Genomic DNA, 56,228 nt, shown 5'->3' on the forward strand with positions numbered 1-56,228 from the left:
CGTTCATCACATCGACGGTGCGCTGGATGGTGCGGCTCACGCCGGACTCGCCCACGAACATGTGGTGCGCTTCTTCGGTCAGCATGAACTTGGTGGTGCGGGCCAGCGGGTCGAACGCCGACTCGGCCAAAGCGCACAGCTGGAACTTGCCGTCGCGGTCGGTGAAGTAAGTGAACATGAAGAAGCTCAACCAGTCAGGCGTCTTCTCGTTGAAGGCTTGCAGGATGCGGGGGTTGTCTTCGTTGCCGCTGTTGCGTTGCAGCAGCGCATCGGCTTCTTCGCGGCCGTCTTTGCCGAAGTATTTGTGCAACAGGTACACCATGGCCCACAGGTGGCGGCCTTCTTCGACGTTGATCTGGAACAGGTTGCGCAGGTCGTACATGCTGGGCGCGGTCAGGCCCAGGTGGCGCTGCTGCTCGACCGATGCGGGCTCGGTGTCGCCTTGCGTCACGATGATGCGGCGCAGGTTGGCGCGGTGTTCGCCAGGCACGTCTTGCCAGGCTTTTTCGCCGATGTGGTCACCGAAGTGGATCTTGCGGTCTTGCTCGCCGGGATTGATGAACACGCCCCAACGGTAGTCGCGCATCTTGACGTGGCCAAACTGGGCCCAGCCTTGCGGGTCAACGCTCACGGCCGTGCGCAGGTACACGTCCATGTCGGTGGAGCCTTCGGGGCCCATGTCGTCCCACCAGTTGATGAAGTTGGGCTGCCACTGCTCCAAGGCGCGCTGCAGCGTGCGGTCTTCCGACAGGTTGACGTTGTTGGGGATTTTTTCGCTGTAGTTGATACCGGACATGAGAGTCTCCAGAAATTAAAGCAACGGTGGGGTCAAATTTCGGTTGCAGCGCGGACCACCGGGAACCACGCTGCACAACGTCAAAACCTCAAACGCGGTTCAAGTCGAACTGGACTTTTTCGCCCTTGCCGTAGACCTTCAGAGCACCCTTTTCGCCAACGGCGTTGGGGCGCTGGAAGATCCAGTTCTGCCAGGCGGTCAGGCGACCGAAGATGCGGGTCAGCATGTTTTCCTGGCTGGCAAAGCGCAGGTTGGCTTCCAGACCGGTCAACGCGTCAGGCGACATGGAAGAACGCTCTTCCAGGGCCAGGCGAATTTCGTCAGCCCAATCGATGTCATCAGGTGCAGCCGTGACCAAGCCCAAGGCCAGGGCCGCGTCAGCGTCCAGCGCTTTGCCGATGGCGCCGCGTGCGGCTTCCATGGCGGGCACTTCTTCGTAGAAGCGGCGCTGCAGGCGGGTCTGGTCGTTGACCATGGGGAAGAAACCGAAGTTCATCTCGCTCAATTGGATCTTGGGGGCCTTGGCGGCATCGTCGGGCAAAGCCAGCATGTAAGCGCGGTCGGCGCAAAAAGCCAGCTCGGCGAGTGTGCCGACAAAACAAGTCCCCCCTTCGATCAGGGCGAACAGGCTGCGCGAAGACACGTCCATGCGGGCCAGCGTGCGGCGCAGGTGGCCAATGGTTTCACGCACCAGCCAGTGGTCTTTGTGGGCCAGCAAGGTCGCGTCAGATGCCAACACGGCAGCCGCGTCGCCCGCTGTCTTCAGCACCCAGGTGCCGATGTCCAGTTCGTTGGTGCGCATGTGCAAGATGGCGTCGTCGAGTTCGCGCACCATCTGCAGGGGCCACCAGTTCACGCCTGCGGCTTCGATGCCGGCGATGTCGGTGGGCTGTGTCGTCGCTGGGGCTTTGACGGTGAAAGTGGCGATGCGCTTGGCACGGTCAATTTCCACAGTGACGTTGGTGTAAGTCAGGGCATCGGCTGCGATGGTGCGGTTCAGTGGGGTCAATTCCACGCCTTTGGCGCCTGCGGTGCGGATGCTGCCGGCAGCCAGTTTTTTGGCACGGGTTTGGACGGCTTCCTTGAACACGGCAGGCTTGGCGATCGCGTCCACCAGACGCCAGTCCACGGCTTTTTGACCGCGCACGCCTTCGACGCTGGTGCAGAAGATGTCGGCCAGGTCGTGGCGCACATGGCGCTTGTCGGTCACGCGGGTCAGGCCACCGGTGCCGGGCAACACGCCCAGCAAAGGCACTTCAGGCAGAGACACCGAAGAAGAACGGTCGTCGACCAGCACGATTTCGTCGCAAGCCAGGGCCAGCTCGTAGCCACCGCCCGCGCAAGCGCCGTTCAGGGCGGCGACGAATTTCAGGCCGTCGTGCTTGCTGGAGTCTTCGATGCCGTTGCGGGTTTCGTTGGTGAACTTGCAGAAGTTCACTTTCCAGCCGTGGGTCGACACACCCAGCATGAAGATGTTGGCGCCGGAGCAGAACACGCGGTCCTTCAGGCTGGTCACCACCACCGAGCGCACTTCGGGGTGCTCGAAACGGATGCGCTGCAGCGCGTCGTGCAATTCGATGTCCACACCCAGGTCATAGCTGTTGAGCTTGAGCTTGTAGCCAGGGCGGATGCCGGCGTCTTCGTTGATGTTGATCGACAAGGTCGCGATCTCGTCATCAAAGGCCAGGTTGATGTGTTTGTATTGCGAAGGGTTGGTTTGGTAATCAACCTGGAAAGCTTGCGTCATGTGAGTGTCTCCGTTGAGGAAGGTGGATCTTGATTACAGTCAAAAAATGCATTTCAGTGCATGTTGCATTGAATTTTAGTGCAGGTTAACCCAGCATACAACATGCACTTTAATGCATTTACTAAGTATTTACCCTAGGAAATGCATTTTTCTTCCACCCATCAAACCGGCAGCGTCAAATGCTGGCGCACCGAAGTACGCAAGGCTTCAAAAGCCTGGTCTTCGCTGCGGCCACTGGTGTTGATGGCCAAGTCGGCCTTGGAATAAAAAGCCGAGCGTCCTTCCAGGATGCGCTTGAGGTCTTCCATCGCCTCGCGGCTGGCGGCCATGGGGCGCATGTCGCCTTGCGCGGCCACGCGGCCCATGTGGTCAGCGGCATCGGCCTGCAGCCAAACGGTGGTGCAGTGCGAGAGCAGCAGATTGAAGTTGGCCGAGTCCGACACCAAACCGCCCGGCGTGGCGATCACCACCTCGGGGTAAATCTGGATCGCCTCTTCGAGCGCCCGGCGCTCGTAACGGCGGTACGCATTGGCGCCATACAGATTGTGGATCTCGCTGATCTGACAACCGGCAAACTGCTCGATCTCACGGCTCAACTCAATGAACGGAAAGCCCATGTCATCGGCCAGGCGCTGCCCCAGCGATGTCTTGCCTGCACCGCGCAAACCGATCAGGGCGATGCGGTTCTTGCGCTCTTGTGCATTGCCGCCTTCGCCAAACATTTCGCTCAACTGCACACGGGCGCGGCGCAAATCGGCCTCGCTGCGCTTGGAGAGCAACTCTCGGATCAGCAGCCACTCGGGCGAGGTGGTGGTCACGTCGCCCAACAACTCGGCCAAAGAACACTGCAAGGCACTGGCCACTTGCAGCAGCACCAGCACCGAGACATTGCCGGTGCCGTATTCCAGGTTGGCCAGGTGGCGCTCGGACACCTCGGCGGCCAAGGCCACCGCACGGCGCGTCATGCCCTGGCGCGAACGCAGCGTGCGCACACGCTCGCCCAGCGCCTCCAGAAATGGACTGCGCTTGGTCTCCGGCTCTGGTGGCGCCATCAATGCGGACTCTTGACTGCTCATGTTCAACTTTTGATCAAAGACAAGGGAAAACCCTTAAATTTCAACAAACCCAAAACATGCACTTTATTGCATACTCATGGGCACGCACAATAGTGCATCAACTGCTGTTTATACCGCCAACTGGACAGCAAGAACAGTTTTTTGTTGCATGCGAGTGCATGCAAGCCCTGACAACCTCTTGGAAAGCACCCCATGACCACCGCATTGCTCCCCAACTTTTTCGCAGGCCGCTGGCAAACCGGCACCGGCGCAGGCACGCCGATGTTGGACCCGGTGCTGGGCACCGAGCTGGCCCGCGTGTCGAGCGCAGGCATCGACCTGGCCGAAGGCTTTGCCTTTGCCCGTGAGCAAGGCGGCGCGGCCCTGCGCGCCCTGAGCTACGGCCAGCGCGCAGGCCTGCTCACCAAAATCACCGAAGTACTGCAGGCCAACCGCGATGCCTATTACGAGATCGCCACCGCCAACAGCGGCACCGTGGCCAAGGACTCGGGCGTGGACATCGACGGCGCCATCTTCACGCTGGGCTACTACGCCAAGCAGGGCGCGGCGCTGGGCGATGCCACGCTGCTGCTCGACGGCGAGCGCATCCGCATGGCCAAGGACCCGGCTTTCCAGACGCAGCACATCCAGGTACCCACACGCGGCGTGGCGCTGTTCATCAACGCCTTCAACTTCCCCAGCTGGGGCTTGTGGGAAAAAGCCGCCCCGGCCCTGCTTGCAGGCGTGCCCGTCATCATCAAACCCGCCACCGCGACCGCCTGGCTGACCCAGCGCATGGTGAAAGACGTGGTCGATGCGGGCGTTCTCCCCGTGGGCGCTTTGTCGGTCATTTGCGGCTCGTCCGCAGGCCTGATGGACCAGCTGCAAGCCTTTGACGTGGTGAGCTTCACCGGCTCGGCCGAGACCGGCAAGATCATCCGCAGCCACCGCGCCGTGACCGAGCTGTCGGTGCGCTGCAACATCGAGGCCGACAGCCTGAACTCCGCCCTGCTCTCGCCCGCAGCCACGGCCGACAGCGAAGCCTTCAAGCTGCTGGTGGCCGAAGTCGCCCGCGAAATGACTGTCAAATCGGGCCAGAAGTGCACCGCGATCCGCCGCGTCTTTGTGCCCCGCGCACTCTACCAAGCCGCCGCCGAAGCCATTGGGGCGCGCCTGGCCAAAACCACCGTGGGCAACCCGCGCAACGAAACCGTGCGCATGGGCGCCCTGGTCAGCCAGGAACAAAAAGCCAGCGTGCTGGCGGGCCTGGCCCAGCTCAAGACCGAAGCCACCGTGCTGTATGACGGCAACACCGCTGCCCTGGTCGATGCCGATGCCAACAGCGCCTGCGTGGCCCCGGTGCTGCTGGGCACCGAACAGCCCATGGCCGCCAAAGTGCTGCACGCGGTCGAGGTGTTCGGCCCCGTGTCCACCCTGATGCCTTACGACAGCATCGACGAGGCCTACGCCATGATCCGCCGCGGCGAAGGCTCACTGGTGTGCTCGGTCTACAGCGAAGACCCGGCCTTCACCGCGCAAGCCTCGATCGAACTGGCCAGCAGCCATGGCCGAGTGCACGCGATTTCGCCCGACGTGGCGGCCCTGCACAGCGGCCACGGCAACGTGATGCCCATGAGCCTGCACGGCGGCCCCGGCCGCGCCGGTGGCGGCGAAGAGCTGGGGGGCCTTCGTGCGCTCAACTTCTATCACCGCCGCAGCGCGGTGCAAGGCAGCGCGCTGGCCCTGGACGCATTGGCCGCCCAAGGCGGCAAACTGGCCCTGTGAACCCTTTGTAGGAGCCGCGCCCTCGCGGCGAAAACACCTCAGAAGACACATCGCTGCGAGGGCGCAGCTCCTACACCATTTGCAAAAGCAGCCCCTTTGAAGAACACTGAGAGAACGAGGAGACAAGCATGACCCGAGCCGTGACCCCACCGCCCACCGACTTCAACTTTGCACAGCACCTGATCGCCACCAACGCAGGGCGCAGCGCCAAAACCGCGCTGATCGACGACGTGGGCGCTTTGACCTACGGCGAGTTGACCGAACAGATCCGCCGCTTCGCCGGTGGCCTGAAAGCTCTGGGCCTCAAGCGCGAGGAACGCGTGCTGCTGCTCATGCAAGACAGCAGCGACTGGGTCGTGGCTTTTCTGGGTTCGCTCTATGCGGGCGTGGTGCCGGTCGCCGTCAACACGCTGCTGACTGCCGAAGACTACGCCTTCATGCTGAGCAACAGCCGCGCCCAGGCCGCCTTGGTGTCGGGCGCCTTGCTGCCCACCTTGCAAGCAGCACTGGATCTGAACAAAACCGAAGTGCAGCACGTGGTGGTCTCGCGCCCCAGCGCAGCGCTGGCGGCTGGGCAATGGCACATGGCCGATCTCGTGGTACAAAGCACCCCGGTGCTGCCCGCCCAGACCCTGGCCGATGAACCGGCCTTTTGGCTGTATTCCTCGGGCTCCACCGGCAAGCCCAAGGGTACGGTGCACAGCCAGGGCAATCTGTACTGGACCGCCGAGCTGTACGGCAAAGATGTGCTCGAACTGCGCGAGAGCGACACCGTCTTCTCGGCCGCCAAGCTCTTCTTTGCCTACGGCTTGGGCAATGCGCTCACCTTCCCCTTGAGCGTGGGCGCCAGCGTGGTGCTGATGGCCGAGCGCCCCACCCCGCAAGCCACTTTCAAACGCATGGTCGACCACCAGCCCACCGTGTTCTACGGCGCGCCCACCGGCTACGGCGGCATGCTGGCCAGCCCCGACCTGCCCGCCAAGAGCCAGGTCGCGCTGCGCCTGTGCTCGTCGGCTGGTGAAGCCCTGCCGCGCGACATTGGCGAGCGCTGGACAGCCCACTTCGGCTGCGAAATCATCGACGGCATTGGCTCCACTGAAATGCTGCACGTCTTCTTGTCCAACCGCCCGGGCGACGTGCGCTACGGCACCACCGGCAAGGCCGTGCCCGGCTATGAAGTGCAGCTGCGCAACGAAGACGGCAGCGTGGTCACCGGCCACAACGAGATCGGCGACCTCTACATCCAGGGCCCCAGCAGCGCCTTGATGTACTGGAACAACCGCGAAAAAACCCGTGACACCTTCCAGGGCGTGTGGACCAAAAGCGGCGACAAGTACACCCGCGACCCCGACGGCTACTACACCTACGCAGGTCGCAACGACGACATGCTGAAAGTCAGCGGCATCTATGTCTCGCCTTTCGAGGTCGAAGCCACGCTGGTGCAGCACCCGGCCATTCTGGAAGCGGCCGTGATCGGCAAGGAAGACACCGACGGCCTGACCAAGACCAAGGCCTTCATCGTGCTCAAACAAGGCCAAAGCCTGACGCAAGAAGAGGTCAAGGCCTTCGTGAAAGAGCGCCTGGCACCCTACAAGTACCCCCGCTTCATCGAGTTCGTGGCCGAGCTGCCCAAGACCGCCACGGGCAAGATCCAGCGCTTCCGTTTGCGCGACTTGGAAAACGCCGCACGCTGAAACAAAAAAACCGGCCGAGGCCGGTTTTTTGTTGGGCAAGCGTCCGATCAGGTGTCCTTGCTGACCTTGATGGTCGGGAACTTGCTGGAAAAATCTTTGGCCTTGGCCGCGATCTTGATCGCCACCTGGCGGGCCACGGCCTTGTAGATCTGGGCCACTTCGCCGTCCGGGTCCGACACCACCGTGGGTTTGCCGTTGTCGGCTTGCAGGCGAATCTGCATGTTCAAAGGCAAAGCGCCCAGGTAATCGATGCCTTTGTCGGCGGCGTAGCGCTTGCCACCGTCTTCGCCAAAAATGTGCTCCACATGGCCGCAGTTTGTGCACACGTGCACGGCCATGTTTTCCACCAGCCCCAAAATCGGCACGCCGACTTTGTCGAACATCTTGATGCCTTTTTTGGCGTCCAGCAAAGCGATGTCCTGCGGCGTGGTCACGATCACAGCACCCGTCATGGGCACGCGCTGGCTCAGGGTCAGCTGGATGTCGCCGGTGCCGGGCGGCATGTCCACGATCAAATAATCCAGTTCTTTCCAGTTGGTCTGGCGCAGCAGTTGCTCCAGCGCCTGGGTGGCCATGGGCCCGCGCCAAATCATGGCCTCGTCCTGGTCGACCAGAAAGCCAATGGACATGACTTGCACGCCGTAGTTTTCCATCGGCTCCATGGTCTGGCCGTCTTCGCTCTCGGGACGGCCTTCAATGCCCATCATCATGGGCTGGCTGGGGCCGTAGATGTCAGCGTCCAGCAGGCCCACCTTGGCCCCCTCAGCGGCCAGCGCCAGCGCCAGGTTGACGGCGGTGGTGCTCTTGCCCACGCCGCCCTTGCCCGAGGCCACGGCCACGATGTTTTTGACTTGCGGCAGCAAGGCCACGCCGCGCTGGGCGGCATGGGCCACGATCTTGCTTGTCACATTGGCCGACACATTGCTCACGCCCGCCACGCCTTTGGCGGCGGCAATCAGGGCTTGACGCAGGGCCGGGATCTGGCTCTTGGCGGGGTAACCCAGCTCGACGTCAAACGACACATCTCCGCCTTCGACGACCAGGTTTTTCAGGGTTTTGGTGGAGACGAAATCTTTGCCCGTGTTCGGGTCGATGACGGTTTGCAGGGCTTGCAGGAGTTGTTCGGGGGTCGCCATGGGGGTCGGACGCTTTCTGAGCTATCAAAGAGATGGGGCGCAGTTTACCGACAACTGCCCCCTGCACCCTCTAAAATCGCGGATTCCCCTACAAGTTGTCCACCATGTCTGCCCCTACCCGCCAGCTGTTTGTCACCACCGCCTTGCCTTACGCCAACGGCAACTTCCACATCGGCCACATCATGGAGTACATCCAGGCCGACATCTGGGTGCGGTTCCAACGCATGCAGGGCAGCCAGGTCAACTTTGTGGGTGCCGACGACACGCACGGCGCACCGATCATGATCGCGGCCGAGAAAGCGGGCAAAACACCCCAGCAGTTCGTGGCCGACATCGCGGCGGGCCGCAAGCCCTATCTGGACGGCTTTCACATCGCTTTTGACAACTGGCACAGCACCGACGCGCCGGAGAACCACGAGCTGGCCCGCCAGATTTACCGCGACCTGCGCGACATCAGCGCAGCCGACGGCGGCTCGCTGATCGAGGTGCGTGCCGTGGAGCAGTTCTTTGACCCCGAAAAGAACATGTTCCTGCCCGACCGCTTCATCAAAGGCGAGTGCCCCAAGTGCCACGCCAAAGACCAGTACGGCGACAACTGCGAGGTGTGCGGCGCGGTCTACGCGCCCACCGACCTGATCAACCCCTTCTCGGCCCTGTCGGGTGCCAAGCCCGAGCTGAAAACCTCGGAGCACTTTTTCTTCAAGCTGTCCGACCCGCGCTGCGTCGAGTTTTTGACCCAATGGACGCAAGACGGCAAGCTGCAACCCGAAGTGGCCAACAAGGTCAAGGAATGGTTCAGCGTGCGCACCAACCCCGACGGCACCACCAGCGAAGGCCTCGGCGACTGGGACATCTCACGTGATGCGCCCTACTTTGGCATCGAAATTCCCGACGCACCGGGCAAGTACTTTTATGTCTGGCTGGACGCGCCTGTGGGCTACCTCGCGTCGCTCAAAAACCTGCTGGACAAGCGCGGCGAAGACTACGAGGCCTACATGGCCAACCCGAATCTGGAGCAGATCCACTTCATCGGCAAGGACATCGTCACCTTCCACACGCTGTTCTGGCCCGCCATGCTGCACTTCAGCGGCCGCAAGACGCCCAACAAGGTGAACGTGCACGGCTTCCTGACGGTGAACAACGGCGAGAAGATGAGCAAGAGCCGGGGCACGGGCCTGGACCCGCTCAAGTATCTGAGCCTGGGCATGAACCCAGAGTGGCTGCGTTACTACCTGGCCGCCAAGCTCTCAGCCCGCAACGAAGACATCGACTTCAATGCCGAAGACTTCATGGCCCGCGTGAACTCGGACCTGATTGGCAAGTTCGTCAACATCGCTTCGCGCTCGGCCGGTTTCATCGCCAAGCGTTTTGCAGGCCAGTTGGGCAGCGTGAGCACTGACGGCCAAGCGCTGTTGAGCGCGCTGCAAGCGGCCACCCCCGGCATCACCGCCCTGTATGAAGAACGCGAATACGGCAAAGCGCTGCGCGACATCATGCTGCTGACCGACAAGGTCAACGCCTATGTCGACCAAAACAAGCCTTGGGAGTTGGCCAAGCAAGAAGGCATGGATGCCCGACTGCACGACGTGTGCACCGCCTGCATCGAAGCCTTCCGTCTGCTGAGCCTGCAACTCAAGCCCGTGCTGCCGGCGCTGGCTGCTCAGGTCGAAGCCTTTCTGAACGTGACGCCCTTCAACTTTGCCCAGGCGCAAAACCTGCTGGGTGCGGGCCATGCCATCAATGCCTACCAGCACCTGATGCAGCGCGTCACCCCAGAACAACTCGAAGCCCTGTTCGAGCCGCCTGCAGTGGTCGAAGAAAAAATCATACCCGGCGGCGAAGAGATTGCCCCCACCATCAGCATCGACGACTTCGCCAAGGTGGATTTGCGCATTGCGGAGATCGTCAACTGCGAACCGGTCGAAGGCTCGGTCAAGCTGCTGCGCCTGACGCTGGACGTGGGCGAAGGCCGCACGCGCAATGTGTTCAGTGGCATCGCCAGCATGTACAAGCCCGAAGACCTGATTGGCAAACTCACCGTGATGGTGGCCAACCTGGCCCCGCGCAAGATGAAGTTCGGCATCAGTGAAGGCATGGTGCTGGCCGCCAGCCATGCCGACGAAAAAGCCGAACCCGGCATCCATGTGCTGCACCCCTGGCCCGGCGCCAAGCCCGGCATGCGCATCCACTGACAGCGGACACGCCCCATGAACTGGCTGCAAGCAACTCAGATTTTTCGTCCTCGTTTGCTCGACAGCCTGCACGGCTACAACCGCCAGAAACTGGGGCAAGACATCGGCGCAGGCATCACTGTCGGCATCGTGGCCCTGCCACTGGCCATGGCCTTTGCCATCGCCTCGGGCCTCAAGCCTGAAGCGGGTCTGTTCACCGCCATCATCGCGGGTTTTCTGATCTCGGCTCTGGGCGGCAGCAAAGTTCAGATTGGCGGACCAGCGGGCGCTTTCATCGTCATCGTCTATGGCATTCTGGAACGCTACGGCTTGGCCAACCTGATTTTGGCCACAGCCATGTCGGGTGTGGTCCTTTTCCTCATGGGGCTGTTCCGGCTGGGCAGCCTGATCCGCTTCATCCCGGTGGCGGTGGTCATTGGCTTTACCAACGGCATCGCGGTGCTGATCATGCTTTCACAGGTCAAGGACTTTTTGGGCCTGAAAGTCACGGCCATGCCTGCGGACTTTTTTGGCATGCTCAACGCACTCGCCAGCAACCTGGGCAGCACCAACTTGGCCGCCTTGCTGGTGGCCTTGGGCTCCCTGTCCTTGCTGGTGGGCTGGATGCGTTTGGGTCGACGCCTGCTGGAAACGCGCTACCAATGGGTCAGCACCATCCCCGGCTCCATCATCGCCTTGTTGTTTGCCACCCTCGCCAGCATGGCACTGTCCTTGCCCGTCGAGACCATCGGCAGCAAATTCGGCGGCATACCCGCCACCTTGCCCTCGTTTCACTGGCCCGCCTTCAGCTGGGACAGTGCCCGCTTTCTGATCATGCCCACGCTCACGTTGGCCTTGCTGGGCGCCATCGAGTCGCTGCTGTGCGCCCGCATCGCCGACAGCATGGTGGACGACCGCCACAACCCCAACCAGGAGTTGATGGCCCAGGGCGTGGCCAACTTCGTGACGCCCTTTTTTGGCGGCATGCCGGCCACAGGCACCATCGCACGCACCGTCACCAACATCAAAAGCGGGGGCACCAGCCCCGTCTCGGGCATGGTGCATGCGTTGACATTGCTGGCTGTGGTGCTGGTCGCCGCACCCTTAGCGGGAAACATCCCGCTGGCCGCCTTGGCCGCCATCTTGATGTTCGTCGCCTGGAACATGGGGGAATGGCGCGAATTCATGCTGTTGCGCCAGTACCGCACGCCTTACCGCATCACACTGCTGGCGGTATTTTTCCTCACGGTGGTGTTTGACCTGACGGTCGCGGTCGAAGTCGGTTTGGTGGCCGCGTGCTTGACCTTCATCTACCGCATCTCCAGCCTGAGCCGCAGCGAAGCGGTGAGCCCTGTCGAGCACCCGAGTCTGGCAGCGCATGGCGCCAACATCCAAGCTTGGCGCCTGTACGGCGCACTGTTTTTCGGGGCTGTGAAATTGATCGAAGAGATCGAAGACCAACTCAGCACACCCTTGCTGGTGGTGGACCTGAAAAACGTGATCTATGTGGACTCTTCAGGTGCCGACGCCTTGATGAACCTGATCCACACCTGCCGCAAGAAACAAGTTCAACTGATTGTTTGCGGCTTGATGCACCAGCCATTGGACATTGCGCGCCGCAGTGGCCTGCTCAAGCACCTGGAAGGCCAGCTCGAGTCTGACCTGCCTGCAGGCCTGGCCCGTGCCGTCAGTCAGGCGAACGCCATGGACCGGTAAAATGCCCTGTGATACGGTTTGGCAGATTCCAGGCCTGCCCGAACCCTTTGCTTTTTGAGTGAAAACACCATGTCCATCTTCCGCCGCCCCGACTACCAGTCCGACACCACCCAGTTCATCAACCAGCTCAAGACCCAGCGTCCTGAACTGGATGCGCAGCAACAAGAAGGCCGTGCCCTGCTGTGGGACAAGCAGCTGAGCCGCGACGAGCAGCAAGCCTTCAAGGCAGGCCGCGTGGCCCAAAAACCCTACGTCTACCAGACACTGGCCTGATCTGAGGCCTTGCGCCTTGGCATCGAGACACCCATGAGCACCCAAGCCACCGAGCTGCCCCAGCCACTGGACAGCACGCCTGCGACCATGCCGCAGGTGGTGGACCAGGTCGCCCTGGCCCGCCTGTATGGTGAGCCCCTGTTCTCGATGCCCACCGACCTGTACATCCCCCCGGATGCGCTGGAGGTGTTTCTGGAGGCCTTCGAAGGGCCGCTGGACTTGCTGCTGTATTTGATCCGCAAGCAAAACTTCAACATCCTCGACATCCCCATGGCGGGCGTGACCCGCCAGTACCTGAGCTATGTCGACGAAATCCGCCAGCACAACCTGGAGCTGGCCGCCGAATACCTGCTCATGGCGGCCATGCTGATCGAGATCAAGTCGCGCATGCTGCTGCCCCCCAAGAAAGTGGCCGAAGGCGAAGAAGCCGAAGACCCGCGCGCCGAGCTGGTGCGCCGCCTGCTCGAATACGAGCAGATGAAACTCGCCTCGATGCAGCTCAACACGATCCCGCAATACGGGCGCGACTTCATCAAGGCCGAGGTCTACATCGAACAAAGCCTGCAGCCGCGCTTTCCGGATGTGAACCTGGACGAATTGCAATCGGCCTGGCGCGACATCATCAAACGCGCCAAGCTGGTTCAACACCACAAGATCAGCCGCGAAGAACTCAGCGTGCGCGAACACATGAGCATCGTGCTCAAGCACCTGCAAGGCCGCAAATTCGTGGAGTTTGAAAACCTGTTCGACCCCACCCTGGGCGTGCCGGTGCTGGTGGTGACCTTCATCGCCTTGCTGGAGCTGGCCAAGGAAACCCTGATCGAGATCACCCAAGCCGAGGCCTTTGCACCGATCTACGTGCGGCTGGCCTACACGCCCAACTGAGGCGCGATCAAACCGATTCGCCGCGTGGGCCGCGGCCCATCAGCACCTGCACGGCTTCGCGCGCTTGAAGACGACCATCCAGCAAAGCCACCACCGCCTCGGTGATCGGCATGTCCACACCCAGACTTTGCGCCCGCTGCCAGACAGTGCGGGCGCTGTACACGCCTTCGGCCACATGGCCCAGCGAGGCCACGGCCTGCGCCAGGCTCAGGCCCTGGGCCAGCAAAAGGCCCACTTTGCGGTTGCGACTCAAATCGCCGGTGGCGGTCAGCACCAAATCGCCCAACCCCGACAAGCCCATGAAGGTCTCGGCCTTGGCCCCCAGGGCCAGGCCCAGACGGGTCATTTCGGCCAGGCCGCGTGTGATGAGGGCTGCACGGGCGTTGAGCCCCAGGTCCAGGCCATCGCACAGGCCGGTGGCAATGGCCAGCACGTTTTTGACGGCCCCGCCCACTTCCACCCCCACGATGTCTTCGTTGGCGTACACCCGCAGTGCCGAGCCATGGAAAGCTTGCACCAGTGCGTCGCGCACCGTGGCATGAGGGCTGGCCGCCACCAGCGCAGTCGGTTGGCTGCGGGCCACTTCGAGGGCGAAGCTCGGGCCACTCAGAGCGCCGGCTTGCAAATGGGGGGCCACCTGGGCTTGCACTTCGTGCGGCATGAGGCCGCTGCCGGACTCGAAGCCTTTGCACAGCCAGGCCACAGGACCGGGCACAGCATGCAAGGCCTGTAAAGTGGCGCGCAGGCCCGACATGGGCGTGGCGACGATGAAGAGGTCTTGTGCCTGGGCCTGCGCCACCAGCGGCGCCAAAGGGCCACTGAGGATGTTCAAACCAGAGGGCAAGTCCACGCCCGGCAGGTACCGGCCGTTTTGGCCCTGATCACGCAGGGCTACGGCTTGCGCCTCATCGCGGGCATGCAACCGCACCGCGTGGCCAGGGATGCGGCAAGCCGCCATCGCGATGGCGGTGCCCCAGGCGCCAGCGCCAATGACCGTGATGCGCATGCGCCAATGTCCTGCAAATTACTGCTGGGTCGCAGCGGCTTGCGCTTGCTGCTGCTCGTACATGGCCTGGAAGTTGATCTCGGCCAGGTGCACAGGAGGGAAGCCAGCGCGGGTGATCAGGTCCGCCACGTTGCCGCGCAGGTAGGGGTACACGATCTGAGGGCAGGCGATGCCCATGATGGCGCCCATCTGGTCTTCGGGCACGTTGCGGATTTCAAAGATGCCGCCTTGCTTGCACTCGACCAGGAACACGGTCTTGTCGCCGATCTTGGTGTGCACGGTGGCGGTGACACAAACTTCAAACACGCCTTCGGCCACTGGGGTGGCTTCCACGCCCAGCTGGATGTCCACGCTGGGTTGCTGCTGCTCCAGCAAGATGGCGGGCGAATTGGGCTGCTCCAGCGAAGCCTCTTTCAGGTAAACGCGCTGGATCTGGAAAACAGGGGATTGGGCTTCGGTGTTGACAGCGGTATCGGTCATGAAGTTCTCTTGAAGAAAAAATACGGGCAGTCCACAGGGGACCGCCCAAGGATGAAACAGGTCAATTATCAGCGATCAGAAACAGGCCAAGGGCGCTGCCCAGCCTGTGAAAACCCCAAGGGTTTTCAGGCCGCTTGCAGCAAGGGCAGCAAGCCGCCCTTGGCGTCGAGTGCCATCAGGTCGTCACAGCCGCCCACATGGGTGTCACCCACATAAATTTGCGGCACAGTGCGGCGGCCTGTGATCTGCATCATGTGGTCGCGCTGAGCGGGGTCCAGGTCGATGCGGATTTCTTCGATCTGCTCCACGCCTTTGGCTTTGAGCAACTGCTTGGCACGCACGCAGTAAGGGCAGACGGCGGTGGTGTACATCTTGACGTTTTGCATGGGGAGTTCCTTAGGTATCAGGCTTTTTCGACGGGCATGCTGGCCGCTTGCCAGGCTTTGAGGCCACCGGCCAGAGACTGCACGTTCTCAAAACCGAGTTTGCGGGCCGTGGCAGCCGCGCGGGCCGAACGGGCCCCCACCTGGCAAACCATGACCACCTGGGCCGATTTGCTCTTGACGAGCTGGGCCAATTTTTCTTCCAGCTGCCCCAAAGGCAGGTTTTTGGCACCGATCACATGGCCACGCGCGAATTCGTCGGGCTCGCACACATCGATGACGATGGCTTTTTCGCGGTTCATCAGCTGCACCATGTCCTGGGGGCTGAGGCCTTGGCCTTTGCTCAAAGCAGGGAAAAGCAATGCCAGACCCGAGGCCAGGGCCACGGTGATGAGCATCCAGTTGTCGAGGAGAAATTTCACGAATCAGACCTTTGTAAACCACAAAATACCGGCCCGTCAGCGAGCCGCCAAGTCCAGATTCTAAAATGCGAGGCTTTCCCCCTGTTTTTCGCAGCCTGTGCTGCTTTGCCAATATGTACAAAATCGTCCTGATCCGCCACGGCGAATCCACCTGGAACCTTGAAAACCGCTTCACCGGCTGGACCGATGTGGACCTGACCCCCACCGGCGTGAGCCAGGCCATGTCGGCCGGCAAACTGCTCAAGGCCGAAGGCTGGGACTTTGACCTGTGCTACACCTCGGTGCTCAAGCGCGCCATCCACACCCTCTGGTAGACCCTGGACGAGATGGACCGCACCTGGCTGCCCGTGGTCAAGGACTACCGCCTGAACGAGCGCCACTACGGCGGTCTGCAAGGTCTGAACAAAGCCGACATGGCCAAGCAGTACGGCGAAGAGCAAGTGCTGATCTGGCGCCGCAGCTACGACACCCCACCGCCCGCCCTGGAAGCCACCGACCCCCGCTGCGAGCGCAACGACCGCCGCTACCCCAATCCCGAGGCCGTGCCCTTGACCGAGTGCCTCAAAGACACCGTGGCCCGCGTGCTGCCTGCCTGGAACGACTCGATCGCCCCCAGCATCAAGTCCGGCAAGCGCGTGCTGATCGCGGCGCATGGCAACTCGATCCGCGCCCTGATCAAGTACCTGGACGGCATCTCCGACAGCGACATCGTGGGCCTGAACATCCCCAACGGCATCCCGCTGGTGTACGAGCTGGACGAGAACCTCAAACCGATCCGCCACTACTACCTGGGCGATGCCGCAGCAGCCGCCGCAGCAGCCGCCGCCGTGGGCAACCAAGGCAAGGCCTGAGGCGCACAGGGCGGCGCTGGATCGCTGCACTGGCTCTTTACCTGAAATTACAGGCCCACCCCGGCAGGGGCTGGGCCTGCGGTGTATATTGACCTGCATCTCCTACAGGGAACAGACAAGCAATATGGGACAGAAACTCAAGATCGTCGGTTGGCTCAGCGTGGGCGCTCTGGCGGGCGCACTGACCACCGTGTCGCTGCAAACCGTCGCACGCGGCAACATGGCGCCATTGCCACTCGAAGAGCTGCAACAACTGGCCGCCGTGTTTGGCATGGTCAAGAGCGACTATGTCGAGCCGGTGGACGAGAAAAAGCTCATCACCGAAGCCATCTCCGGCATGGTCTCGAGTCTGGACCCCCACTCGCAGTATTTTGACAAAAAGAGCTTCAAGGAATTTTCCGAAGGCACCTCCGGCAAATTCGTCGGTGTGGGCATCGAGATCAGCCAGGAGGACGGCCTGATCAAGATCGTCTCGCCCATCGAGGGCTCCCCGGCGGACCGCGCAGGCCTCAAAACCAATGACCTGATCACCAAGATCGACAGCACCGCGGTCAAAGGCCTGTCGCTGAGTGAAGCCGTCAAGCGCATGCGTGGCGAGCCCAACACCAAAGTGGTGTTGACCATCTTCCGCAAGGACGACAGCCGCACCTTCCCGGTGACCATCATCCGTGAGGAAATCAAGACCCAATCGGTCAAGGTCAAACTCATTGAGCCGGGCTATGGCTGGGTGCGTGTGTCGCAATTCCAGGAACGCACCGTGGAAGACTTTGCCCGCAAGGTCGAAGACATGGTCAAGCAGTCGCCCCAGCTCAAAGGCCTGGTGCTCGACCTGCGCAACGATCCGGGCGGCCTGCTCGACGCCGCCGTGGCCTTGTCGGCCGCCTTCCTGCCAGAAAACGTCACCGTGGTCTCCACCAACGGCCAGCTCGAAGAAAGCAAATTCACCTACAAGGCCTCGCCCAAGTTCTGGCGTCGCAACGAGAGCAACGACCCGATCCAGCGCCTGACGCAAGCCACCGGTGGCGTGCTCAAGAAAGTGCCCTTGGTCGTGCTGGTTAACGAAGGCTCGGCCTCGGCCAGCGAGATCGTGGCTGGTGCCCTGCAAGACTACAAACGCGGCACCTTGATGGGCAGCCAGACCTTTGGCAAAGGCTCGGTGCAGACCGTGCGTCAATTGGGCCCAGACACCGCGCTCAAGATCACCACCGCCCGCTACTACACGCCCAATGGCCGCGCCATCCAGGCCAAGGGCATCGTGCCCGATGTGATGCTCGACGAGACCGAGAACGGCAACCTGTTTGCCGCATTGCGCACCCGCGAAGCCGATCTGCAAAAACACCTGTCCAACGGCAAAGGCAAGGAAGACGAGAAGCTGGACCCCGAGCGTGAAAAAGCGCGCGAAGAGGCCCTGAAGAAACTCGAAGAAGACGCCAAGAAACCCCTTTCAGAGCGCCGCCTGCCCGAGTTTGGCTCCGACAAGGACTTCCAGCTGCAGCAAGCCCTGAACCAGCTCAAGGGACTGCCCGTCAAAGCCAGCACCACACTGGCAGAACGCAAGGCCGAGAAAAAAGACGAGTGAGCGCCATGGATGACGCCCAGCTGCTGCGTTATTCGCGGCACATCCTGCTCAATGAACTGGGCATCGACGGCCAGGAAAAACTGCTGGCCTCGCATGCCCTGATCATTGGCGCAGGCGGCTTGGGCTCTCCGGTCAGCCTGTACCTGGGCAGTGCAGGCGTTGGCCACATCACCGTGGTCGACCATGACCAGGTGGACGCCACCAACTTGCAACGCCAGATCGCCCACACCCTCGACCGCGTGGGCCAATACAAGGCCGAGTCGGTGCGCACCGCGATTGCCCAGATCAACCCCGATGTGCAAGTCAACGCCATCACACAACGCGCCGATGCCGCCTTGCTGGACACGTTGGTGGCACAAGCCGATGTGGTGATCGACTGCTGCGACAACTTTGAAACCCGCCACGCCGTCAACCACGCCTGCGTGCTGCACGGCAAACCGCTGGTGTCGGGCGCGGCCATCCGCATGGACGGTCAGGTCTCGGTCTTTGACAGCACCCAGGCCGATGCCCCTTGCTACGCCTGCATCTTTCCGCCCGACCAAGCGCCCGAAGAAACCCGCTGCGCCACGATGGGCGTGTTCGCGCCGCTGGTGGGCATCATCGGCAGTGTGCAAGCGGCCGAGGCCCTCAAGATTTTGAGCGGCATGGGCAGCCACATGGCCGGACGCCTCTTGATGCTGGACGGGCGCGACCTGTCCTGGACCGACATCCGCATGGGGCGCAACGCCCAATGCCCTGTTTGCGCAGCACACCGGAGCCGATCCGCTGCTTGAACCTTACGTCGGAGCTGAAGCGCCGACCAGCAAAAGTCCAGCCCACACCCCATCCTCAATTCAATGGCGCATGGCAAGTGCCATGAAATTTTCGGAACACCGGCGGAGCCATCGCAGCGTCGGATGCTGCAAACAAGCCACGTTTGTCTTTTTGAGCCCGCTTTTGCAGCTTCGCATAAGGCCCAGCCCCCACCCGGTAGCGGTAAGCCCAAGCCATGCCGCTGCGGACCATCTCGGCCCCCAGATCCACCCCATCCAGACGCACTTGCACCACCTGCCGACCGTAATGGTCTTGCGCCAATTCCTGCACTTGTACGGTTTTTCGCAGCGCCAGACGGATCATCGCGTCGCGTGATGCTTCACCACCGGGCTGACAGGTTTCGGGCGCGTCGATGCCATCGATACGCACTTTGACAGGCTCCTGTTGCCCTTGCGGGACCAGCAGCAAAGTGTCGCCATCCATGACCCAACTCACCCAGGCGGTCGTCGCCACGGCCTCATCCGCCCAAGCCACAGGACAAGCCAGCAAGCTGCAAAGCAAGCCCAGCGCCATGCGGGAAAAGTTGGATGCGCTCACAGGCTTCACGTGGTGCTGCCTTGCACCGGGGCCCGCGCAGATGCAGACGCAGAGCGCCCTCTGCGGCGGTCCGCCTTGGGCAAATCCGGGCCCAGCGTTTCTTGCAATGCCAACGCCTGCTGGCGCAAGCGCTCCAGCGCGTCATCCAGCGCTGCGGCCTCAGCGGACGACAGCACCGACAGGATGCGGCTGTTGATGTCCTGGATTTGCGGCATCAATTGCGCATACAGCGCCTGCCCGGCCGGCGACACACTGACGCGCGCACTGCGCCGGTCGTGCGGCAAAGTCGTGCGCACGATCAATTTTTTCCGCAACAAGGCCGTGATGGCGCGCGACGTACGCGCCCGATCGCGGTGCATGCGCTCTGCCAGCGCCGAGGACAGCAGGCCTTCGGGATGCGCATGCAACTGGGCCAGCATGCCCCACTCGCGGCGCGTGATGCCATAGCCGCCTTCGCACAGGCGCACCACCATCGCGCCAGCGGCGGCCGACAGTTGGCCGATGCGGTAGAGCAACAGGTCATCGACCGAAGCCAAGCGTTGAGATGGAGACAGTGTCATCGGTGGCATCAGGGTTTTCAGGGAGGATGGTTGATTAGATCAATCACCTCAAAACAGCATACATTGTGGCTCAGAAGCTTGCGCGGCTTGGGTCATCGCAAGTCCTCATCGATCCACCCTGGAAAATCGCTTTCATGATGAAATCCATTCGTCACCGCCTGGGTTATGGCCTGCTGCTCATGGCAGCCTTTTGCGCCCATGCCCAGGAAAAACCGCCCCTCAAAATTCTGGTGGGCTTCCCGCCCGGTGGCTCGGCCGACGTGATGGCGCGGCTGGTGGCCGACGCCTTGCGCGAAGATTTCAGTCCGATCGTGGTCGACAACAAACCAGGCGCGGGTGGCCGCATTGCGCTGAACATGGTGAAGACCGCCAAGCCCGATGGCCAGACCGTGATCGTGCTGCCCAGTGGTCCGATGGTGCTATTCCCTCACGTTTACAAAAAACTCGACTACGACGCGGTCAAGGACTTCACACCGGTCTCGCAAATTGCCCGCTTTCAGTTCGGCGTGGTGGCAGGTCCGGCTTCGGGCGTGAAGAACGTGGGCGAGATGATCGCCAAAGCCAAAGCCCAACCAGGTGCCAACAGTTACGGCACACCAGGCGCAGGCACTTTGCCCCACTTCATGGGCGTGCTGATGGAGCAATCTGCCGGCGTGCAGTTGAACCATGTGCCCTTTCAGGGCGGTGCCCCAGCCAACAATGCCTTGCTGGGTGGCCATATCGATTACAAGTTTGACGTGGTCAGCGAAACCGCTGAGCTGCACCGCAGCGGCAAGGCCCGCATCATTGCCGTCACAGGCAGCAAGCGCGACACACAAGTGCCCGAAGTCCCCACACTCAAGGAGTCAGGCATCAACATGGATGCGACGGCCTGGTTCGCCATGTATGGCCCTGCTGGCCTCAAGGGTGAAGCCTTGGACCGCCTGGAAAAAGCCATGATCAAAATCGTACGCCTGCCCGTATTCAAAGACAAAGTACTCCAACTCGGCTATGAGCCGATCGGCTCCAGCTCGGCCGATCTGGCGGCAGCCCAAAAAAGCGACCTGACTCGCTGGGAAAAACCGATCAAATCCACCGGCGTACAGCTGGATTGACAACCAAGGGAGAACAACATGCACAACCTATTTTTTCGCCACAGCCTGCTGGGCATCTTGGGGCTGCTGATCGGGACGGCCAGCATCGCCCAGACGGCCCCGTGGCCGATCAAACCGGTCAAGTTCATCAACAGCTTCCCACCCGGCGGGCCTTCAGACATCCTGGCGCGTGCTGTCGGCGATGTGTTACAAAAACAATTCAACCAAGCCTTTGTGGTGGAAAACAAGGCCGGGGCCTCAGGCAATGTGGGTGCCGATGCGGTCGCCAAATCTGCCGCCGATGGCTATACCTTGCTGTGGGGCATCGACACCACCCACACCATCAACCCGCACATCTACAAAACCATGCCGTTCAAGGAAGCGGACCTCAAGCCCGTCATGGTGATCGCCAGCTCGGGCCTGTTGGTGGGCGTGCATCCCGGCACACAGATCAAGACACTGCCTGAGTTCATGCAAGTCGCCCGTCAACGCAGCCTCAACTTCAGCTCTGGTGGCAACGGCTCGCCAGGCCACTTGTGGGTCAACATGGCCAACCTCGCAGCGGCGACCCGCTTGGTGCACGTGCCTTACCGTGGCAATTCGCCGGCAGTGCTGGCGGTCGTGGCTGGCGAGGTGGATGGCGGCACGCTGGCCACAACCGGCATGCTGCCCCAAGTCAAAAGCAACAAGGTGACGGCCTTGGCCACGACCAGCCGCAAGCGTTCACGCGTGGCCCCCGAGATCCCCACCGTCGGCGAACTGGGCCACAAAGAGCTGGAAAGTGAAGTGGTTTACGTCGTCATGGTCCCAGGTCAAACCCCAGAGTCCACCATGCAAACGCTGAGCAAAGCCTTGCTGGATGCACTCAACAGGCCTGAACTGCAAAGCAAGATCCAGGATCTGGACATGGCCTACGAAGGCCTGAGCGGCAGCGCAGCAGTCAACCGTCTCAAAGGACTGTCGGACCACTACGGCCGCGTCATCCGGGCGACTGGCATGAAAGTCGATTGAAACGCCCCCGCCTGAGTCCATGACCACCAACCCACGCCCCAACATCATCTTCATCGTGGCCGACGACCTCGGCTTTGCGGACCTGGGCTGCTATGGCGGTCGCGATGCGCAGTTCGGCAAGGTCTCGCCCGTGCTCGACCAGCTGGCCGCCAAAGGCCTCAAATTCACACAGGGTTACGCCAACTCGCCCGTGTGCTCGCCCACCCGCTTTGCGCTCATGACGGCCCGCTACCAATACCGCCTGCGCGGCGGTGCCGACGAACCCATCAACAGCAAGAGCAAAGGCAGCACCGTGCTCGGCTTGCCGCCCGAGCACCCCAGCCTGCCCTCGCTGCTCAAGGCCAGCGGTTACCGCACAGCCCTCATCGGCAAATGGCACCTCGGTTACCCGCCGCACTTCAGCCCGATCAAGTCGGGCTACGAAGAATTTTTTGGCCCCATGTCAGGCGGCGTGGACTATTTCACCCATGCCAGCAACAACGGCACGCACGACCTCTACACCAACGAAGAAGAAAAACACGAAGACGGCTACCTGACCGACCTGATCTCGCACAAGGCGGTGGATTTTGTGCAGCGCATGGCCCCCGGCGCTGCGCAAGGCACGCCCTTCTTTTTGAGCTTGCACTACACCGCGCCACACTGGCCCTGGGAAACCCGCGAAGACCACGCGCTGGCAGCCGAGGTCAAGGACAACCTGTTCCACCTGCACGGCGGCAACATCCACACCTACCACCGCATGATCCACCACATGGACGAAGGCATTGGCTGGGTGGTCGATGCGCTGCAAAAAACCGGGCAACTCGACAACACCCTGATCGTCTTCACCAGCGACAACGGCGGCGAGCGTTTCAGCGACAACTGGCCGCTGGTGGGCGGCAAGATGGACCTGACCGAAGGCGGCATCCGCGTGCCGTGGATCGCGCACTGGCCTGCCGTGATCGCGCCCGGCGGCACCTCGGCCCAGCACTGCATGACCATGGACTGGTCGGCCACCATGGTCGAGCTGGCAGGCGCCAAGGCCCATGACGACTTGCCCTTTGATGGCGTGTCTTTGGCCCCCGTGCTGCGCGATGCCCAGCACCAGTTTGAGCGGCCCCTTTACTGGCGCATGAACCACCGAGGCCAACGCGCCCTGCGCATGGGCGACTACAAATACCTGCGGGTGGACGGCAACGACTATCTGTTCAACATCCCGGCCGACGAACGCGAACGCGCCAACCTGGGCGGGCGCCAAGCCGAGCGCTTGCAAGCCATGCGCGCTGCGTGGGAGGCGTGGGACGCCACCGTGCCCGCCATCCCCGAAGACGCGACGGTGAGCCTGGGCTACTCGGTCAAAGACATGCCGCAGCGCTGAGGCACGGGCGGCTAAGATCAGGCATGGTTTCCATGCAACGTTTTTTGACTTTTCGCCACTGGCCGCGCTTGAGCGCTGATCTGGCCCGCACCGAAGTGCTGGCCGGACTGACGGTCGCGCTGGTGATGGTGCCCCAAGCGGTGGCCTATGCGGGCCTGGCGGGCATGCCCTTGGTCACAGGGCTCTACACCTGCCTGGTGCCCGCTTTGCTGGCCGCTTTGCTGGGCAGTGCCAACCGCTTGTCGGTCGGCCCTGCTGCGCTGACCTGCGTGCTGATTGGCGCATCGCTGACGGGCATGGCCGAACCAGGCTCGCCTGAATGGGTTTCACTGGCCGTGTGGCTGTCATTGTTGTCGGGCGGCATCCAGCTGCTGCTGGGGCTGGGCAATTACGGCTGGCTCATCAACCTGGTCAGCTCCCCGGTGATGATGGGCTTCACGCAAGCGGCTTCCTTGCTGATCATGGCCTCGCAAGTGCCCGCCTTGCTGGGTGTGAAAGCCTGGAGTTGGGACGTGCAGACCTGGGGTGTCTGGATGACTGGATGGCCTGCCCTGTTTGGCTTGGCAAGCCTGATCGCGCTCTTGTTGTTGCGCAAATTCAAGCCGCGCTGGCCCGGCATCATGCTGGTGATGGCGGCGGCCTCGGCCTTGGGCTATGCCAGCGGGTATGAACAACACGGCAGCGTGGTGGGCCTGTTGCCTGCTGGCCTGCCTGACTTTTACTGGCCACACTGGCCTGGTCTGGACATGCTCAACCAGTTGTGGGTACCCGCCATGGTGATCGCCCTGGTGAGCTTTCTGGAGACCGCATCGAGCGCCCGCATCGAATGCCAGCGCGACGGCAAACGCTGGGACGACAGCACCGAGTTGTTTGCTCAGGGCCTGGCCAAACTGGCCTCGGCTTTCTCAGGCAGCTTCCCAACCAGCACCTCGTTTTCACGCTCGGCCCTGATGCTGTACGCGGGTGCCCGCTCGGGCTGGGCCGTGGTGGCCTCCATCGGTTTTGTCTTGCTGGCTTTGCTGCTGCTCATGCCCGCGCTGCAATATGTGCCGCGCTCGGTCATGGCCGCTGCCGTGATCGTGGCCGTGCTCAACTTGTTCCAGCCCAAACAGTTCCTCAAACTCTGGCGCATTGACCGGGTCGAGACCATGACCGCGGCGGTGACTTTTGCGATCACCCTGGCCACGGCACCGCGCATCTATTGGGGTGTGATGGCGGGCGTGCTGGTGGGCCTGAGCCACTTTTTACACACACGGCTGCACCCGCGCATCATCGAGGTGGGCTTGCATCCGGATGGCAGCTTGCGCGATCGACACCTGTGGAAGCTGCCGCCTCTGGCACCCCATTTGTATGCCTTGCGCATGGACGCCGAGCTGGACTTTGCCGCTGCCAGCGGTTTCGAACGCGCCATCACCGAACACTTGGCGCTCAACCCCGAGGTGGCGCATGTGTGCCTGTTTGCACACCCGATCAACCGGGTCGATGCCACGGGTGTGGAAACCTTCAGTCAGCTGCAAAGACAACTTTTCAGCCGTGGCATCACACTGCACATCAGCGGCATCAAGCTGCCGGTGGAGACCGCCCTCAAACGGGCCGGAGAATTGCACGCAAGCCCATGGCTCAAGATGTACCGCACCGACGCCGATGCGCTGCAAGCCTTGGCACAGTTGGCGCCGCTGCCCAATGACATCGCGGCGGCCAACATCTGAAACAGGCGTGGGTCAGTCGATGGTCACGCCACCGTTTTTGATGACCTGACGCCAACGCTCGGTGTCTTCCTTCATCCATTGCGCCATCTCTTCTGGCGTATTGCCTACAGGCTCGGCCCCCACCTCGGCAAAGCGGCGTTGCATTTCAGGGGTGCGCAAGATGTCGCTGATCAGACTGGACAAGCGCTGCGCGATGGCCATGGGCGTTTTGGGGGGTGCCACCAAGGCGAACCAGGCCACCGCCACCACGCCGGGGACGATCTCCTGCAAGGCAGGCGTCTGCGGCATGCTCGGGATGCGCTTGGCGCTGGTGACGGCCAGAACCTTGAGCTTGCCATTGCGCAAATGGGCCGAGGCTTGCGCCACATTGCCAAACATCACGTTGACATGCCCGGCCAGCAAATCGGCCATGGCCGGCGCATCGCCTTTGTAGGGCACATGGACCAGCTTGGTGCCGGTTTTTTGCTTGAACAACTCTGCTGTCAGGTGCGCTGTGGAGCCGTTGCCTTGAGAGGCATAGCTGAGTTTGTCGGGGTTGGCTTTGGCGTAAGCGATCAGCTCTTGGACCGAATTGGCGGGCACCGAGGGGTGCACCATCAAGGCATTGGGCACCAAAGAGAACACCGTGATCGGCACGAACTTGGCCGGGTCGTAATTGAGCTTGGGGTACAGGCTCACATTGATCGACAAAGGCGGCGGCGGCGCAGCCATCAAGGTGTAGCCGTCTGGTTCGGCGTTGAACAACATCTCGGCGGCGATATTGCCTGCCGCACCCGGCTTGTTGTCGATCACGATCGTTTGCCCCAGCTTGCTGGACAAGGCTTCCGAGACCAAGCGGGGGAACAAGTCGGCACTGCCACCTGCAGGGTTGGGCACCAAAATCTTGAGGGTCTTTTGCGGCCAGGCTGCAGGACTTTGCGCCCCCGCAGTGGTGGCCCACCCAGGCAAGCTCAGGGCCAAAGAAGCGCTCAGGAATTCACGGCGACGGTGGTGTGTCATGGCAAGCTTTCAGCGTTTCAAAGGGGAATGACCAACAAGGTTTCGATGATGCGCGAGTCGTACAAGAACAAGCGCTTTTTGAAACGCGGTCCCTCTGGCGTGATCAGAACTTCGTCATGGCATTGGCCGGTGGAAAAAATGGCCATGTCACCGTCCAGCGACATGGTGCGCACCACCAGGTAATTCGAGCGCACCTGCAGCACGCCATCGGCCTCGCCCACGATTTGCACACCCGACAGGATGTGCCGGTAGTGGTGTGGCTCGTAAATGTTGGCCACGCGCATGGACTTGATGCGGTCGCGCAGCTGCGCGGCACTGCGGGCGTCGATGATGGCCATGGGCAAGCCCCGGTCATGGTTGAAGCGCGACTGCACGGTGTAGCGGCCATCGGGCAGCAAGAGCGCTGCAATGGCTTCCACCCGGTCTTCGTCGATGGCACGGGCCCATTCGTAGATGAGGTTTTCAACCGCCCGGAAATGTTGATCGTGTTGCGCGCTCATGCCAAGTCCATGTCTGATCGGTAGTTGTGCCAGAAGTTGCGGATGGCGCGCTCCGAGAGTTTGCTGGTGCCGCCGCTTTCCAGCGTTTTGCCGCCCATCTCAATGAAGCTCTCGCCGCTTTGCCCATCGGCCATGGCTTTTTGCATCATCTCGCAAACAGCCGCATCCTCGACCGAGATCATGCCGGCCGATCCGGCCAGATTGGCTTGCACCAAGCGGGTTTGCGTGGTGGCCTCGTCGTCATCGGCGAAACCAAAATAGGTCCAGACCAAATCCGACTCGCCCACACCGCGCGGAATGAGCTGCCGGGTCGCCAAGCTGTTGGCAATTTGGTGGAGCACGAAGCTGGGGTAGGTCGTCAGGATCTGCACGCTCACGCCATCACCAAACTCATCACGCCACTTGAGGATGCTGGGGTCCTCCAGCTTCATGTCGTCGTTCACGGACCGCAAGGCGGCGCTGGTTTTGTCAAAGTCTTCCGACTTTTTTTCGGTGCCGGCCTTGGTGTAGAAATACACATGGCGGCCGCTTTGATCGAGCGTCATGCCCGACTCTTGGGACTGGCGCGACAAACCAAAGGTGCCGTAGAAAGTGTGCAGGATGTTGGCGTGGTACGAGTCCCGAGGGTTCTCGTGGTACGTCTTCCAGTTGGCATGGATGCGCTGGGTGTCGTAGCCCAGCACCTTCAAAGGCTTGTGCAGCACACGTCGGATGCCTGCGGCCACATCACCCAGCCAGGCTTCCAGGGACTCGACATCATGAGAGAAGGTCGCAAAGACCAGACCGCAAATCGTTTCCACACGCAATTTGTGCAGACCATGTTCGGACAGTTGAAAGTCTTTGGGTAAGCCGCCCTCGCCGCGCAAACCGTGGCTGAACGCCGCGTGCGTGAGGTCACCTTTGAGGTTGTAGTTCCAGGCGTGGTAGACGCAATAAAGCTTCTTGACCTGGCCAAAGGCATCGCGGCACAGCATATTGCCCCGATGCGCGCAGCGGTTGACCACCGCATGCAGTGAGCCATCTTCCGCCCGGGTCAGCACCACCGACTGGTCACCGATGTAAGTGGTTTTGAAGCTGCCCACCTCGGGCACTTCGGCCTCCAGGCCCAAATAGTTCCAGGTCTTGCCCCGGAAGATCTTGACTTGTTCCTGTGCGTAAATGTCTGGGTCGGTGTAGACCCAATACGGGGCCCGGGTATAGCCCTCGGCAGGCCATGGGCGGGCAGTCTTTTCTCGCGAGCTGGTGGGGCCGCGCACCACGGCTTCGTGGCTGGCATGGGCTGGCGTGTTCATATCGGTCAAGCTGGGCTTTCACGTTGGAGAATGGTTAAGCCCAAACATAAGGCCAAGTCCTCAGGGCACTTGTCATGCAGATGACTGAGCCAGCCAGCGTGCAGAGCACGCATTTCCCAATGAGCCGACAGGCTTGCGCATGCGCCGCAACTCCAAAGTTCAACTTGGAATCTCCGCCTCGACCAGCAACGCCAGCAAAGTCAACGACTCTTGCCAACCCAGACAACACATTTCGGGCGGGATCATCTCGGGGATGCCCGACTGCTCGATGTTCACCTCGGTACCCACCAACACAGGCTTGAAAGTCACCGTCGTGGTCATCTGCCCAGGCAAATTCGGGTCATCAAATGTGTCGGTGTGGCTCAAACGCTCGTTGGGCAACAGCTCCAAAAAGGTGCCACCAAAGCTGTGCGACTGTCCATTGCCCAAATTGGTGAACGACATGCGGTAGCTGCCCCCCACACGCGCATCCATCTCGTGCACTCGACCGGTGAAGCCGTGCGGCGGCAACCACTTGGCCATGGCATCGGGGTCGATGAACGCACGGAAGATGCGATCAGCAGGGGCACGCAGCACGCGTTGAAAACGGACGGTGTGGGTCATGGAAAGTCATTCCTTCAGAGGGACTTGAAGCTTATCAGGGGCACAACAGCCTGCTCGCCCGATGCTTCACACTTTCTGTGCTTCAAGCGGTGATCGAATGCATGGACACTGTGATTATTTACAGTATATTCAAGGCATGCTCCGCACCCTCTTCGTTGACTTCAACAGCTACTTCGCCTCGGTCGAGCAGCACCTGAACCCGGCCCTGCGTGGGCGGCCGGTGGGGGTGGTGCCGGTCGTGACCGATTCCTCGTGTTGCATTGCGGCAAGCATTGAAGCCAAGGCCTTCGGGGTGAAGACGGGCACGGGCGTGGCCGAGGCCAAGCGTTTGTGTCCGGGCATCGCCATCGTGCTGGCCGACCATGCCAAATATGTCGAGATTCACCAGCAAGCCGTGGCGGCGGTGGATCGGATCGTGCCAGTGCGTCAGGTGTTGTCGATTGACGAGATGGAGTGCGAGCTGACGGGCCGCTGGCGTGAACGTGACCGGGCCATCGCATTGGCGCATCAGGTCAAGGCCGAGGTGCAGCGCAGCGTGGGCGAATGCCTGCGCAGCTCGATTGGCATCGCGCCCAACACGCTGCTGGGCAAGCTGGCCTCCGACATGCACAAGCCCGATGGCCTGACGGTGATCGAGCAGCACGAGTTGCCCGAGCGGCTGTATCCACTGAAGCTGTCAGACATTCAAGGCATTGGCCCGCGCATGCGCGAGCGCTTGTCGCGCTGCGGCATCGAGACGATGGAACAGCTCTATGCCGCGCCGCGAGATTTGCTGCACACAGCTTGGGGCGGCTTGGCGGGGGCTGACATGTACGACAAACTGCGCGGCCAGTGGTACGGGCCACGCGCCACCGTGGCGCGGTCGCTGGGGCATTCGCATGTGTTGCCGCCCGACTTGCGCCACCCCGAGGGGGCCCGCCAAGTGCTGCACCGGCTGACGCAAAAGGCGGGCATGCGGCTGCGCAAGCAGGGCTTTTACGCCACGGCCATGCAGGTGTTTGTGCGCTGTGACCACCGCTGGCAGCGCGAATCGGGCGGCGAGCGCTCTGTGCAGGTGGGCGAAACACAGGACACCGGCTTTTTGCTGAACACGCTGGACCAGCTGTGGTTCAGTGGCTTGCACCGGTTGCAAGGCCCCAAGGCCGTGGGCATTCAGCTGTGCGGCTTGGTGCTGGCCAGTCAGCACACCCCCGATTTGTTTGACACCTTGCCTCCCCCCGAAGCCACTGCTGCACAAACCTTGCAAAACCACAGCACATTGCGCGACCGGGCCCGCCTCATGTCGGCTATGGACGCACTCAACCGCGCACAAGGCAAAAACACGGTGTACTTCGCCAGCGCCCACCACACGTTGGATGCCGCGCCCATGCGCATCGCGTTCAACCGGATTCCGGATCTGGAGACGGAGCGCTGAGGCTGTGGTGGGAGCGGCGCCCTCGCCGCGATAGAGCGCTCGCAGACCTCAGACATTCGCCGCGGGGGCGCGGCTCCCACACGGTCAGGGATCAAAGGGTCAGGCGGTGACGATCCAGCCTTCGAGCGGATCGCAGGGCGGCAAGCCGTATTGCGAGTGCCCGGCTTCGTGCTGCTGCTGCGCCCAGGCAGCCTGCATCAGGCACAAGGTGGCGTCGAGCGCATCGCCGCTGGCGTCATCGGCCAGGCGGCCCATCAGCGCATTGCTGGCCACCAGACGGAAACCCAAGCGGGTTTGCCCACGCTCGAGCGCGCCCAGCAATTCGCGCCGGGCCAGCAGGCGCTCGGGCGTTTGCTTGGCTTTGTCGTCGCTTTTGTAGCTGCGGTTACCCAGCATCTCACGCGCCAGCAAGCCGGGGTAGGCCTCCAGCGCCACGCGGCGGGCATCGCCCGCATGCAAACCGGGCAGGTGCACACCCGCTTGGCGCAGCAGGGGCACACCCGCGTGCAGCATGTAGGCCACGGGCGGGTTGACCCATTTCATGGACGGGCTGGAGCCTGCGGGTTTGTCGGCAGCGCGGTGCGCAAACTTGCCGCCAGCCGGGCGGGCGTTGCAAAACGCCGCAAACTGTTCGCGAATTTGGGAGCGCTCCAAGGCACAGTAATGGTCCATGCAGGCGGTCCAGTCGGTGGGCCAGCCCAGTGTCTCGACCAGCTCACGCGGCAGGCCAAAGGGCAGGTCAAAACCACCCACCCAATCGGCAGGCTGCGCCAGCCACTCGCCAAACGCACTCAGGGTGTCAAAGGTGTGCAGGGCTTGCAGCTGCACCCTGCCCTGCCGCGCCTGGCCCTGTGCCAGCACGATGGGCTTGCGCTTGGAGGGGCTGCTGGAGAAATCACAGCCGATGAGATGCATGGGTAATTTCGCGACGAGGGCGTCGCTCCTACAGAAAAGCCTCGGCTCGGACCTCTTCTTTTGCGACAGAAGTGAACGCCTAAAGCGTTAGGCCCGGCCGATGATGGATGCAGTGGCCATCAGCTCTTCGAGCAGGGCCAGCGACACTTTGCCCGACACGCTGTAGGGGTCCAGCTCGGCACGCTCGGAGTACTTGAGCAAGATGTTGGTGTTCACGCGCGAGGCGTCGACCTGGCCCATGGTCCAACCACCGAAGCGGCGCTCGCTGATTTCTTCGTAATGCAGCAAAACCACATCCTTGTGGCGCGCGTCTTTCTGGATGTGGCCATACAGATCGCTCACGGCATTGCGCCCGCCTTCGATGGCTTGCAAAAAGATGCCGCCGCCGTAGCACAGGATGCCGGTGATGCCGCTGGACGGGTTGAACTGGCGGGACTGGGCCAGGATGGATTCGATGGTCTCCGCACGGGTGTCCACAGCGCGGCTGGCGTAAAGCAGGCGTACCAACATGGTCAGTTCTTTCCAGGAATCAGGGACAGGAATTCACGGCGCAGGTTCGGGTCCTTGAGGAAGGCACCGCGCATGACCGAGTTGATCATCTTGCTGTCCATGTCTTTCACGCCGCGCCAACCCATGCAGTAGTGGCTGGCCTCCATGACGATGGCCAGGCCATCGGGCTGGGTTTTGCGCTGGATCAGGTCGGCCAGTTGCACCACGGCTTCTTCCTGGATCTGGGGGCGGCCCATGATCCATTCGGCCAGGCGAGCGTACTTGGACAGGCCAATCACGTTGGTGTGTTCGTTGGGCAACACGCCGATCCATATCTTGCCGATCACGGGGCAAAAGTGGTGGCTGCAGGCGCTGCGCACGGTGATCGGGCCGACGATCATCAGCTCGTTGAGGTGCTCGGCGTTGGGGAACTCGGTGATCTCGGGGCCGTCCACATAACGGCCTTTGAACACTTCCTTCAAATACATCTTGGCCACGCGGCGGGCGGTGTCGCCGGTGTTGTGGTCGTTCACGGTGTCAATCACCAGCGAATCGAGCACACCTTCCATCTTGGCGGTGACTTCGTCCAGCAACTTGTCCAGCTCACCGGGTTCGATGAATTCGGCGATGTTGTCGTTGGCGTGGAAGCGTTTGCGGGCCGCATGGATGCGCTCGCGGATCTTGACGGAAACAGGAACGCCTTCGTCTTCGGGCGTGGCGGCAGAAGCAGTCATGGCGTCTGGGGCTTTCATTAACATGGCAAGGATCGTAACAGCGATTGAACAAGCTGGCCCGGCCGCCCGGCCAACACCCATGCCCGGGCGAAGGACTACGGCCTCAGTAGCGGTTGCCGCTCAAAAACAAGGCCAAGCGCATCAGGCCAAAGGCCACGCGGTCACGCAGCCTTTGCGGCCAGGGTCTTTGGGTGTAGGTATCGGCCACCACAGGGCTGCTTTGCTCATCGATGGCGCGGCTCAAGCGCTGGTGCAATTGCCGCGCAAACACCTGGTCGGCCACCACCACATTGGCCTCCCGAGCCAGCAGCAAACTCAAAGGGTCCAGGTTGGACGACCCCACCGTGGCCCAGGGGCGGTCGTGATCAGGGTCGACCACAGCCACCTTGGCGTGCAGAAAACTGGCTTCGTACTCATGAATCTCCACCCCTGCGGCCAACAACACGCCATAGACCGGCCGGGTCGCGTGGTACTGCATGAAATATTCGTAGCGCCCTTGCAGCAGCAAACGCACCCGCACGCCCCGCTGCGCCGCATGGATCAAGGCCTTGCGCAAACGACGTCCGGGCAAAAAGTAGGCATTGGCGATGACAATTTCATGGCGCGCCGCGCCGATGGCCCGCAAATACGCTTTCTCGATCTGCGTGCGGTGCAGCACGTTGTCACGCAAAAGCAAGCCCGCTTTGGCCACGACATGGGCCTGCGCCGCACCACCGGCCTCGTGCGACCAGGGCAAGTGCAGACCCGCCGCCCGAAAGGAGCTGAAGGCCTCGGGAAACTTTTGCTGACGCACATGGCGCACGCCCTGGATGCGCCACCACAGCTGCGACATGGTCTCTTGCATCTGCTGCACCAAGGCCCCTCGGGCGCACACTGCAAAATCAAAGCGGGGCTCGGGCAAGGCGCCATGATGCGGGTCATACCAATCGTCCAGGATGTTGATGCCGCCGCAAAACGCCAGGTGCCCATCGACCACGCACAGCTTGCGGTGCAGCCTGCGCCAACGGCTGGGGATCAACAAACCCAAAGTGCCCAAGGGCGAATAAATGTGCCAGGCCACACCGGCGCGCTCGAAACGCTCACGCCACTCGGCTGGCAGCAGGGGGGTGCCCACACCGTCCACCACCAGCCAAACCCGCACGCCTCGCAAGGCGGCGCGCTCCAGCGCTTCGGCCACCATCAAGGCCGCGCCGTGGAAATCAAAAATATAGGTTTCCATGTGCACCTGCGAGCGGGCTTGCTCGAGCGCCGACACCAGCGACTCGAAGTAGGCCTGGCCGCCCTCGATCAGCTTGATCTGGTGGCCGTCTCGCAAGGGCGGGTTGTGGCGCATCGTCAGTCGGTCCAAGCCAGCTCGGCCACCAGCGGCAAGTGGTCAGACATGCGTGGCCAGATGCGCCCAGCGGGCACCATGGCGCGCACTGGGCGAAGGCCACGGGCATAGACATGGTCGAGCTGGTTCAAGGGCAAGCGAGAGGGGTAAGTGGGTGTCGGCTGATCGCGCCACTCGGCAAAGCCCGAAGCCGCCATGCGCCGCCCCAGTCCGGTGCCCCAGTCGTTGAAATCCCCCGCCACCAACACTGACGCGTGGCTCGGAATGTGGGCTGCGATGTAGTCCAGCAAAGCTTGCGTCTGACGCACGCGGCTGGCGGGCACCAGCCCAAGATGCACCACGATCACATGCACCACGCGGTCCACCACCTGCACTTCGGTGTGCAAAAAGCCGCGCTGCTCAAACCGGTGGTCCGAGATGTCGCGGTGCTGGTGCGACAGCACGGGCCAGCGCGAGAGCATGGCGTTGCCATGTTCGCCGTGGCGCGTGGTGGCGTTGGTGCGGTACACCGCTTCGTAACCCTCGGGCGCCAAATAGTCGGCCTGCGGCTGGGCAGGCCAATGGGCAAAGTGAAGTGCTTCGCGCCGGTTCATGCGCCGCACTTCCTGCAGGCAAACGATGTCGGCATCCAGCTGCTCCACCGCATGGCCAATGTTGTGGATCTCCAGCCGCCGCACAGGCCCAAGACCCTGCACACCTTTGTGGATGTTCCAAGTGGCCACCCGCAGCGTGGGGTGTTCATGGCGCTGGGGCATCACGCACCCTCTTGGGCAAATCGCGGCAGCATCAAAATCGCTTCTGCGTTCGATGGCGAAAAACAGGTGTCCGCCGCCTGCTGCCAGTTCAGCCACTGCCATTCGGTGTGCTCGCTCGGACTCAGGGTCACCGGCGTGCCTTCGGGCACCAAGAGGCCAAACACCCGCTCGGTGTTGCGGCTGACTTCAGGCGCGTAACGCCAGCGCCAGGCCGGGTAGATGTCGTAAGTGTTTTCGAGCTGCCAGTCTTGCAACTGGCACTGCGGGTGCAGCGCATCGATGCCGGTTTCCTCTTGCACCTCACGCACGGCCGTCTCGGCCCAGTCTTCGTGCAGAAAATCCTTGCTGCCGGTGACCGACTGCCAAGTGCCAGCATCCACGCGGCGGATCAGCAAGACCTGACGGCTGGGGGTGTAGATCACCACCAGCACGGATTCGGGGATTTTGTAAATGCGTGACGCAGCGTCCATGCATTCATTCTAGGACGCTGCGTTCAGCCCACCGGACTGTCAGATCACAAAGGCACCGACAGTTTGATCCCGGTCATCCAATTGCGGGGCAGGCCGGGCTCGAAGTATTGCTTGGCCGCCTGGTTCACGACGACCGAGCCCACCATGGCGGTGTCTGTCACATTGTCCACACCGGCCCACAGTTCTGCACGCACCGGCCCCCACACACTGCGGTGACGCACGCGCAAGTTCAACTGACCGCCACCCGCTACACGGGCATCGGCATCGTTGAGATCATTGGCCCAGAAGGCCGAGCGCGCCACCCAGTCGGCCGAAGCGGACCAGCCCAGGGGGCGTGGATTGGCTTTGGAGACAAAGCCCTGCTCCGCCCATTGCATCGAGGCAAACAGCTGCTGGTCCGGAATGCCGGGCATGCGCTTGCCCGATGGCACAGGGGTGGTGCCCGAGCTGAAGTCTGCGTCATACACCGCCCGCAACCAGGCCATGGACAACTGACTGCGCCATTGGGCAGACCAGGCATGCTGCAAGGACAGCTCGCTGCCTTCGCGCAAAGTGCGGGCTGCATTTTTATACGCCGTCTTGCCGCCCGCACTCTTGAGCGTGACGATCTCATTGTCCGTAGTGATGCGGAACACGCTGGCGTCCACGCGTGTGGCAGCTGCGGGTGTCCATTTCAGGCCCGCTTCGCTGTGCTGACTGCGCGAGGCCAGCAAGCCCGTGTTGAAGAGCCCTTTGATCGCGCTGTTGTCCACTGTGTATGCCGCTTCGGCCAGAGTGGGCGTTTCAAAGCCCTTGCCCCAGTTGGCGTAAACATTGAGCGTGTCGAGCGCGTGCCATGTCGCCCCGAGCACGGGACTGGTGGCGATGTAGCGCACGCTGCCCATGCCATTGCCGTCGACCAAAGGCAAGTCGTCCCGGTTTTCCAGCTTGATCTGACTGTGGCGCAGACCAGCAGTGAAGGTGTAGGGGTTATGGCCTTGACCATCGGTCCAATGCCAGTTCACCTGGCCATAGGCGTCGTTGTTGCTGGCTTTGTTGAGTTCGTCGCGTTTGAGAGCACCGAATTTTTCACCGTTGACCGTGTCACCGCCCTGGCGGCGCTCGGCGCTTTGGTCCAGATCGAATCCGAGCACCCAATCCACCGGGCCGTGGGCCAAGTCTTGCGCCTTGCCTTTGAGCTGTGCACCCAGTCCGTAGAAGTCGCGTTCCAGGCCCACCCATGCCGAGCCGGCCACCGCCGTTCTGGCTTGGTATTGGAGGTTGGTGCGGGTGCCGGTGTACACGCGCCATTGCATTTGCAGGCTGTCGCTGAACCGGTGATCGAGCACCGCGCCCAGCTGGTTTTGCTGCACGCTTTTACGGGTGCGGTCCAACTCGGCGTTGTTGCCTGCGCGCCGTGGGTCGGGCTGCAGCTCTGACATTTTCAGGCCCAAAGGGTCCTGCGCCATCGGCATGTCAAAGACATTGGCCACCAGCTTCAGCTTGGTGTCTTCCTGCAGTTGCGTGGTCAGCACGCCATTGAATTGCTTGCGCTGTGCGGCGCTGTTCTTGCGGTAGCCGTCGATGTCGAAGGTGCTGTAGTCGGCCACGATGCCGACATTGCCGGTGCGACCGCTGAACTGCAGGTCATGGCGGCGCAGGCCATAGCTGCCCATGGTGGTGGAGACATCCAGCTGAGGCTGCTCCCCGGCTTCACGCGTGAAGGTCTGGATCACGCCACCGGCCGAGTTGCCGTACAGCTGCGCCAGAGGCCCGGTCAGCACTTCAATGCGCTCAGCCGAAGTCAAGCTCACCGTGGAGGCCTGGCCTTGCCCGTCGGGCGTGGTGGCCGGGATGCCGTCGGTGATCAGGCGTATGCCGCGCAGGCCAAAAGCCGAACGCGAGCCAAAGCCGCGAATGGAAATTTGCAAGTCCTGCGCGTAGTTGTTGCGGTTGAGCGCCACCACGCCGGGCACTTGGGCCAGGGCTTCTGACAGGTTGACTTGTGCACCTGCGTTGCGGATCGATTCGCCATCGATGACACGCACAGAAGCAGGTGCATCGAACTGCTTTTGCGCCAGGCGACCGCTTTGGACCGTGACTTCATCGGTGCTTTGCGCATGGGCCGTTGCGCCCACCAAACCCAAAACACCCGCGAGATAAATACGAGATTTCACATGCTGCTTTCAATGTCTGTCTTCAACGCCCTGCCGTCAAACAGGTTCAGGGAGCGATCTGGATTGGGATCGAGTTGTACCACGCGGCCAGGTCTTCGATTTGCTGATCCGTCAGCGGCTTGGCCATCAAGACCATGGTTTCGTTTTGCCGCTTGCCGCTGCGGTAGAGCTTCAACTGCTCATCGAGGTACTGCAAGGACTGCCCTGCCAAGTTGGGCGCACTGGGCAACGTGGCCAAGCCCTTGACACCATGGCATGCCGCACACTGGCTGGCGATGGCCTGACCGGCCTTGGGGTTGCCGGCCGCCTGCGCAGCAGATGTGCCCACAGCCAAAAGCCATACGAAAGACCAGCACAGTGAATCTGAAATTTTCATGAGGGAACTACCGAATAAATCCAACAAAAAGCACCCGGGGCTCACCCGGGTGCTTGACTTTCAAACCAGCGATCAGTTGCCGCTGTAGGTCACGCGATAGATGGCACCGGCGTAATCGTCAGAGATCAACAGCGAGCCGTCCTTCATCACAGCCACATCGACCGGACGGCCGTTGTAGATGCCGGTTTCGCTGTCCAGCCAGCCTTCGGCGAAGGTCTCCAGCTTGCCAGCCGTGCCATCGGCCTTGACGGGCACGTACTGGATCAGTGCGCCACTGGCGGGGCTGCGGTTCCAAGAGCCGTGTGCGGCCAGGAAAACACCACCCCGGTATTTGGCAGGGAACTGCTTGCCCGAGTAGAAGGTCATGCCCAATTGCGCCTGGTGGGCGGGCAACTCGACTTGCGGGAACACGACGTTGGCGGGCTCCTTCATGTCCTTCAGGTCAGCTGCAGCAGGGCTGCCTGCGACTTTGTAATGACCGCCCCAGTAGGGGTAACCGAAGTGCTCACCCTTCTTGGTCGAGCGGTTCAACTCGCCCGGCGGGATGTCATTGCCCAGGCCATCGGTCTGGTTGTCGGTCCACCACAGGGTGCCGTCTTTGGGGTTGAAGTCCTGGCCCACCGAGTTGCGTGCACCGATGGAGAACACTTCGCGGTTCTTGCCGTCCAGGTCCATGCGCACGATGCCGCCAATGCCCAAACGGTTGAACTCGTCGATCTTGTCGGCAGGCTGCACATTGAAGGGCTGGCCCAGCGTGATGTAGAGCTTGTTGTCCGGACCCACGCGGCAGGTGCGCGCACCGTGGTTGTAGGACTCGTACTCGGTCGGGATCAATTTGCCCTGTGGCACCACGGTGCCCACGGCCACGTCCGGACCTTCATAGAAGAACTCGGCTGCGGGGAAGGTCAGCACGCGGTTGTGCTCGGCCACGATCAGGAAACCGTCTTTGGTCCAGCACACACCGTTGGGCACCTTGAAGTTCAAGGATGGGGCAAAGGCCTTGACCTCGTCGGCCACACCATCGCTGTTGCGGTCGGTCACAGCCCACACGGTGGTCTTGCGTGTGCCAACAAACAGCATGTTGGTCGATGGGGCCACGGCCATGTGGCGAGCATCGGGCACGATGGCAAACAGGTCGATCTTGAAGCCCTCGGGCAACTTGATCTTCTTAAGGTTGTTGCGAATGGCGTCGGCGTTTTTGCCAGCTTGCGGCACCACGGGGATGTTCAGATCGGTGGTGGCCACCTTCATCTGCTGCATGGCGGCCAGGTTGTCCTTGCCTTGCTGTGCGTGGGCTGCAGTGGCCAGCAATGCCGCCACGGCCACAGCGCCAAAACGGTGAAATTTCATGGGTGTCTCCTGTTGAATGAAAATTTCAGCACCACTCGGGTGGCGTCTGAAGAAGTCTTTTCTTGACCCGATCAAGATCAGACATCCACGCGCAGTATTTGATGCATCCCCCTGACGATGGTGGTATCTCGTTACTTACAAGGTAAACCCTTGCACCGTTGGGCTTGCCTTGAAAAAGCGCTTTCTCCTCTGCCAGCAAGGCACTGCAGCCATGCGATCTGCCGTATTGAAAAAAATTAATGGCACTTGCAAATTTTTATCCGCACTCAAAGCGTTGTTTGGCGCGCATCGACTCACACAGGTGACAGCGCCACACACAGCGACTGACTACATTGCGCTGTCACGCCCAGAAGTCTTGGGATCCCTCCGCACAAAAAAGACCTGTCCATGTGTGAATACTTTGTCAAAGCAGACCCCAAGCAGTACGAACAAAAATCCCGCACCGTGCGCATCCACGGTGTGTTGACCAGCATCCGTCTGGAAAACATGGCCTGGGACATCTTGGCCGAAATGGCCGAGGCAGAGAACTGCACCACCAACGCGCTCATCACCAAATTCCACGAAGAAATCCTGGACCATTGGGGCGTAGTGCCCAACTTTGCCTCCTTCTTGCGCGTGACCTGCATGCGCTATTTGCGCCGCGGCATGATCGAACTGGAAAAACAGTTGCAAACCACCGATGGGCTGGACAACCCCCTGCCCGGCAACGTGTCCGCTTTTGAGCGCTTTACCCCCAGCATGGCCGAGGTCTTGCACAGCTGATGTGAGCTAGGACAAGCGCTAACATCGCGGGCATGTTCCAACACATTCAAAAAACCATGGACCATGCCGTGGTCCTGTCCGTCACAGGACTGACTGGCCCGGCAGGCCCTGCGGGTGCCCAACCCTTGTTGGACGCATTGCACTTCGACATTCCAGCGGGCGTCACAGCCCTGACCGGTGACGAAGGCACCGGCAAAACCAGTCTGCTGCGTTTGTTGGCGGGCGATTTGACCGCCGTATCGGGCAGTGTGAGCGTCGCACCTGACGACGACGTGTTCTGGGTGGACCTCCAAGGCGCCGAACACGACCAGGCCACCGTGCAAGCGTGCTGGGATGCCCTGAGCCCACGCTACCCGCGCTGGAACGAGGCGCTGCTGCAGGACCTGGCCGATGCACTCGACATGACGCAGCACCGATCCAAACGGCTGGAGATGCTCTCTAGCGGCAGCCGACGGAAGGTGATGGTCATCGCGGCCCTGGCCTCGGGCGCCACAGTGACGCTGCTGGACCAACCCTTTGCAGCACTGGACCTGAAATCCATCCGCGCCATCAAAGACTTCTTGCGCGAAGCTGCCGAGCACCCCAGCCGCGCCTGGGTCGTGGCCGACTACGAAGCGCCTGACGATTTGCCACTGGCCAGCATCGTGCATCTGTGATGCGGGCAGGGCCTTGACTGAGCCACCGCCACGGCGCAAATCCAAGCACTCAAATAAGCAACACAACACGCAAATCAACACATTTGCGATCTATGCCTCATAATGCACCGGTGCCCGTGATTAAAAAACGGCACAAGTCAGGTGATCGGTCAGTTTCGCGCGCTACGGCGGCACTTTTCGGGTTTGTTGTACTTTCGGGACCCCATCGCTTTGTTTTTTGTATTTCTGAGGAGTCCCCATGGGCAATAAACTTTACGTCGGCAATCTGCCGTACACCGTTCGCGACGAAGACCTGCAACAGGCTTTCGGCGAATTCGGCGCCATCACCAGCGCCAAAGTCATGATGGAACGCGACACAGGTCGTTCTAAAGGTTTCGGCTTTGTCGAAATGGGCAGCGATGCCGAAGCGCAAGCCGCCATTGAAGGCATGAATGGCCAATCTTTGGGTGGCCGCAGCATCACCGTGAACGAAGCCCGTCCGATGGAAGCTCGTCCTCCACGTACCGGTGGTTTCGGTGGTGGTGGCGGTTACGGCGGTGGCGGCCGTTCAGGCGGTGGCGGCTACGGCGGTGGCGATCGCTCCGGCGGTGGCGGCTACGGCGGCGGTCGCGGCGGCTACTAAGCCCTGCGTATCCCGTTAACGGCAGTGATGCCGTGACAAAATTTCTGGCTCAGCTTTGCGCTGAGCACAGACACAAAAAAGGCTTCAAGACTTCGGTTTTGAAGCCTTTTTTGTGGGTGCCCATCGGCCAGTGCCTGCATGGGCTGGGGCACAAAAACCAACGCCACCCGAGGGTGGCGTTGTGCGTGAAAGCGTCAGTGCAGTTTAAGCTTTGACCGCATCCACATTGCGCAAGCGGATGTGCAATTCGCGCAACTGCTTTTCGTCCACAGGGCTTGGCGCTTGCGTGAGCAAGCACTGGGCACGCTGTGTCTTGGGGAAGGCGATCACGTCGCGAATCGACTCGGCACCGGTCATCAGCGTGACGATGCGGTCCAGACCGAAGGCCAAGCCGCCATGTGGAGGCGCACCGTATTGCAAGGCGTCCAGCAAGAAGCCGAATTTGAGTTGGGCTTCTTCGGGCGTGATCTTGAGGGCATCAAACACTTTTTGCTGCACGTCAGCGCGGTGGATACGCACCGAGCCGCCGCCCATTTCCCAGCCGTTCAACACCATGTCGTAGCCCTTGGAGATGCACTTCTCGGGCGCGGTGACCATCCAGTCTTCGTGGCCGTCTTTGGGCGCGGTGAAGGGGTGGTGCACGGCGGTGTAGCGTTGGCTTTCGTCGTCGAACTCGAACATCGGGAAGTCGACCACCCACATTGGGGCCCAACGGTTTTCAAACAAACCGTTCTTCTTGCCGAACTCGCTGTGGCCAATCTTGATGCGCAAAGCGCCGATGGCGTCGTTGACGATTTTGTCCTTGTCGGCACCGAAGAAAATCAGGTCGCCGTTTTGCGCGCCCGAGCGCTCCAGCACGGCGTTGAGGGCCGCGTCGTGGATGTTCTTGACGATGGGCGACTGCAAGCCGTCACGGCCCTTGGACAGGTCGTTCACGCGGATGTAGGCCAAGCCCTTGGCACCGTAGATCTTGACGAACTCGGTGTACGCGTCGATCTCGCCACGGCTGATGCCGCCGCCTTCAACAGAACCATTGGGCACGCGCAGGGCCACCACGCGGCCGCCCTTCATGTTGGCAGCGCCTGAGAACACTTTGAAGTCCACATCGCCCATGACATCGGTCACTTCGGTGAACTGCAGTTTCACGCGCAGGTCGGGCTTATCGGAGCCGTACAGGTGCATCGCATCCTGGTAGGTCATGACCGGGAACTCGCCCAGGTCCACGCCGATGGTTTTCTGGAACACGCGCTTGATCATGCCCTGGAACATGTCGCGGATTTCTTCTTCGGTCAGGAACGATGTTTCGATATCGATCTGGGTGAATTCGGGCTGGCGGTCAGCGCGCAAGTCTTCGTCGCGGAAGCACTTGGTGATCTGGTAGTAACGGTCGTAGCCAGCCACCATCAAGAGCTGCTTGAACAGCTGAGGCGACTGTGGCAAGGCAAAGAACTGGCCGTCGTGCACGCGGCTGGGCACCAAATAGTCACGCGCGCCTTCGGGCGTGCTCTTGGTGAGCATGGGGGTTTCGATGTCCACAAAACCATTTTCATCGAGGTACTTGCGCACTTCCATCGCCACTTTGTAGCGCAGCATCAGGTTGTTTTGCATGTACGGACGGCGCAGGTCCAGCACGCGGTGGGTCAGGCGGGTCGTTTCGGACAGGTTGTCTTCGTCGATCTGGAAAGGCGGCGTGACCGACGCGTTGAGCACGATCAGCTCATGGCACAGCACTTCGATCTTGCCGCTTTTGAGGTTGTCGTTGGTGGTGCCTTCGGGGCGGGCACGCACCACGCCTTTGATCTGCACGCAAAACTCGTTGCGCACGTCTTCGGCCACTTTGAACATCTCGGGGCGGTCGGGATCGCACACGACTTGCACATAGCCTTCGCGGTCACGCAGGTCGATGAAGATCACGCCGCCGTGGTCACGGCGACGGTTGACCCAGCCGCACAGGCTCACGGTTTGGCCGTTCAGGGCTTCGGTCACCAGACCGCAATAGTGGGAACGCATGGACATGTTGTTTTGCTTTCTAAATTCAAAGAGGTCATCAGCCGTTGGCCATGACCCCACTCACGAGGACTGTTTGACGGCTGAGGACTCAACCGATGGAATTTGATCGGGACCACCGGGCACCACCACCCCCATGGAAATGATGTACTTGAGAGCGTCGTCCACGCTCATGTCAAGTTCGATCACGTCGGCCTGGGGCATCATCAAAAAGAAGCCCGAGGTGGGGTTGGGTGTGGTGGGCACATACACGCTGACCATGGCCTGGTTCAGGTGCCTGGCCACTTCGCCACCCGGTGTGCCGGTCAAAAAGGCGATGGTCCAGGAACCCTGACGGGGGTACTGCACCAAGAGGGCTTTGGAAAACGCATTGCCACTGCCCGAGAACAAGGTGTCGGCCACTTGCTTGACGCTGGTGTAAATGCTGCGCACCACGGGGATGCGGTTCATCAGGCTGTCCCACTTGCGCAGCCACCACTGGCCAAACATATTGGCCACAAACACGCCGGTGGCCAAAATCACCAAGGCCACCAGGATCACGCCCAGACCGGGTACGCCGCGCAAAGCTTCGGCCAGCTTGTGCATGCCGGGGATCAGCGAATCGGCCGCGTGAAGCACGGCCAGAAAGATGCCGTCCAGCAAGCCCACCAGCCAGGTCAGCACCCAGACGGTGATGCCCATGGGCAGCCACACCAGCAGACCGGTGATGAAGTACTGTTTGAAGCTGCGTGTTTTCATGAAGTGGCGATCAGTTGGGGATCAATGGCAAGCGCAGGATGTACCGCAACCGCCAGCAGCCGCAGGAGTGGAGGTATCGGCAGCTGCCGCCGCAGGCTCGGCGCTGGTGGCAGGGCTGGCCGCCGCAGCAGCACCGGTCACACCGCCGCTTCCGCCTTTGAAATCGGTCGCATACCAGCCCGAGCCCTTGAGCTGGAAACCCGGTGCGCTGAGCTGTTTGCTGAACTTGGGTGCACCGCAGGCTGGGCAGTCGGTCAGGGGTGCGTCGGAGATTTTTTGCAGAACATCCTTGGCATGTCCGCAGGACTCACACTTGTAGGCGTAAATGGGCATGAAGAGGGCTCTTTTCAGGTTGAAAATTCAAAACCCTCAATTATAGGCGGGGGGCACCTGTTCAAGCCCCCTGGGCCGCTTTCCGGCCGAATTCAGACCGGACTCACTCCACGCCCACCAATTTGTGGTGCCCCGCGTGCTGATTGCGGATCGCCTGGCGGCCCCAGGAGCCGATCAGCATGCCCGAGAGGCTGGCCAACACCCCGGCCAACTGGGCTGGAAACGCCTCGCCCGCAGGGGTGAAGGTGAACAAAAGCCAGGTCAGCAAACCCAACACAATCGCAAACAAAGCGCCCTGGGTGGTCGCTTTCTTCCAGTACAGCCCAAAAGCCAGGGGCACAAACGCCCCCACCAGGGTGACCTGGTAAGCGCCAGAGACCATTTCATAGATCGAAGTGCCTTGCATGACGATCGCATAAGCCAACACCAGCACGCTGAACACCAGCACCGTGATGCGCATGGCTTTGAGCTCTTGTTGGTCGCTTTGGTGCGGGAAAAACTGACGCCAGATGTTTTCGGTGAAGGTCACACTGGGCGCCAGCAAGGTGGCCGAGGCGCAGGACTTGATGGCCGAGAGCAACGCCCCGAAAAACAGCACCTGCATCACAAAAGGCATCTGGGTCATGACCAGCGTGGGCAAAACTTTTTGCGGGTCTTCGGCGATCAGCCTGGCGGCCTCCTGCGGCATGATGATCATGGCGCTGACCACCAAAAACATGGGCACAAAGGCAAACAGGATGTAGAGAACGCCCCCGATGACCGGGCCACGGGTCGCCGCAAACTCGCTGTTGGCCGACATCACGCGCTGAAACACGTCTTGCTGGGGGATGGAGCCCAGCATGATGGTGATCGCAGCTGCAAAAAAGAAAATGATGTCCTTGAAGTTCGGCTCGGGCCAGAACTTGAACATGTCCTGGCTCACCGCCAGCGCCAGCACCTTGTCGGCACCACCGGCCTGCTGTCCGGCGAACACCGCCAGGATGGCCAGCCCCAACACCAGAATGATCATCTGGATGAAATCGGTGATGGCCACCGACCACATGCCGCCAAACAGGGTGTAGGCCAGGATGGACACCACCCCGATCACCATGCCCAGAGGCAGGCTGATGGCGCCATCGGACAACACATTGAAGACCAGGCCCAAAGCCGTCACCTGCGCCGAGACCCAGCCGAGGTAACTGACCATGATGATGACCGAGCAGATCACCTCCACGCTGCGGCCATAGCGCTCGCGGAAATAGTCGCTGATGGTCAGCAAGGTCATGCGGTAGAGCTTGGCCGCAAAGAACAGGCCCACCAAAATCAGGCAACTGCCCGCGCCAAAGGGGTCTTCCACCACACCATTGAGGCCGCTGTTGACGAATTTGGCCGGGATGCCCAACACCGTCTCGGAGCCAAACCAAGTGGCAAAGGTGGTGGTGACGATCATCGCCAGCGGCAAATGCCGGCCCGCAATGGCAAAGTCGGCCGAGTTTTTCACGCGCTTGGCGGCCACCAGGCCAATCGCGATGGTCACCAGCAGGTAGGCGATCACGAGGGTCAGCAACACGGCAATGTCTCCTGTTTAGAAACGAAAAATCAGTACAACTGCAAGTGCGACCAGACCTGCAGCCCCAGCAAGCTGAGCAGGAATCCCATGCCCAAATACAGCAGGATTTGCAGCAAACGGTTGGTGCGGCGCTGCTCGGCCAGCAGCTGCTCCAACTGGCGTGCATCGCCTTGGCGCGGCTGTTTGAGGTAGTCGTGCAACAGACGGGGCAGTTGCGGCAACAGCTTGGCGTAATGCGGGGCTTGCGCCTTGAGCTCTTCCCACAGCTTTTTGGGACCGATCTGGTCGAGCATCCACTTTTCGAGGAAGGGCTTGGCCGTGCTCCACAGGTCCAGCTCGGGGTCGAGTTGGCGCCCCAGGCCTTCGATGTTGAGCAGGGTCTTTTGCAAGAGCACCAGCTGCGGCTGGATCTCGACATGGAACCGGCGCGAAGTCTGGAACAGACGCATCAGCACCATGCCCAACGAAATTTCCTTGAGCGGTCGGTCAAAGTAAGGCTCGCACACGGCGCGGATCGCGGCTTCGAGTTCATCCACACGCGTGTCTGCAGGCACCCAGCCCGACTCGATGTGCAACTCTGCCACGCGCTTGTAGTCACGGCGGAAGAAGGCGGTGAAGTTCTGCGCCAGGTATTCCTTGTCGTATTCGGTCAGCGTGCCGACGATGCCAAAGTCCAGCGAAATGTAGCGACCAAAAGTCTCGGGCGCCAGGCTGACCTGGATGTTGCCGGGGTGCATGTCGGCGTGGAAAAAACCATCGCGAAACACCTGTGTGAAGAACAGGGTCACGCCATCGCGCGCCAGCTTGGGGATATCCACTCCGGCGTCACGCAAGCGCTCCACATGGCTGATGGGCACACCGTGCATGCGCTCCATCACCAACACCTCGGGCTGGCAATAGTCCCAGACCATCTCGGGGATCAGCACCAGGTCCAGGCCTTCCATGTTGCGGCGCAACTGCGCAGCGTTGGAGGCTTCGCGCACCAGGTCCAGCTCGTCGTTGAGGTACTTGTCGAACTCGGCCACCACCTCGCGCGGTTTGAGGCGTTTGCCGTCGGCGCTCAGGCTTTCGACCCAGCCGGCCATCATGCGCATGAGGCTCAGGTCTTTTTGGATGACGGGCAACATGCCCGGGCGCAAGACCTTGACCGCCACTTCGCGCAGTTCGCCAGACTTGCTGCGCAAGGTCGCGAAGTGCACCTGCGCGATCGATGCGCTGGCCACGGGTTCACGCTCGAAGCTTTCAAAGATCGTGTCCACGGGCTTGCGAAAAGCCCGCTCGATGGTGGCCACAGCAATGTCCGAGCTGAAAGGCGGCACGCGGTCTTGGAGCTTGGCCAACTCTTCGGCGATGTCCAATGGCAGCAAATCGCGCCGGGTGGACAAGACCTGACCGAACTTCACAAAAATCGGGCCCAGGCGCTCCAGCGCCTCGCGCAGGCGCACCGCACGGGGCGAACGCAGGTCGCGACCCACCGACAGGATGCGCGCCAACAGGCGGATCCAGGGCTTTTGGAAGCTGGAGAGCACCAACTCGTCCAGGCCATAGCGCAGGACAATGAAGACGATGAACGCGCCGCGGCCGAGGCGGCTCATGCTGCGCTGCCGGAAACGATGTCGGTGCCGGGACGCTTGGCCACGAAGCCGCGCAGGGCCTCCATGGCTTTGCGGGCCGCTTGGGCCAGCGTGTGGGCCATGGCATCCCCCACCAGGCGTGCCAGGTCTTCTTCAGCGTCCCAACGCACATGGTCGATCAACCAGTTGATCTCGGCGGCCAATTGCACATCGCCTTCGATGCGCACTTTGGGCTTGTCGCCCTTGGCCAAGGCCGACGCCAGCGACAGGGGCGATTCTTCGGTCACCGTAAGACGCAGGTCAAAGCCTTCAAAGCGGCCGCGCTCCAACAGCCCTGCGGGCGTGGGCGTGAGTTGCAGTTGGATGCGGTCCCAAACCAGCTCAATGCGCTGGCCTTTTTGACGCGCCAGGCGGGCCATGGCCTCGGGTTCGCTTTGCAGTACATGGTTGAGGAACAGGACAAGGCGGTTGACCGACTCATCGACCACCCAGGCGGGTGGCTGAAAGTTGGAAGCGAATTGGGGCAGCGCCTGCGCGGCCCAAGAAAAAGGGGACTGTGTTGCCATAGTCCCCGATTATTCCCGAAACAAAGGCCCCGCCTGGGGGCCGGTGTTTTATTGCAGCGCTTGCACGCCAGCAACCAGCCAACCACCGCCTTGTTTGGACTTGGTCATGTTCCAGACTTCGCGGAAGGGGCTGGGGCCTGCCGAAGCATCTTCGCGGATCATGCCGTTGAACTCAACGCTGGCCAGATAAGCCTCAGCCTGCTCTTCGATGCCCAACAACTGTGCCTCAAGCATCACCACTTCTGTCTTGTTGGGCTGGCCAGGGAACTGGCTTTCACGCTCAGTCAATTGGCTGCGAATTCCGGACACCATGGTGTCGGTCATCATGGAGCGCAAAGTCGCGATGTCCGAACGGTCCCAAGCGTCTTGCAAGGTGACAAAGTTCTGTTTGGCAGCAGCCACGAAACCGGCCACATCAAAGTCAGCAGGAATACCCCAGGCCTGAGAGCCGCTCAAGGCAGAGCCAATCATCGAACCACCGGTTTGAGCGGCTGCCGAGCCGTCAAACTGTGTCCCCTGGGCTTCCCAGGGACGGGCCGAAGCATCGTTGCCGACTGTCTCGGGCTTGTATTGTTTGAACGAGGCGGGCTGCTCAGCAGAGGCGCCTGCGCCTTGGTAAGCCAGACCCCCTTGTTGGGCTGCACCACTTTTACGGCGCATGATCATGCCGATCACCGCCATCACGGCTACGCCAATCAACAAGAACATCAGGACGTTGCCAAAAGCTTCACCCATGCCCAAGGAATGGGCCAGCCAAGCCAAGCCCAAGCCAGCCGCCAAACCGCCCAGCATCGCACCCCAAGGCTTCTTGGCTGCAGGTGCTGCGACCGGCGGTTTTGCAGCGGCAGGCGCCGCTTGCTGCGCGGGGGTTGCCGCTTGTTGTGGACGCACAGCTTCACGTTGCGTCACTTGGTTCGATTGCTGGCCAATGGATTTGCCACCGCCCATGCGACGGGCAGCTTCAGCATTCAAACTGCCCAGGGCCAAAACGCCAGCGAGCAAAAGGGTCAAGAACTTGTTCACGGTGTCTCCAATGGATAACAAAACTCACAAATCTGGCATCAACACTTGATGCCTGCGTGTAAGGCTACCACCCCTGCCGATAAATTATGAAAATCCACATGGCCAAATCCGCTGTTTTTCATAAGGGTTTTCAGCTCTTCCTGGCCGGGATGCATACGAATGGATTCAGCCAAATAGCGGTAACTGTCGGCATCGCCGGCGACCAGCTTGCCCATGTGCGGCAGGATCTTGAAGCTGTACCAGTCGTAGATTTTCTCCAGCGGCTTGGCCACTTTGGAGAACTCCAGCACCAGCAATTTGCCACCAGGCTTGAGCACACGGCACATCTCTTTGAGCGCCACATCCTTGTGCGTCATGTTGCGCAGGCCAAAGGCCACGCTGACCACGTTGAAATGGTTGTCCGGAAAAGGCAGCTTCTCGGCATCGCACACCAAGGTGGGTAAAGCCAGTCCATGGTCGAGCAAACGGTCACGGCCAGTGCTGAGCATGGCTTCGTTGATGTCGGTGTGCACCACACGACCTGTGGCGCCGACCTTCTTGGCAAAGGCCATGGACAAGTCGCCCGTGCCGCCCGCAATGTCGAGCACCTGGTCGCCTTCTTTCAGGTTGGCCACCTGCACGGTGTAGGCCTTCCACACGCGGTGCAGCCCCATGGACATGAGGTCGTTCATCACATCGTATTTGGACGCGACCGAGTCAAACACGCCACGCACGTGCTTGGCTTTTTCTGTTTCGTCGACGGTTTTGAAACCGAAATGGGTGGTGCTCATGAGAATGCTCAATGGTTGTGGCCGCAGCTGCTGCCGCCTTTGACGGGCATGGGGGCATCGCGGTCAGTGCCTGCGGCTTGCAGGCGCTCTTCGTACTGTTGCCACAAAGCCGCTTGCTGGTCGCCCAGAAAGTACAGGTACTCCCAGGTGAACAGGCCCGAGTCGTGGCCATCCGAAAAGGTCGGCTTGACAGCGTAGTTGCCAACAGGCTCGATCTCGATCACCGAGACCTCGCGCTTGCCGGTCTGCAGCACCTCCTGGCCGGGGCCATGGCCTTGCACTTCGGCCGAGGGGGAGTAGATGCGCATCAGCTCGAACGGGATGCGAAATTGCGCCCCATCGGAAAAGCCGATTTCCAGCACCTTGGTCTGGCCATGCACAGTCAGGGACTCGGGCGTGGGTGTTTCTTTTTTCAAACCGGCCATAGTGACTTTCGCGTGTTGCTTTCCAGCGTTAAACCAGCACGCGTTCAATGCCACCGGCATTGGCAGCGCTGACGTACTCGGGCATCCAGTTCTCGCCCAGGATGTGCTTGGCCATCTCGACCACGATGTAGTCGGCTTCGAGCAGGCCGTTTTTCATGTCGTCGCCAAAACGAGACAAGCCTTGCAGGCAACTGGGGCAGCTGGTCAGGATTTTCACATTGGCCTGAGGCGCCAGCGCACCGCTGCTGCGCAGGGCAGCTTCGCCTTTGAGCAGCTCTTCTTCCTTGCGAAAGCGCACCTGGGTCGAGATGTCCGGGCGCGTCACGCCCAGCGTGCCCGACTCGCCGCAGCAGCGTTTGCTCTCCAGCACGTTGTCACCCATCAAGGCCTTGACGGTCTTCATGGGCTCTTGTTGCTTCATGGGACTGTGGCAAGGGTCGTGGTAAAGATAGGCCCCGCCCGCGTCGAGCTTCATGCCTTTTTCCAGCAAGAACTCGTGGATGTCGATGATGCGGCAGCCGGGGAAGATCTTGTCGAACTGGTAGCCCTGCAGCTGGTCGTAGCAGGTGCCGCAGCTCACCACCACGGTCTTGATGTCGAGGTAGTTCAGCGTGTTGGCCACGCGGTGGAACAGCACCCGGTTGTCGGTGATGATCTTCTCGGCCTTGTCGAACTGACCCGAGCCCTTTTGCGGGTAACCGCAGCACAGGTAACCCGGTGGCAGCACGGTCTGCACGCCCGCATGCCAGAGCATGGCCTGCGTGGCCAGGCCCACCTGGCTGAACAAGCGCTCGGAGCCGCAGCCAGGGAAGTAGAACACCGCTTCGGTTTCCGAGGTCGTGGCCTTGGGGTCACGGATGATCGGCACGTAATCGTTGTTCTCGATGTCCAGCAGCGCACGCGCTGTTTTCTTGGGCAGGTTGCCCGGCATCTTCTTGTTGATGAAGTGGATCACCTGCTCTTTGATCGGCGCGGTGCCCACGGTGGCCGGCGGTGCGCTGGTCTGCTTGCGGGCCACGCCTTTGAGCAAACCGGCCACAAAACGCTGGGCCTTCATGCCCACGCCCACCATGGCCATGCGGGCCAGCTTGATGGTTTCGGGGTTGGTCGCATTGAGCATGAACATGGCCGCGGCATTGCCGGGACGGAAGCTCTTTTGCCCCATCTTGCGCAACAAGTTGCGCATGTTCATGGTCACATCGCCAAAGTCGATGTTGACCGGGCAAGGCGTCAGGCATTTGTGGCAGACGGTGCAGTGGTCGGCCACGTCTTCAAACTCTTGCCAGTGCTTGATCGACACGCCACGGCGGGTCTGCTCTTCGTACAAGAAGGCCTCCACCAGCAAGGAGGTGGCCAGGATCTTGTTGCGCGGGCTGTAGAGCAAATTGGCCCGCGGCACATGGGTCGAACACACGGGCTTGCACTTGCCGCAGCGCAGGCAGTCCTTCACGCTGGCGGCGATCTCGCCAATGTCCGACTGCTGCATGATCAGCGACTCGTGGCCCATCAGGCCAAAGCTGGGCGTGTAGGCGTGCGTCAGGTCGGCGACGTGCACATCGTCGCCCAGACCGGTCAGGGCCGCGCCGCGCAGCAGCTTGCCCTTGTTGAAACGGCCTTGCGGGTCCACCTTGGCCTTGTAGGCGGTGAAGTTGGCCAGCTCGGCGTCGGTCAAAAACTCCAGCTTGGTGATGCCAATGCCATGCTCGCCCGAGATCACGCCATCCAGACTGCGGGCCAACACCATGATGCGGGCCACCGCTTCGTGCGCGGTTTGCAGCATCTCGTAGTTGTCGGAGTTGACCGGGATGTTGGTGTGCACATTGCCGTCACCCGCGTGCATGTGCAGCGCCACCCACACGCGGCCTTTGAGCACGCGCTGGTGAATGGCGGTGACCTCGTTCAGGATCGGCAAAAAGGCCGAGCCGGAGAAGATGTTCTGGAAAGCCGGACGGATTTGCGTCTTCCAGCTGGCGCGCAGGCTGTGCTCTTGCAACTGTGGAAACAGCGCGTCGACATCGGTCAACCAACCTTGCCACTGATCGCGCACCTCGCGCACCACCGCCAGGGCTTGCGCCACGCGGTCTTCCAGCAACTCGGCCGAAGGGATGTCGCTGGCGTCGTCTTGCTTGCCCAAGGGCAAGTTGCCCCGCTCAAGGAAGCTTTCCAGCTCAGTGCAAAACTTGAGTTTGTTGCGCAGGGAGAGCTCGATGTTGATGCGCTCGATGCCGTCGGTGTACTCGGCCATGCGCGGCAGCGGGATCACCACGTCTTCGTTGACCTTGAAGGCGTTGGTGTGGCGCGAGATGGCCGCGGTCTTTTTGCGATCCAGCCAGAACTTCTTGCGCGCCTCGGGGCTGATGGCGATGAAGCCTTCGCCACTGCGCGAGTTGGCCATGCGCACGATCTCGGACGTGGCCTTGGCCACGTCGTCGGCGTTGTCACCGGCGATGTCGCCAATCAGCACCATCTTGGGGAAGCCACCGCGCTTGCATTTGGTGGAATAACCCACGGCACGCAGGTAGCGGTCGTCCAGGTGCTCCAGACCCGCCATCACGGTGCCGGTGCGCTTTTGCTCGGCGAACATGAAGTCCTTGATTTCGACGATGCTCGGCACCGCGTTGCGGGCATGGCCAAAGAACTCCAGGCACACGGTGCGGGTGTGCGTGGGCATGCGGTGCACGACCCAGCGGGCGCTGGTGATCAGGCCATCGCAGCCTTCTTTTTGCACGCCAGGCAAGCCACTCAAGAACTTGTCGGTCACGTCCTTGCCCAGGCCTTCCTTGCGGAAAGTCTTGCCCGGAATGACCAGGGTTTCGGTGCGGATCGGGGTTTTGCCGTCGGCCTTGAAGTAACGCAGCTCAAAAGTGGCCACGTCGGCGTCGTGGATCTTGCCCATGTTGTGGTCCATGCGGACCACGTCCAGCCATTCGGCGTCGGGCGTGACCATGCGCCAGCTGGCCAGGTTGTCGAGCGCCGTGCCCCACAAAACCGCCTTTTTGCCGCCCGCGTTCATGGCGATGTTGCCGCCAATGCAGCTGGCTTCGGCCGATGTCGGGTCCACCGCAAACACAAAACCGCCGCGCTCGGCCGCATCGGCCACGCGCTGGGTCACCACACCGGCTTCGGTGTAGATAGTGGGGATCTTGTGCGCTATACCGGGCAAGTCGACCATCTCGACCTCGGTCATGGCTTCGAGCTTTTCGGTGTTGATGACCGCGCTCTTCCAGGTCAGCGGGATCGCGCCGCCGGTGTAACCCGTGCCGCCGCCGCGTGGCACGATGGTCAGGCCCAAGTCAATGCAGCCTTTGACCAGGCCCGCCATTTCGGTCTCGGAATCAGGGGTCAGCACCACAAAGGGGTACTCCACGCGCCAGTCGGTCGCGTCGGTCACATGGCTCACCCGCGAGAGGCCATCGAACTTGATGTTGTCTTTGGCCGTCAGACGCCCCAGGGTCTTTTGCACCTGGCTGCGCAGCTTGGCGCGGTTGGCAAAACGCTCGTTGAATTGGGTCACAGCCTGAGCAGCCAGGTCCAGCAAAGCCCCCACCAGGGCGTCGCGGGCGGCATCCACATCGGGGGTGCGGCGTTTTTGCACCTCGCCCAGGCGGTGCTGCAAGGCGTCCACCAGCAGCTTGCGGCGGCCGGGGTTGTCCAGCAGGTCGTCCTGCAAATAGGGATTGCGCTCGACCACCCAGATGTCGCCCAGCACTTCGTACAGCATGCGGGCTGAACGGCCTGTGCGGCGCTCATCGCGCAGCTGGTTCAGCAGATCCCAGGCCTTCTCGCCCAGCAGGCGGACCACGATCTCGCGGTCAGAAAAGCTGGTGTAGTTGTACGGGATCTCGCGCAGGCGCGGCGCATCGGCGTCGGCTTGCATCAAATGTTGGAGCGTGGTGGGTGCATTCATAGGGGTAGGCGCGGTCAGCAGCGTGTCAATACGCATTCAGCCAGACACGGAAACTGGCTTGAACCCGGCTGAGGCTGAATGTTACCGCAGTGCAACAAACACGCGCCGGTCATAGGGGCAGGCATCCCTGTGCGGACACCACACCAGCTTGCACACTTTATGATCCATCTGACTTATGCACACCCACTCGCTCTGGCCCTACCCGCGTTGGATTGCCCACCGAGGCGCTGGCCAACTCGCCCCCGAAAACACCCTGGCCGCCTTCCGGGTGGGCGCCGCGCACGGCTTTCGCATGTTCGAGTGCGATGCCAAAATCAGCGCCGACGGCGTGGTGTTTCTGATGCACGACGCCACCTTGGAACGCACCACCAACGGCCAAGGCGTCGGCGGCGATCTGCCTTGGCATGCCCTGTCTGAGCTGGATGCAGGCCACTGGCATTCAAGCCCTTACAGGGGTGAGCCTCTGGCCACACTGGAAAATGTGGCGCATTTTTGCCTGACCCACGGCTACCACCTGAACATCGAGATCAAACCCACACCCGGCATCGAGGCCTTCACAGGGAAAATGGTGGCGCAAGAAGCCGCTCGGCTTTGGCAAGGCGCAAAAGTGCCCCCACTGCTGACCTCATTCAAGCCCGAAGCTTTGGCTGCGGCTGAGCAAACAGCGCCCCTGTTGCCACGCGGCTTGTTGCTCGACCACTTCTGGGCTGACTGGCTGCCCACCGCCCAAGCCCTGACTTGCATGGCCGTGGTGTGCCACTACAAATTGTGGGATACCGCCGCAGTGGCCCAAGTCCATGCCGCTGACATGAAATGCCTGAGCTACACCGTCAACGACGCATTGACAGCGCAGCACCTGCTGGCCTTGGGCATCGATGGCCTCATCACGGACCGGGTGGACCTGTTCGATCCAGACTGATGCCCGCCCAACCTGGGGCAGGATGGGGCTTTATTTTTGGGCCCAACCCCGGTGCAGGGCCCACTCGACGGTAGCGGCCACCAGCACCAAAAGCATGTAGGTACTCATTTTCCCGTCATGGCCTTGCACCACCAAGCCTGCCACCAAGACCAAGACCCCGGCCACCGCATGGATGGCCATGCGACGGCGCAGCGGTGCGCCGCCAGAGCCCATCACCCAGCGCCCAGCCCAAGGCATGAGCACCGCCATGGCCAGCGCAGGCAGCACGAAGTTGAACAGGTGCAAGATGAGTTGCCAGAAAGTCATGAGGGCGTGAAAAGATCAATGTGGGCCATCAACCAGCGTGATGGATTGCGCCCAGATTGTGCCTTGAAAGGCCTCTGCTGCCGCGCCTAGTCATGCCTGCGCGGGCGGCTTTCTATAATCGAAGGATGGCTGTCTGGACCCTCGGTTTGAACCACACGACTGCGCCGCTGGATTTGCGCGGCCGGTTTGCGTTCGCCGTGGACCAATTGGCCCCCACTTTGCAGGGTTTGCGCAGCGACTTGGCCCAGCGCACCGACCAGACGCCCGAAGCGGCGATCTTGTCCACCTGCAACCGCACCGAAATTTATTGCGCCGCCGACCAGGCGGCCACCGCCGACACCCTTCGCTGGCTGGCCCAGGCCGGTGGCGTGACGGCGCAAGAGCTGCAATCGCACACCTATTTGCTCGAAGGCAACGAAGCCGCACGGCACGCCTTTCGGGTGGCCAGCGGGCTCGACTCGATGGTGCTGGGCGAAGCCCAAATCCTGGGGCAACTGAAAGACGCGGTGCGTGCCGCCGAACAAGCCGGCGCTTTGGGCAGCACCCTCAACCAGCTGTTTCAACGCACTTTTGCCGTGGCCAAGGAAGTGCGCACGGCCACCGAAATCGGTGCCCACTCGATCAGCATGGCCGCCGCCTCGGTGCGCCTGGCCAGCCAGCTGTTTGAAGACCTGAAAAACATCAAGGTGCTGTTTGTCGGCGCAGGCGAGATGATCGAGTTGGTGGTGACGCACTTTGCCGCCCGCCAGCCCAAGGCCATCGCGATCGCCAACCGCAGCCTGGAGCGGGGCGAAAAGCTCGCTGGCCGCTTTGGGGCCGAAGTCATGCGCCTGGCCGAGTTGCCCGATCGCCTGCACGAGTTCGACGCCGTGATCAGCTGCACCGCCAGCACCCTGCCCCTGATCGGTCTGGGTGCGGTCGAGCGGGCGCTCAAGAAACGCAAACACCGCCCCATGTTCATGGTCGATCTGGCCGTGCCGCGTGACATCGAGCCCGAGGTCAAATCGCTCGAAGACGTGTACCTCTACACCGTGGACGATCTGGCCAGCGTGGTGCAAGCGGGCCAGGCCCAGCGCCAAGCGGCAGTGGCCGAGGCCGAAGTGATCATCGACGCGGGCGTGCAAAGCTTCAACCACTGGCTGGGCCAGCGCGACGCCGTGCCCCTGATCCAGCAGCTGCACAGCCAAGCCGACAGCTGGCGCGAGGCCGAACTGGCCCGCGCCCGCAAGCTGCTGGCCAAAGGCGAGGACCCCGAAGCCGTGCTGGAAGCCTTGGCCAAAGGCCTGACCCAGAAAATGCTGCACGGCACCCTGGCCGAACTGCGCAGCGCCGACCCCGCGCACCGCGAGCAGACCATGCAGGCGGTTCAGCGGCTGTTTTTGCGGCAAGAGCGTTAGCGGCTGGCACTGATCGCCCCTCCGTGATCAGCACTCGGCTGCACGAAATCACTCCATTTTTGTAGGAGCCAGCCTGCTGGCGATGGAGCCTGATGGTCGCCCAACCATCGCTTGCAGGCAAGCTCCTACAAAACGCGTCCTATTCAAGTCACCGTCCCATGAAACCCTTTTTGATCCAACAACTCGAACGCTACGCCCTGCGGCTGACCGAGCTGGACTTTTTGCTGTCCCGCGAAGACATCATGGCCGACA

The 56,228-nt window shown here is 61.5% G+C and carries 53 protein-coding genes and 1 pseudogene (1 of these 54 running past the window's edge); 20 read left to right on the forward strand and 34 right to left on the reverse strand.

Annotated elements, in window-relative coordinates; all coding sequences use genetic code 11:
* The 3 genes from boxB to Q1W40_RS03735 all read right to left on the reverse strand — a co-directional run.
* Window positions 1-796, reverse strand: a 796-nt coding sequence (boxB, locus tag Q1W40_RS03725) for a benzoyl-CoA 2,3-epoxidase subunit BoxB (protein WP_300709025.1), incomplete at its 3' end; no start/stop codon positions are given.
* 88 nt (window positions 797-884) lie between these two features.
* A complete protein-coding gene (boxC, locus tag Q1W40_RS03730) occupies window positions 885-2,543 on the reverse strand; it encodes a 2,3-epoxybenzoyl-CoA dihydrolase (protein WP_300709027.1) in 1,659 nt (552 codons plus the stop codon).
* A 161-nt stretch (window positions 2,544-2,704) separates the two neighbouring features.
* The gene (locus tag Q1W40_RS03735) at window positions 2,705-3,619 is read right to left on the reverse strand and encodes a helix-turn-helix transcriptional regulator (protein WP_300709029.1); all 915 of its coding nucleotides are present in this window, start codon (window positions 3,617-3,619) and stop codon (window positions 2,705-2,707) included.
* 192 nt (window positions 3,620-3,811) lie between these two features.
* On the opposite strand from Q1W40_RS03735, the gene Q1W40_RS03740 reads away from it, so the two are divergent.
* Entirely contained in the window at window positions 3,812-5,383 is a 1,572-nt protein-coding gene (locus Q1W40_RS03740) for a 3,4-dehydroadipyl-CoA semialdehyde dehydrogenase (RefSeq protein ID WP_300709031.1), read from the forward strand.
* Between the two features lie 128 nt (window positions 5,384-5,511).
* Window positions 5,512-7,077, forward strand: a complete 1,566-nt coding sequence (locus Q1W40_RS03745) for a benzoate-CoA ligase family protein (RefSeq protein WP_300709032.1) — start codon at window positions 5,512-5,514, stop codon at window positions 7,075-7,077.
* A gap of 47 nt (window positions 7,078-7,124) precedes the next feature.
* Here Q1W40_RS03745 and apbC read toward each other — a convergent pair whose 3' ends face one another.
* Window positions 7,125-8,213, reverse strand: a complete 1,089-nt coding sequence (apbC, locus tag Q1W40_RS03750; RefSeq protein WP_300709034.1) for an iron-sulfur cluster carrier protein ApbC — start codon at window positions 8,211-8,213, stop codon at window positions 7,125-7,127.
* Between the two features lie 104 nt (window positions 8,214-8,317).
* Here apbC and metG point away from each other — a divergent pair, with 104 nt between their 5' ends.
* The 4 genes from metG (at window position 8,318) to Q1W40_RS03770 (ending at window position 13,258) form a co-directional block, all read left to right on the forward strand.
* The gene (gene metG / locus Q1W40_RS03755; protein ID WP_300709036.1) at window positions 8,318-10,405 is read left to right on the forward strand and encodes a methionine--tRNA ligase; all 2,088 of its coding nucleotides are present in this window, start codon (window positions 8,318-8,320) and stop codon (window positions 10,403-10,405) included.
* A gap of 15 nt (window positions 10,406-10,420) precedes the next feature.
* Window positions 10,421-12,100, forward strand: coding sequence for a SulP family inorganic anion transporter (locus Q1W40_RS03760; RefSeq protein ID WP_300709038.1), 1,680 nt, complete (start codon window positions 10,421-10,423; stop codon window positions 12,098-12,100).
* Window positions 12,101-12,169: 69 nt separating this feature from the next.
* Complete coding sequence (locus Q1W40_RS03765; protein WP_300709040.1) at window positions 12,170-12,373, forward strand: DUF3460 family protein; 204 nt, start codon at window positions 12,170-12,172, stop codon at window positions 12,371-12,373.
* Between the two features lie 33 nt (window positions 12,374-12,406).
* A complete protein-coding gene (locus tag Q1W40_RS03770) occupies window positions 12,407-13,258 on the forward strand; it encodes a ScpA family protein (RefSeq protein WP_300709042.1) in 852 nt (283 codons plus the stop codon).
* A gap of 7 nt (window positions 13,259-13,265) precedes the next feature.
* Here Q1W40_RS03770 and Q1W40_RS03775 read toward each other — a convergent pair whose 3' ends face one another.
* From Q1W40_RS03775 to Q1W40_RS03790, 4 genes are all read right to left on the reverse strand, one after another.
* A complete protein-coding gene (locus tag Q1W40_RS03775) occupies window positions 13,266-14,264 on the reverse strand; it encodes an NAD(P)H-dependent glycerol-3-phosphate dehydrogenase (protein WP_300709044.1) in 999 nt (332 codons plus the stop codon).
* Between the two features lie 18 nt (window positions 14,265-14,282).
* Window positions 14,283-14,744, reverse strand: a complete 462-nt coding sequence (gene secB, locus Q1W40_RS03780; RefSeq protein ID WP_300709047.1) for a protein-export chaperone SecB — start codon at window positions 14,742-14,744, stop codon at window positions 14,283-14,285.
* 125 nt (window positions 14,745-14,869) lie between these two features.
* Window positions 14,870-15,130 carry a glutaredoxin 3 gene (grxC, locus tag Q1W40_RS03785; protein ID WP_300709049.1) on the reverse strand — a complete coding sequence of 87 codons (261 nt, stop codon included), beginning with the start codon at window positions 15,128-15,130 and terminating at the stop codon, window positions 14,870-14,872.
* Window positions 15,131-15,147: 17 nt separating this feature from the next.
* Window positions 15,148-15,549: a rhodanese-like domain-containing protein gene (locus Q1W40_RS03790; RefSeq protein WP_300709051.1), complete on the reverse strand. Its 402-nt coding sequence runs from the start codon at window positions 15,547-15,549 to the stop codon at window positions 15,148-15,150.
* Window positions 15,550-15,662: 113 nt separating this feature from the next.
* Here Q1W40_RS03790 and gpmA point away from each other — a divergent pair.
* From gpmA to moeB, 3 genes and pseudogenes are all read left to right on the forward strand, one after another.
* Window positions 15,663-16,400 (forward strand): annotated as a pseudogene (gpmA, locus tag Q1W40_RS03795) (2,3-diphosphoglycerate-dependent phosphoglycerate mutase).
* Window positions 16,401-16,524: 124 nt separating this feature from the next.
* Window positions 16,525-17,979: a S41 family peptidase gene (locus tag Q1W40_RS03800; protein ID WP_300709053.1), complete on the forward strand. Its 1,455-nt coding sequence runs from the start codon at window positions 16,525-16,527 to the stop codon at window positions 17,977-17,979.
* Between the two features lie 5 nt (window positions 17,980-17,984).
* Window positions 17,985-18,752, forward strand: a complete 768-nt coding sequence (gene moeB, locus Q1W40_RS03805; RefSeq protein ID WP_300709055.1) for a molybdopterin-synthase adenylyltransferase MoeB — start codon at window positions 17,985-17,987, stop codon at window positions 18,750-18,752.
* 55 nt (window positions 18,753-18,807) lie between these two features.
* On the opposite strand, the gene Q1W40_RS03810 is transcribed toward moeB, so the two are convergent.
* Window positions 18,808-19,329: a thermonuclease family protein gene (locus tag Q1W40_RS03810; protein ID WP_300709057.1), complete on the reverse strand. Its 522-nt coding sequence runs from the start codon at window positions 19,327-19,329 to the stop codon at window positions 18,808-18,810.
* Window positions 19,330-19,334: 5 nt separating this feature from the next.
* Complete coding sequence (locus Q1W40_RS03815; protein WP_300709059.1) at window positions 19,335-19,889, reverse strand: MarR family transcriptional regulator; 555 nt, start codon at window positions 19,887-19,889, stop codon at window positions 19,335-19,337.
* 134 nt (window positions 19,890-20,023) lie between these two features.
* Between Q1W40_RS03815 and Q1W40_RS03820 the strand changes: the two genes are divergently transcribed.
* The 4 genes from Q1W40_RS03820 to Q1W40_RS03835 are packed head-to-tail and all read left to right on the forward strand — an operon-like array spanning window position 20,024 to window position 25,036.
* On the forward strand, window positions 20,024-20,983 hold the full coding sequence (locus Q1W40_RS03820; RefSeq protein ID WP_300709061.1) for a tripartite tricarboxylate transporter substrate-binding protein: 960 nt from the start codon (window positions 20,024-20,026) through the stop codon (window positions 20,981-20,983).
* A gap of 18 nt (window positions 20,984-21,001) precedes the next feature.
* Window positions 21,002-21,973: a tripartite tricarboxylate transporter substrate binding protein gene (locus tag Q1W40_RS03825; RefSeq protein WP_300709063.1), complete on the forward strand. Its 972-nt coding sequence runs from the start codon at window positions 21,002-21,004 to the stop codon at window positions 21,971-21,973.
* Between the two features lie 19 nt (window positions 21,974-21,992).
* Window positions 21,993-23,327, forward strand: coding sequence for a sulfatase-like hydrolase/transferase (locus tag Q1W40_RS03830; RefSeq protein ID WP_300709065.1), 1,335 nt, complete (start codon window positions 21,993-21,995; stop codon window positions 23,325-23,327).
* A 23-nt stretch (window positions 23,328-23,350) separates the two neighbouring features.
* Window positions 23,351-25,036: a SulP family inorganic anion transporter gene (locus Q1W40_RS03835; protein WP_300709067.1), complete on the forward strand. Its 1,686-nt coding sequence runs from the start codon at window positions 23,351-23,353 to the stop codon at window positions 25,034-25,036.
* A gap of 12 nt (window positions 25,037-25,048) precedes the next feature.
* Here Q1W40_RS03835 and Q1W40_RS03840 read toward each other — a convergent pair whose 3' ends face one another.
* From Q1W40_RS03840 to Q1W40_RS03855, 4 genes are all read right to left on the reverse strand, one after another.
* A complete protein-coding gene (locus tag Q1W40_RS03840) occupies window positions 25,049-26,035 on the reverse strand; it encodes a tripartite tricarboxylate transporter substrate binding protein (RefSeq protein ID WP_300709069.1) in 987 nt (328 codons plus the stop codon).
* Between the two features lie 17 nt (window positions 26,036-26,052).
* On the reverse strand, window positions 26,053-26,535 hold the full coding sequence (locus Q1W40_RS03845; RefSeq protein ID WP_300709071.1) for a nuclear transport factor 2 family protein: 483 nt from the start codon (window positions 26,533-26,535) through the stop codon (window positions 26,053-26,055).
* On the reverse strand, window positions 26,532-27,827 hold the full coding sequence (locus Q1W40_RS03850) for an SRPBCC family protein (RefSeq protein WP_300709367.1): 1,296 nt from the start codon (window positions 27,825-27,827) through the stop codon (window positions 26,532-26,534). Before Q1W40_RS03850 ends, Q1W40_RS03845 begins: the two co-directional genes overlap by 4 nt.
* 159 nt (window positions 27,828-27,986) lie before the next feature.
* A complete protein-coding gene (locus Q1W40_RS03855; RefSeq protein WP_300709073.1) occupies window positions 27,987-28,430 on the reverse strand; it encodes an SRPBCC family protein in 444 nt (147 codons plus the stop codon).
* A gap of 136 nt (window positions 28,431-28,566) precedes the next feature.
* Here Q1W40_RS03855 and Q1W40_RS03860 point away from each other — a divergent pair, with 136 nt between their 5' ends.
* Entirely contained in the window at window positions 28,567-29,844 is a 1,278-nt protein-coding gene (locus tag Q1W40_RS03860) for a DUF4113 domain-containing protein (RefSeq protein WP_300709075.1), read from the forward strand.
* A gap of 99 nt (window positions 29,845-29,943) precedes the next feature.
* Here the strand turns inward: Q1W40_RS03860 and Q1W40_RS03865 are convergent, their stop codons facing one another.
* From Q1W40_RS03865 to Q1W40_RS03905, 9 genes are all read right to left on the reverse strand, one after another.
* The gene (locus Q1W40_RS03865; protein ID WP_300709077.1) at window positions 29,944-30,759 is read right to left on the reverse strand and encodes a DUF429 domain-containing protein; all 816 of its coding nucleotides are present in this window, start codon (window positions 30,757-30,759) and stop codon (window positions 29,944-29,946) included.
* A gap of 87 nt (window positions 30,760-30,846) precedes the next feature.
* The gene (locus Q1W40_RS03870; RefSeq protein ID WP_300709078.1) at window positions 30,847-31,269 is read right to left on the reverse strand and encodes a BLUF domain-containing protein; all 423 of its coding nucleotides are present in this window, start codon (window positions 31,267-31,269) and stop codon (window positions 30,847-30,849) included.
* A gap of 2 nt (window positions 31,270-31,271) precedes the next feature.
* Window positions 31,272-32,000 (reverse strand): GTP cyclohydrolase I, encoded by a 729-nt coding sequence (gene folE / locus Q1W40_RS03875; protein WP_108324253.1) that lies wholly within the window; start codon window positions 31,998-32,000, stop codon window positions 31,272-31,274.
* An 85-nt stretch (window positions 32,001-32,085) separates the two neighbouring features.
* Window positions 32,086-33,315, reverse strand: a complete 1,230-nt coding sequence (gene clsB, locus Q1W40_RS03880) for a cardiolipin synthase ClsB (protein ID WP_300709080.1) — start codon at window positions 33,313-33,315, stop codon at window positions 32,086-32,088.
* 2 nt (window positions 33,316-33,317) lie between these two features.
* A complete protein-coding gene (locus Q1W40_RS03885) occupies window positions 33,318-34,070 on the reverse strand; it encodes an endonuclease/exonuclease/phosphatase family protein (protein ID WP_300709082.1) in 753 nt (250 codons plus the stop codon).
* On the reverse strand, window positions 34,070-34,540 hold the full coding sequence (gene nudB / locus Q1W40_RS03890) for a dihydroneopterin triphosphate diphosphatase (RefSeq protein WP_300709084.1): 471 nt from the start codon (window positions 34,538-34,540) through the stop codon (window positions 34,070-34,072). The genes Q1W40_RS03885 and nudB overlap by 1 nt, the downstream gene beginning before the upstream one ends.
* A 44-nt stretch (window positions 34,541-34,584) precedes the next feature.
* The gene (locus Q1W40_RS03895) at window positions 34,585-36,696 is read right to left on the reverse strand and encodes a TonB-dependent receptor (protein ID WP_300709086.1); all 2,112 of its coding nucleotides are present in this window, start codon (window positions 36,694-36,696) and stop codon (window positions 34,585-34,587) included.
* 46 nt (window positions 36,697-36,742) lie between these two features.
* Complete coding sequence (locus Q1W40_RS03900) at window positions 36,743-37,072, reverse strand: cytochrome c (protein ID WP_300709088.1); 330 nt, start codon at window positions 37,070-37,072, stop codon at window positions 36,743-36,745.
* A gap of 72 nt (window positions 37,073-37,144) precedes the next feature.
* Window positions 37,145-38,422, reverse strand: coding sequence for a PQQ-dependent sugar dehydrogenase (locus Q1W40_RS03905; protein WP_300709090.1), 1,278 nt, complete (start codon window positions 38,420-38,422; stop codon window positions 37,145-37,147).
* Window positions 38,423-38,809: 387 nt separating this feature from the next.
* Here Q1W40_RS03905 and Q1W40_RS03910 point away from each other — a divergent pair, with 387 nt between their 5' ends.
* From Q1W40_RS03910 to Q1W40_RS03920, 3 genes are all read left to right on the forward strand, one after another.
* Window positions 38,810-39,184: a ribbon-helix-helix domain-containing protein gene (locus Q1W40_RS03910; RefSeq protein ID WP_300709092.1), complete on the forward strand. Its 375-nt coding sequence runs from the start codon at window positions 38,810-38,812 to the stop codon at window positions 39,182-39,184.
* A gap of 32 nt (window positions 39,185-39,216) precedes the next feature.
* Window positions 39,217-39,840, forward strand: a complete 624-nt coding sequence (locus tag Q1W40_RS03915) for an ATP-binding cassette domain-containing protein (protein WP_300709094.1) — start codon at window positions 39,217-39,219, stop codon at window positions 39,838-39,840.
* A 238-nt stretch (window positions 39,841-40,078) separates the two neighbouring features.
* Window positions 40,079-40,462, forward strand: a complete 384-nt coding sequence (locus Q1W40_RS03920; RefSeq protein ID WP_300709096.1) for an RNA-binding protein — start codon at window positions 40,079-40,081, stop codon at window positions 40,460-40,462.
* Window positions 40,463-40,666: 204 nt separating this feature from the next.
* Here the strand turns inward: Q1W40_RS03920 and aspS are convergent, their stop codons facing one another.
* The 10 genes from aspS to Q1W40_RS03970 all read right to left on the reverse strand — a co-directional run bounded on the left by aspS (window position 40,667) and on the right by Q1W40_RS03970 (window position 53,354).
* Window positions 40,667-42,478 carry an aspartate--tRNA ligase gene (gene aspS / locus Q1W40_RS03925; protein ID WP_300709098.1) on the reverse strand — a complete coding sequence of 604 codons (1,812 nt, stop codon included), beginning with the start codon at window positions 42,476-42,478 and terminating at the stop codon, window positions 40,667-40,669.
* Window positions 42,479-42,532: 54 nt separating this feature from the next.
* Entirely contained in the window at window positions 42,533-43,207 is a 675-nt protein-coding gene (locus Q1W40_RS03930; protein ID WP_300709100.1) for a DUF502 domain-containing protein, read from the reverse strand.
* Between the two features lie 21 nt (window positions 43,208-43,228).
* A complete protein-coding gene (locus Q1W40_RS03935) occupies window positions 43,229-43,540 on the reverse strand; it encodes an FmdB family zinc ribbon protein (RefSeq protein WP_300709102.1) in 312 nt (103 codons plus the stop codon).
* Between the two features lie 103 nt (window positions 43,541-43,643).
* Window positions 43,644-45,089, reverse strand: coding sequence for a sodium:solute symporter family protein (locus tag Q1W40_RS03940; RefSeq protein WP_300709104.1), 1,446 nt, complete (start codon window positions 45,087-45,089; stop codon window positions 43,644-43,646).
* Window positions 45,090-45,118: 29 nt separating this feature from the next.
* The gene (ubiB, locus tag Q1W40_RS03945) at window positions 45,119-46,684 is read right to left on the reverse strand and encodes a ubiquinone biosynthesis regulatory protein kinase UbiB (protein WP_300709106.1); all 1,566 of its coding nucleotides are present in this window, start codon (window positions 46,682-46,684) and stop codon (window positions 45,119-45,121) included.
* Window positions 46,681-47,229, reverse strand: a complete 549-nt coding sequence (locus Q1W40_RS03950; protein WP_300709108.1) for a hypothetical protein — start codon at window positions 47,227-47,229, stop codon at window positions 46,681-46,683. The genes ubiB and Q1W40_RS03950 overlap by 4 nt, the downstream gene beginning before the upstream one ends.
* A gap of 48 nt (window positions 47,230-47,277) precedes the next feature.
* Window positions 47,278-48,252 carry a Tim44-like domain-containing protein gene (locus Q1W40_RS03955; protein ID WP_300709110.1) on the reverse strand — a complete coding sequence of 325 codons (975 nt, stop codon included), beginning with the start codon at window positions 48,250-48,252 and terminating at the stop codon, window positions 47,278-47,280.
* Window positions 48,253-48,290: 38 nt separating this feature from the next.
* Window positions 48,291-49,022 (reverse strand): bifunctional demethylmenaquinone methyltransferase/2-methoxy-6-polyprenyl-1,4-benzoquinol methylase UbiE, encoded by a 732-nt coding sequence (ubiE, locus tag Q1W40_RS03960; protein ID WP_300709112.1) that lies wholly within the window; start codon window positions 49,020-49,022, stop codon window positions 48,291-48,293.
* Between the two features lie 8 nt (window positions 49,023-49,030).
* Complete coding sequence (locus Q1W40_RS03965; protein WP_300709114.1) at window positions 49,031-49,447, reverse strand: DUF971 domain-containing protein; 417 nt, start codon at window positions 49,445-49,447, stop codon at window positions 49,031-49,033.
* Between the two features lie 28 nt (window positions 49,448-49,475).
* The gene (locus Q1W40_RS03970) at window positions 49,476-53,354 is read right to left on the reverse strand and encodes an FAD/FMN-binding oxidoreductase (protein ID WP_300709116.1); all 3,879 of its coding nucleotides are present in this window, start codon (window positions 53,352-53,354) and stop codon (window positions 49,476-49,478) included.
* Window positions 53,355-53,529: 175 nt separating this feature from the next.
* Between Q1W40_RS03970 and ugpQ the strand changes: the two genes are divergently transcribed.
* Window positions 53,530-54,273, forward strand: a complete 744-nt coding sequence (ugpQ, locus tag Q1W40_RS03975) for a glycerophosphodiester phosphodiesterase (RefSeq protein WP_300709118.1) — start codon at window positions 53,530-53,532, stop codon at window positions 54,271-54,273.
* Window positions 54,274-54,303: 30 nt separating this feature from the next.
* Here the strand turns inward: ugpQ and Q1W40_RS03980 are convergent, their stop codons facing one another.
* Window positions 54,304-54,579 carry a hypothetical protein gene (locus tag Q1W40_RS03980; protein WP_300709120.1) on the reverse strand — a complete coding sequence of 92 codons (276 nt, stop codon included), beginning with the start codon at window positions 54,577-54,579 and terminating at the stop codon, window positions 54,304-54,306.
* Between the two features lie 125 nt (window positions 54,580-54,704).
* On the opposite strand from Q1W40_RS03980, the gene hemA reads away from it, so the two are divergent.
* Both hemA and prfA read left to right on the forward strand, forming a co-directional pair.
* Entirely contained in the window at window positions 54,705-55,976 is a 1,272-nt protein-coding gene (hemA, locus tag Q1W40_RS03985) for a glutamyl-tRNA reductase (protein ID WP_300709122.1), read from the forward strand.
* A 158-nt stretch (window positions 55,977-56,134) separates the two neighbouring features.
* A protein-coding gene (gene prfA, locus Q1W40_RS03990; protein WP_300709124.1) for a peptide chain release factor 1 crosses the window boundary here: on the forward strand, window positions 56,135-56,228 show its 5' portion. The gene runs 995 nt beyond the window's last position; only the first 94 of its 1,089 coding nucleotides appear in the window; the start codon lies at window positions 56,135-56,137; its stop codon lies beyond the right edge, outside the window.

This window comes from Limnohabitans sp., assembly GCF_030158565.1.
GTDB lineage: Bacteria > Pseudomonadota > Gammaproteobacteria > Burkholderiales > Burkholderiaceae_C > Limnohabitans_A.

What these genes read in the sequence shown, in the direction of transcription:
- clsB (WP_300709080.1), bottom strand. Translation starts at nt 33,315, where the DNA reads ATGCGCCACAACCCGCCCTTGCGAGACGGCCACCAGATCAAGCTGATC.
- Q1W40_RS03915 (WP_300709094.1), top strand. Translation starts at nt 39,217, where the DNA reads ATGTTCCAACACATTCAAAAAACCATGGACCATGCCGTGGTCCTGTCC.
- Q1W40_RS03930 (WP_300709100.1), bottom strand. Translation starts at nt 43,207, where the DNA reads ATGAAAACACGCAGCTTCAAACAGTACTTCATCACCGGTCTGCTGGTG.
- Q1W40_RS03965 (WP_300709114.1), bottom strand. Translation starts at nt 49,447, where the DNA reads ATGGCCGGTTTGAAAAAAGAAACACCCACGCCCGAGTCCCTGACTGTG.
- Q1W40_RS03760 (WP_300709038.1), top strand. Translation starts at nt 10,421, where the DNA reads ATGAACTGGCTGCAAGCAACTCAGATTTTTCGTCCTCGTTTGCTCGAC.
- Q1W40_RS03840 (WP_300709069.1), bottom strand. Translation starts at nt 26,035, where the DNA reads ATGACACACCACCGTCGCCGTGAATTCCTGAGCGCTTCTTTGGCCCTG.
- Q1W40_RS03775 (WP_300709044.1), bottom strand. Translation starts at nt 14,264, where the DNA reads ATGCGCATCACGGTCATTGGCGCTGGCGCCTGGGGCACCGCCATCGCG.
- Q1W40_RS03745 (WP_300709032.1), top strand. Translation starts at nt 5,512, where the DNA reads ATGACCCGAGCCGTGACCCCACCGCCCACCGACTTCAACTTTGCACAG.
- Q1W40_RS03935 (WP_300709102.1), bottom strand. Translation starts at nt 43,540, where the DNA reads ATGCCCATTTACGCCTACAAGTGTGAGTCCTGCGGACATGCCAAGGAT.
- boxC (WP_300709027.1), bottom strand. Translation starts at nt 2,543, where the DNA reads ATGACGCAAGCTTTCCAGGTTGATTACCAAACCAACCCTTCGCAATAC.
- metG (WP_300709036.1), top strand. Translation starts at nt 8,318, where the DNA reads ATGTCTGCCCCTACCCGCCAGCTGTTTGTCACCACCGCCTTGCCTTAC.
- Q1W40_RS03735 (WP_300709029.1), bottom strand. Translation starts at nt 3,619, where the DNA reads ATGAGCAGTCAAGAGTCCGCATTGATGGCGCCACCAGAGCCGGAGACC.
- Q1W40_RS03830 (WP_300709065.1), top strand. Translation starts at nt 21,993, where the DNA reads ATGACCACCAACCCACGCCCCAACATCATCTTCATCGTGGCCGACGAC.
- Q1W40_RS03740 (WP_300709031.1), top strand. Translation starts at nt 3,812, where the DNA reads ATGACCACCGCATTGCTCCCCAACTTTTTCGCAGGCCGCTGGCAAACC.
- Q1W40_RS03815 (WP_300709059.1), bottom strand. Translation starts at nt 19,889, where the DNA reads ATGACACTGTCTCCATCTCAACGCTTGGCTTCGGTCGATGACCTGTTG.
- nudB (WP_300709084.1), bottom strand. Translation starts at nt 34,540, where the DNA reads ATGGACGCTGCGTCACGCATTTACAAAATCCCCGAATCCGTGCTGGTG.
- Q1W40_RS03835 (WP_300709067.1), top strand. Translation starts at nt 23,351, where the DNA reads ATGGTTTCCATGCAACGTTTTTTGACTTTTCGCCACTGGCCGCGCTTG.
- aspS (WP_300709098.1), bottom strand. Translation starts at nt 42,478, where the DNA reads ATGTCCATGCGTTCCCACTATTGCGGTCTGGTGACCGAAGCCCTGAAC.
- ugpQ (WP_300709118.1), top strand. Translation starts at nt 53,530, where the DNA reads ATGCACACCCACTCGCTCTGGCCCTACCCGCGTTGGATTGCCCACCGA.
- grxC (WP_300709049.1), bottom strand. Translation starts at nt 15,130, where the DNA reads ATGCAAAACGTCAAGATGTACACCACCGCCGTCTGCCCTTACTGCGTG.
- Q1W40_RS03770 (WP_300709042.1), top strand. Translation starts at nt 12,407, where the DNA reads ATGAGCACCCAAGCCACCGAGCTGCCCCAGCCACTGGACAGCACGCCT.
- Q1W40_RS03980 (WP_300709120.1), bottom strand. Translation starts at nt 54,579, where the DNA reads ATGACTTTCTGGCAACTCATCTTGCACCTGTTCAACTTCGTGCTGCCT.
- ubiB (WP_300709106.1), bottom strand. Translation starts at nt 46,684, where the DNA reads ATGAGCCGCCTCGGCCGCGGCGCGTTCATCGTCTTCATTGTCCTGCGC.
- Q1W40_RS03865 (WP_300709077.1), bottom strand. Translation starts at nt 30,759, where the DNA reads ATGCATCTCATCGGCTGTGATTTCTCCAGCAGCCCCTCCAAGCGCAAG.
- Q1W40_RS03870 (WP_300709078.1), bottom strand. Translation starts at nt 31,269, where the DNA reads ATGTTGGTACGCCTGCTTTACGCCAGCCGCGCTGTGGACACCCGTGCG.
- Q1W40_RS03900 (WP_300709088.1), bottom strand. Translation starts at nt 37,072, where the DNA reads ATGAAAATTTCAGATTCACTGTGCTGGTCTTTCGTATGGCTTTTGGCT.
- Q1W40_RS03885 (WP_300709082.1), bottom strand. Translation starts at nt 34,070, where the DNA reads ATGCCCCAGCGCCATGAACACCCCACGCTGCGGGTGGCCACTTGGAAC.
- Q1W40_RS03910 (WP_300709092.1), top strand. Translation starts at nt 38,810, where the DNA reads ATGTGTGAATACTTTGTCAAAGCAGACCCCAAGCAGTACGAACAAAAA.
- Q1W40_RS03825 (WP_300709063.1), top strand. Translation starts at nt 21,002, where the DNA reads ATGCACAACCTATTTTTTCGCCACAGCCTGCTGGGCATCTTGGGGCTG.
- Q1W40_RS03855 (WP_300709073.1), bottom strand. Translation starts at nt 28,430, where the DNA reads ATGACCCACACCGTCCGTTTTCAACGCGTGCTGCGTGCCCCTGCTGAT.
- Q1W40_RS03905 (WP_300709090.1), bottom strand. Translation starts at nt 38,422, where the DNA reads ATGAAATTTCACCGTTTTGGCGCTGTGGCCGTGGCGGCATTGCTGGCC.
- Q1W40_RS03765 (WP_300709040.1), top strand. Translation starts at nt 12,170, where the DNA reads ATGTCCATCTTCCGCCGCCCCGACTACCAGTCCGACACCACCCAGTTC.
- moeB (WP_300709055.1), top strand. Translation starts at nt 17,985, where the DNA reads ATGGATGACGCCCAGCTGCTGCGTTATTCGCGGCACATCCTGCTCAAT.
- folE (WP_108324253.1), bottom strand. Translation starts at nt 32,000, where the DNA reads ATGAAAGCCCCAGACGCCATGACTGCTTCTGCCGCCACGCCCGAAGAC.
- secB (WP_300709047.1), bottom strand. Translation starts at nt 14,744, where the DNA reads ATGACCGATACCGCTGTCAACACCGAAGCCCAATCCCCTGTTTTCCAG.
- ubiE (WP_300709112.1), bottom strand. Translation starts at nt 49,022, where the DNA reads ATGAGCACCACCCATTTCGGTTTCAAAACCGTCGACGAAACAGAAAAA.
- Q1W40_RS03850 (WP_300709367.1), bottom strand. Translation starts at nt 27,827, where the DNA reads ATGAACACGCCAGCCCATGCCAGCCACGAAGCCGTGGTGCGCGGCCCC.
- Q1W40_RS03800 (WP_300709053.1), top strand. Translation starts at nt 16,525, where the DNA reads ATGGGACAGAAACTCAAGATCGTCGGTTGGCTCAGCGTGGGCGCTCTG.
- apbC (WP_300709034.1), bottom strand. Translation starts at nt 8,213, where the DNA reads ATGGCGACCCCCGAACAACTCCTGCAAGCCCTGCAAACCGTCATCGAC.
- Q1W40_RS03845 (WP_300709071.1), bottom strand. Translation starts at nt 26,535, where the DNA reads ATGAGCGCGCAACACGATCAACATTTCCGGGCGGTTGAAAACCTCATC.
- hemA (WP_300709122.1), top strand. Translation starts at nt 54,705, where the DNA reads ATGGCTGTCTGGACCCTCGGTTTGAACCACACGACTGCGCCGCTGGAT.
- Q1W40_RS03820 (WP_300709061.1), top strand. Translation starts at nt 20,024, where the DNA reads ATGATGAAATCCATTCGTCACCGCCTGGGTTATGGCCTGCTGCTCATG.
- Q1W40_RS03970 (WP_300709116.1), bottom strand. Translation starts at nt 53,354, where the DNA reads ATGAATGCACCCACCACGCTCCAACATTTGATGCAAGCCGACGCCGAT.
- Q1W40_RS03950 (WP_300709108.1), bottom strand. Translation starts at nt 47,229, where the DNA reads ATGGCAACACAGTCCCCTTTTTCTTGGGCCGCGCAGGCGCTGCCCCAA.
- Q1W40_RS03920 (WP_300709096.1), top strand. Translation starts at nt 40,079, where the DNA reads ATGGGCAATAAACTTTACGTCGGCAATCTGCCGTACACCGTTCGCGAC.
- Q1W40_RS03860 (WP_300709075.1), top strand. Translation starts at nt 28,567, where the DNA reads ATGCTCCGCACCCTCTTCGTTGACTTCAACAGCTACTTCGCCTCGGTC.